This is a genomic window from Qipengyuania triglochinis, assembly GCF_054655615.1.
Map to the genome: position 1 here is coordinate 1 of NZ_BAAHND010000001.1, position 56,903 is coordinate 56,903.

Annotated in this window: 55 protein-coding genes (1 of these 55 running past the window's edge); 21 read left to right on the forward strand and 34 right to left on the reverse strand. The window is 60.9% G+C overall.

Annotated features, from left to right (window positions below):
* On the reverse strand, nt 1–1,206 hold a 1,206-nt coding region (locus ACYQ0G_RS00005), incomplete at its 3' end, for a BaiN/RdsA family NAD(P)/FAD-dependent oxidoreductase (protein ID WP_460098072.1).
* Nucleotides 1,207–2,529 carry an APC family permease gene (locus ACYQ0G_RS00010; RefSeq protein WP_460098073.1) on the reverse strand — a complete coding sequence of 441 codons (1,323 nt, stop codon included), beginning with the start codon at nt 2,527–2,529 and terminating at the stop codon, nt 1,207–1,209. It lies immediately after the preceding gene.
* 44 nt (nt 2,530–2,573) lie between these two features.
* Between ACYQ0G_RS00010 and uvrC the strand changes: the two genes are divergently transcribed.
* On the forward strand, nt 2,574–4,541 hold the full coding sequence (uvrC, locus tag ACYQ0G_RS00015) for an excinuclease ABC subunit UvrC (protein WP_460098075.1): 1,968 nt from the start codon (nt 2,574–2,576) through the stop codon (nt 4,539–4,541).
* Nucleotides 4,542–4,566: 25 nt separating this feature from the next.
* Here uvrC and ACYQ0G_RS00020 read toward each other — a convergent pair whose 3' ends face one another.
* From ACYQ0G_RS00020 to dcm, 8 genes are all read right to left on the reverse strand, one after another.
* On the reverse strand, nt 4,567–4,818 hold the full coding sequence (locus tag ACYQ0G_RS00020; protein WP_460098076.1) for a DUF3253 domain-containing protein: 252 nt from the start codon (nt 4,816–4,818) through the stop codon (nt 4,567–4,569).
* A complete protein-coding gene (locus ACYQ0G_RS00025) occupies nt 4,815–5,087 on the reverse strand; it encodes a UvrB/UvrC motif-containing protein (protein WP_460098078.1) in 273 nt (90 codons plus the stop codon). Before ACYQ0G_RS00025 ends, ACYQ0G_RS00020 begins: the two co-directional genes overlap by 4 nt.
* A 71-nt stretch (nt 5,088–5,158) precedes the next feature.
* A complete protein-coding gene (locus tag ACYQ0G_RS00030) occupies nt 5,159–6,850 on the reverse strand; it encodes a M28 family metallopeptidase (RefSeq protein WP_460098080.1) in 1,692 nt (563 codons plus the stop codon).
* A gap of 90 nt (nt 6,851–6,940) precedes the next feature.
* Nucleotides 6,941–7,678 (reverse strand): EcsC family protein, encoded by a 738-nt coding sequence (locus ACYQ0G_RS00035; protein ID WP_460098081.1) that lies wholly within the window; start codon nt 7,676–7,678, stop codon nt 6,941–6,943.
* Nucleotides 7,679–7,772: 94 nt separating this feature from the next.
* Nucleotides 7,773–9,683 (reverse strand): DEAD/DEAH box helicase, encoded by a 1,911-nt coding sequence (locus ACYQ0G_RS00040; protein WP_460100564.1) that lies wholly within the window; start codon nt 9,681–9,683, stop codon nt 7,773–7,775.
* Between the two features lie 184 nt (nt 9,684–9,867).
* Nucleotides 9,868–11,100, reverse strand: a complete 1,233-nt coding sequence (locus tag ACYQ0G_RS00045; RefSeq protein WP_460098082.1) for a type II restriction endonuclease — start codon at nt 11,098–11,100, stop codon at nt 9,868–9,870.
* Entirely contained in the window at nt 11,097–11,537 is a 441-nt protein-coding gene (locus tag ACYQ0G_RS00050; RefSeq protein ID WP_460098083.1) for a very short patch repair endonuclease, read from the reverse strand. Before ACYQ0G_RS00050 ends, ACYQ0G_RS00045 begins: the two co-directional genes overlap by 4 nt.
* Entirely contained in the window at nt 11,530–12,774 is a 1,245-nt protein-coding gene (gene dcm / locus ACYQ0G_RS00055; RefSeq protein WP_460098084.1) for a DNA (cytosine-5-)-methyltransferase, read from the reverse strand. Before dcm ends, ACYQ0G_RS00050 begins: the two co-directional genes overlap by 8 nt.
* A 574-nt stretch (nt 12,775–13,348) precedes the next feature.
* Here dcm and ACYQ0G_RS00060 point away from each other — a divergent pair.
* Nucleotides 13,349–16,195, forward strand: a complete 2,847-nt coding sequence (locus ACYQ0G_RS00060; protein ID WP_460098085.1) for a TonB-dependent receptor — start codon at nt 13,349–13,351, stop codon at nt 16,193–16,195.
* The gene (locus ACYQ0G_RS00065; protein WP_460098086.1) at nt 16,195–17,235 is read left to right on the forward strand and encodes a phytase; all 1,041 of its coding nucleotides are present in this window, start codon (nt 16,195–16,197) and stop codon (nt 17,233–17,235) included. The genes ACYQ0G_RS00060 and ACYQ0G_RS00065 overlap by 1 nt, the downstream gene beginning before the upstream one ends.
* Nucleotides 17,236–17,272: 37 nt before the next feature.
* On the opposite strand, the gene ACYQ0G_RS00070 is transcribed toward ACYQ0G_RS00065, so the two are convergent.
* The 6 genes from ACYQ0G_RS00070 to hisG all read right to left on the reverse strand — a co-directional run bounded on the left by ACYQ0G_RS00070 (nt 17,273) and on the right by hisG (nt 23,927).
* Nucleotides 17,273–18,163 (reverse strand): acyl-CoA thioesterase, encoded by an 891-nt coding sequence (locus ACYQ0G_RS00070; protein WP_460098088.1) that lies wholly within the window; start codon nt 18,161–18,163, stop codon nt 17,273–17,275.
* A gap of 101 nt (nt 18,164–18,264) precedes the next feature.
* Nucleotides 18,265–20,418 (reverse strand): sodium-translocating pyrophosphatase, encoded by a 2,154-nt coding sequence (locus ACYQ0G_RS00075; protein ID WP_460098090.1) that lies wholly within the window; start codon nt 20,416–20,418, stop codon nt 18,265–18,267.
* A 144-nt stretch (nt 20,419–20,562) separates the two neighbouring features.
* Nucleotides 20,563–21,426 (reverse strand): thiamine-phosphate kinase, encoded by an 864-nt coding sequence (thiL, locus tag ACYQ0G_RS00080; RefSeq protein ID WP_460098092.1) that lies wholly within the window; start codon nt 21,424–21,426, stop codon nt 20,563–20,565.
* Between the two features lie 109 nt (nt 21,427–21,535).
* Complete coding sequence (gene nusB / locus ACYQ0G_RS00085; protein WP_460098094.1) at nt 21,536–21,988, reverse strand: transcription antitermination factor NusB; 453 nt, start codon at nt 21,986–21,988, stop codon at nt 21,536–21,538.
* Entirely contained in the window at nt 21,985–23,274 is a 1,290-nt protein-coding gene (gene hisD, locus ACYQ0G_RS00090) for a histidinol dehydrogenase (RefSeq protein ID WP_460098096.1), read from the reverse strand. The genes nusB and hisD overlap by 4 nt, the downstream gene beginning before the upstream one ends.
* The gene (hisG, locus tag ACYQ0G_RS00095; protein ID WP_460098097.1) at nt 23,274–23,927 is read right to left on the reverse strand and encodes an ATP phosphoribosyltransferase; all 654 of its coding nucleotides are present in this window, start codon (nt 23,925–23,927) and stop codon (nt 23,274–23,276) included. Before hisG ends, hisD begins: the two co-directional genes overlap by 1 nt.
* Before the next feature lie 44 nt (nt 23,928–23,971).
* Between hisG and ACYQ0G_RS00100 the strand changes: the two genes are divergently transcribed.
* Entirely contained in the window at nt 23,972–25,036 is a 1,065-nt protein-coding gene (locus ACYQ0G_RS00100) for a DUF2332 domain-containing protein (protein WP_460098098.1), read from the forward strand.
* Nucleotides 25,037–25,043: 7 nt separating this feature from the next.
* On the opposite strand, the gene ACYQ0G_RS00105 is transcribed toward ACYQ0G_RS00100, so the two are convergent.
* Genes ACYQ0G_RS00105 through ACYQ0G_RS00120 form a run of 4 tightly spaced genes read right to left on the reverse strand, consistent with a single transcriptional unit; the run spans nt 25,044 to nt 27,754 of the window.
* Nucleotides 25,044–25,856, reverse strand: a complete 813-nt coding sequence (locus ACYQ0G_RS00105; protein ID WP_460098100.1) for an SDR family NAD(P)-dependent oxidoreductase — start codon at nt 25,854–25,856, stop codon at nt 25,044–25,046.
* A gap of 10 nt (nt 25,857–25,866) precedes the next feature.
* On the reverse strand, nt 25,867–26,757 hold the full coding sequence (locus ACYQ0G_RS00110) for a pirin family protein (protein ID WP_460098101.1): 891 nt from the start codon (nt 26,755–26,757) through the stop codon (nt 25,867–25,869).
* Complete coding sequence (locus tag ACYQ0G_RS00115; RefSeq protein ID WP_460098102.1) at nt 26,754–27,485, reverse strand: glutathione S-transferase; 732 nt, start codon at nt 27,483–27,485, stop codon at nt 26,754–26,756. The genes ACYQ0G_RS00110 and ACYQ0G_RS00115 overlap by 4 nt, the downstream gene beginning before the upstream one ends.
* The gene (locus tag ACYQ0G_RS00120; RefSeq protein WP_460098103.1) at nt 27,482–27,754 is read right to left on the reverse strand and encodes a BolA family protein; all 273 of its coding nucleotides are present in this window, start codon (nt 27,752–27,754) and stop codon (nt 27,482–27,484) included. Before ACYQ0G_RS00120 ends, ACYQ0G_RS00115 begins: the two co-directional genes overlap by 4 nt.
* Nucleotides 27,755–27,833: 79 nt before the next feature.
* Here ACYQ0G_RS00120 and ACYQ0G_RS00125 point away from each other — a divergent pair, with 79 nt between their 5' ends.
* The 4 genes from ACYQ0G_RS00125 (at nt 27,834) to ACYQ0G_RS00140 (ending at nt 31,285) form a co-directional block, all read left to right on the forward strand.
* Nucleotides 27,834–28,424 carry a J domain-containing protein gene (locus ACYQ0G_RS00125; RefSeq protein WP_460098105.1) on the forward strand — a complete coding sequence of 197 codons (591 nt, stop codon included), beginning with the start codon at nt 27,834–27,836 and terminating at the stop codon, nt 28,422–28,424.
* A gap of 83 nt (nt 28,425–28,507) precedes the next feature.
* Nucleotides 28,508–29,659, forward strand: a complete 1,152-nt coding sequence (locus ACYQ0G_RS00130) for a GGDEF domain-containing protein (RefSeq protein WP_460098106.1) — start codon at nt 28,508–28,510, stop codon at nt 29,657–29,659.
* A 190-nt stretch (nt 29,660–29,849) separates the two neighbouring features.
* Nucleotides 29,850–30,932: a PAS domain-containing protein gene (locus ACYQ0G_RS00135; RefSeq protein WP_460098107.1), complete on the forward strand. Its 1,083-nt coding sequence runs from the start codon at nt 29,850–29,852 to the stop codon at nt 30,930–30,932.
* Nucleotides 30,929–31,285 (forward strand): response regulator, encoded by a 357-nt coding sequence (locus ACYQ0G_RS00140; protein ID WP_460098109.1) that lies wholly within the window; start codon nt 30,929–30,931, stop codon nt 31,283–31,285. The genes ACYQ0G_RS00135 and ACYQ0G_RS00140 overlap by 4 nt, the downstream gene beginning before the upstream one ends.
* Before the next feature lie 18 nt (nt 31,286–31,303).
* On the opposite strand, the gene ACYQ0G_RS00145 is transcribed toward ACYQ0G_RS00140, so the two are convergent.
* Nucleotides 31,304–32,149 carry an oxygenase MpaB family protein gene (locus ACYQ0G_RS00145; RefSeq protein WP_460098111.1) on the reverse strand — a complete coding sequence of 282 codons (846 nt, stop codon included), beginning with the start codon at nt 32,147–32,149 and terminating at the stop codon, nt 31,304–31,306.
* 53 nt (nt 32,150–32,202) lie between these two features.
* Between ACYQ0G_RS00145 and ACYQ0G_RS00150 the strand changes: the two genes are divergently transcribed.
* A complete protein-coding gene (locus ACYQ0G_RS00150; protein WP_460098112.1) occupies nt 32,203–33,195 on the forward strand; it encodes an AAA family ATPase in 993 nt (330 codons plus the stop codon).
* 50 nt (nt 33,196–33,245) lie between these two features.
* Nucleotides 33,246–35,486 carry a transglycosylase domain-containing protein gene (locus ACYQ0G_RS00155; RefSeq protein WP_460098114.1) on the forward strand — a complete coding sequence of 747 codons (2,241 nt, stop codon included), beginning with the start codon at nt 33,246–33,248 and terminating at the stop codon, nt 35,484–35,486.
* Here the strand turns inward: ACYQ0G_RS00155 and ACYQ0G_RS00160 are convergent.
* The 3 genes from ACYQ0G_RS00160 to ACYQ0G_RS00170 all read right to left on the reverse strand — a co-directional run bounded on the left by ACYQ0G_RS00160 (nt 35,483) and on the right by ACYQ0G_RS00170 (nt 38,272).
* Nucleotides 35,483–35,905, reverse strand: coding sequence for a PaaI family thioesterase (locus ACYQ0G_RS00160; RefSeq protein WP_460098115.1), 423 nt, complete (start codon nt 35,903–35,905; stop codon nt 35,483–35,485). The two genes, ACYQ0G_RS00155 and ACYQ0G_RS00160, sit on opposite strands and share 4 nt — an antisense overlap.
* The gene (locus tag ACYQ0G_RS00165) at nt 35,898–36,365 is read right to left on the reverse strand and encodes a PaaI family thioesterase (protein WP_460098117.1); all 468 of its coding nucleotides are present in this window, start codon (nt 36,363–36,365) and stop codon (nt 35,898–35,900) included. Before ACYQ0G_RS00165 ends, ACYQ0G_RS00160 begins: the two co-directional genes overlap by 8 nt.
* Before the next feature lie 377 nt (nt 36,366–36,742).
* A complete protein-coding gene (locus ACYQ0G_RS00170) occupies nt 36,743–38,272 on the reverse strand; it encodes a transferrin-binding protein-like solute binding protein (protein WP_460098119.1) in 1,530 nt (509 codons plus the stop codon).
* An 88-nt stretch (nt 38,273–38,360) separates the two neighbouring features.
* Between ACYQ0G_RS00170 and ACYQ0G_RS00175 the strand changes: the two genes are divergently transcribed.
* On the forward strand, nt 38,361–38,645 hold the full coding sequence (locus ACYQ0G_RS00175) for a hypothetical protein (protein ID WP_460098120.1): 285 nt from the start codon (nt 38,361–38,363) through the stop codon (nt 38,643–38,645).
* Nucleotides 38,646–38,692: 47 nt separating this feature from the next.
* Here the strand turns inward: ACYQ0G_RS00175 and ACYQ0G_RS00180 are convergent, their stop codons facing one another.
* The 10 genes from ACYQ0G_RS00180 to pyrE all read right to left on the reverse strand — a co-directional run bounded on the left by ACYQ0G_RS00180 (nt 38,693) and on the right by pyrE (nt 47,295).
* Nucleotides 38,693–39,985: a surface lipoprotein assembly modifier gene (locus tag ACYQ0G_RS00180; protein ID WP_460098121.1), complete on the reverse strand. Its 1,293-nt coding sequence runs from the start codon at nt 39,983–39,985 to the stop codon at nt 38,693–38,695.
* A gap of 632 nt (nt 39,986–40,617) precedes the next feature.
* Nucleotides 40,618–40,755: a hypothetical protein gene (locus ACYQ0G_RS00185; protein ID WP_460098122.1), complete on the reverse strand. Its 138-nt coding sequence runs from the start codon at nt 40,753–40,755 to the stop codon at nt 40,618–40,620.
* Between the two features lie 18 nt (nt 40,756–40,773).
* Nucleotides 40,774–41,244, reverse strand: a complete 471-nt coding sequence (gene ruvX, locus ACYQ0G_RS00190) for a Holliday junction resolvase RuvX (RefSeq protein WP_460098124.1) — start codon at nt 41,242–41,244, stop codon at nt 40,774–40,776.
* Nucleotides 41,241–42,497, reverse strand: a complete 1,257-nt coding sequence (locus tag ACYQ0G_RS00195) for a DUF3089 domain-containing protein (RefSeq protein WP_460098125.1) — start codon at nt 42,495–42,497, stop codon at nt 41,241–41,243. Before ACYQ0G_RS00195 ends, ruvX begins: the two co-directional genes overlap by 4 nt.
* A 1-nt stretch (nt 42,498) precedes the next feature.
* Nucleotides 42,499–43,644, reverse strand: a complete 1,146-nt coding sequence (locus ACYQ0G_RS00200) for an AI-2E family transporter (RefSeq protein ID WP_460098126.1) — start codon at nt 43,642–43,644, stop codon at nt 42,499–42,501.
* Nucleotides 43,641–44,516, reverse strand: a complete 876-nt coding sequence (gene lepB, locus ACYQ0G_RS00205) for a signal peptidase I (protein WP_460098127.1) — start codon at nt 44,514–44,516, stop codon at nt 43,641–43,643. The genes ACYQ0G_RS00200 and lepB overlap by 4 nt, the downstream gene beginning before the upstream one ends.
* Entirely contained in the window at nt 44,513–44,914 is a 402-nt protein-coding gene (gene acpS, locus ACYQ0G_RS00210) for a holo-ACP synthase (protein ID WP_460098128.1), read from the reverse strand. Before acpS ends, lepB begins: the two co-directional genes overlap by 4 nt.
* A 13-nt stretch (nt 44,915–44,927) precedes the next feature.
* Nucleotides 44,928–45,668, reverse strand: coding sequence for a pyridoxine 5'-phosphate synthase (locus ACYQ0G_RS00215; RefSeq protein WP_460098129.1), 741 nt, complete (start codon nt 45,666–45,668; stop codon nt 44,928–44,930).
* Nucleotides 45,665–46,633: a serine hydrolase domain-containing protein gene (locus ACYQ0G_RS00220; protein WP_460098130.1), complete on the reverse strand. Its 969-nt coding sequence runs from the start codon at nt 46,631–46,633 to the stop codon at nt 45,665–45,667. Before ACYQ0G_RS00220 ends, ACYQ0G_RS00215 begins: the two co-directional genes overlap by 4 nt.
* Before the next feature lie 80 nt (nt 46,634–46,713).
* Nucleotides 46,714–47,295 carry an orotate phosphoribosyltransferase gene (gene pyrE / locus ACYQ0G_RS00225; protein WP_460098131.1) on the reverse strand — a complete coding sequence of 194 codons (582 nt, stop codon included), beginning with the start codon at nt 47,293–47,295 and terminating at the stop codon, nt 46,714–46,716.
* A 213-nt stretch (nt 47,296–47,508) separates the two neighbouring features.
* On the opposite strand from pyrE, the gene coxB reads away from it, so the two are divergent.
* From coxB to thrC, 10 genes are all read left to right on the forward strand, one after another.
* Nucleotides 47,509–48,594, forward strand: a complete 1,086-nt coding sequence (gene coxB, locus ACYQ0G_RS00230) for a cytochrome c oxidase subunit II (protein WP_460098133.1) — start codon at nt 47,509–47,511, stop codon at nt 48,592–48,594.
* 41 nt (nt 48,595–48,635) lie between these two features.
* On the forward strand, nt 48,636–50,354 hold the full coding sequence (gene ctaD, locus ACYQ0G_RS00235) for a cytochrome c oxidase subunit I (protein WP_460098135.1): 1,719 nt from the start codon (nt 48,636–48,638) through the stop codon (nt 50,352–50,354).
* Between the two features lie 81 nt (nt 50,355–50,435).
* Nucleotides 50,436–51,407, forward strand: a complete 972-nt coding sequence (locus ACYQ0G_RS00240; RefSeq protein ID WP_460098136.1) for an alpha/beta fold hydrolase — start codon at nt 50,436–50,438, stop codon at nt 51,405–51,407.
* A gap of 4 nt (nt 51,408–51,411) precedes the next feature.
* Entirely contained in the window at nt 51,412–52,296 is an 885-nt protein-coding gene (locus tag ACYQ0G_RS00245) for a TolB family protein (RefSeq protein WP_460098138.1), read from the forward strand.
* 29 nt (nt 52,297–52,325) lie between these two features.
* On the forward strand, nt 52,326–53,246 hold the full coding sequence (locus ACYQ0G_RS00250) for a heme o synthase (RefSeq protein WP_460098140.1): 921 nt from the start codon (nt 52,326–52,328) through the stop codon (nt 53,244–53,246).
* Nucleotides 53,243–53,362, forward strand: coding sequence for a hypothetical protein (locus ACYQ0G_RS14020; RefSeq protein WP_488199684.1), 120 nt, complete (start codon nt 53,243–53,245; stop codon nt 53,360–53,362). Before ACYQ0G_RS00250 ends, ACYQ0G_RS14020 begins: the two co-directional genes overlap by 4 nt.
* A gap of 7 nt (nt 53,363–53,369) precedes the next feature.
* A complete protein-coding gene (locus ACYQ0G_RS00255; RefSeq protein ID WP_460098142.1) occupies nt 53,370–53,933 on the forward strand; it encodes a cytochrome c oxidase assembly protein in 564 nt (187 codons plus the stop codon).
* Between the two features lie 78 nt (nt 53,934–54,011).
* A complete protein-coding gene (locus ACYQ0G_RS00260) occupies nt 54,012–54,836 on the forward strand; it encodes a cytochrome c oxidase subunit 3 (RefSeq protein WP_460098143.1) in 825 nt (274 codons plus the stop codon).
* A gap of 70 nt (nt 54,837–54,906) precedes the next feature.
* Nucleotides 54,907–55,506: an SURF1 family protein gene (locus ACYQ0G_RS00265; RefSeq protein ID WP_460098145.1), complete on the forward strand. Its 600-nt coding sequence runs from the start codon at nt 54,907–54,909 to the stop codon at nt 55,504–55,506.
* A 51-nt stretch (nt 55,507–55,557) separates the two neighbouring features.
* Nucleotides 55,558–56,903 carry the 5' portion of a threonine synthase gene (thrC, locus tag ACYQ0G_RS00270; protein ID WP_460098147.1) on the forward strand. 46 nt of this gene lie beyond the right edge of the window, so only the first 1,346 of its 1,392 coding nucleotides appear in the window; it begins with the start codon at nt 55,558–55,560; its stop codon lies off the right edge, out of view.

Here is a 56,903-nt window from a genome sequence, read left to right on the forward strand (position 1 = left end):
CCGGGTTAAACACTGTTCCCCACCACGACGCTCTTCCGATCTGGCTTCGCCTGCCGCCACGCCGCTGGCCCATGCCCATTGGAAATTGTAGCCGCCGAGCCAGCCGGTTACGTCCACCGCCTCGCCGATGGCATAGAGGCCGGGGACGGACTTGGCTTCGAGGCTCTTCGATGAAAGCTCATTGGTCGAGATGCCGCCGACGGTCACCTCGGCCTTGGCGAACCCTTCGGTGCCGGAGGGGCGGAAGGTCCAGCGGGACAGGCGTTCCTGCGCTGATCGCAGCGCCTTGTCGCTCGCATTGCCGAGTTCGGTTTCGATCGCCAGCTTTTCGGACAAAATATCGGCCAGCCGGGCAGGCAGCGACTCGCGCAGGATCGACCGCAGCGTGGCGCGCGGCGTTTCCCGTTTGCGGTCGAGCAGCCAGTCGCCGGTGAAGTCGGGCAAGAAATCGATGGCGACTTCTTCACCCGGCTTCCAGTAGGACGAAACCTGCAGGATCGACGGGCCGGAAAGGCCGCGATGGGTGAACAGCGCCGCTTCCGGGAAACGCGCCTTGCCCGCACTGGCGACAACCGGGGCGGATACGCCCGAGATATCGCGGAACAGCACCTCTTCTCCGCCCAATGTCAGCGGGACCAGGGCAGGGCGCGGCTCCACGACCTTCAGGCCGAATTGCCGTGCGAGGTCGTAAGCAAAGCCGGTCGCACCCATTTTCGGAATCGAGGGGCCGCCGGTGGCGATCACCAGTGAAGGCGCGGTGTAGCTGGCGCCCGCGGTCGTGACCGTGAAGCCCTCGCCATGCGCCACTGAAGTTACCTCTTCGCCGCAACGAATATCGACATCGCCTTTCGCGCATTCTTCCAGCAGCATTTCGACGATCTGCATCGACGGACCATCGCAGAACAGCTGGCCCAGCGTCTTCTCGTGCCAGGCGATGCCGTAGCTTTCGACGAGGTCCAGGAAGTCACGCGAGGTGTAGCGAGCCAGCGCAGACTTGGCGAAATGCGGATTGGCGGAAAGGTAATTGGCCGGGCCTGCGCCGATATTGGTGAAATTGCACCGGCCGCCGCCCGAGATCAGGATCTTCTTGCCGGGCTTCTCCGCCTTTTCCAGCACGAGCACGCGCTTGCCCAGCTGCCCTGCACGCGCGGCGCACATCAGGCCGGCAGCGCCTGCGCCGAGGATTATCGCATCGAACCGGGTCATTTATTGCGCGGCTAGCGGTTCGACCGGGCGTTCCTGCCGGGCAATAAAGTACAGCAGTGTCCCGGCAGCGACGAGCCCGCCGAACACGCGCCAGCTCTCTTCATTCGCATGAGTGCCGACCCAGATCGTACTGATCACGGTAAGGATAGAGACAAAGCCGTGGAGCGGGTTGATACCGCCATCCCGCTTCTCGATCACCGGCAGGGCGAAGGCGGCGACGAGATAGGTCAGCAGCCGCGTCAGCGTACCCGCCAACGCCAGCTCCATGAATCCTTCCCACAGGCCGAAAGCGATGCTCGCCGCGCCATAGAACAGGATCGAATTGACCGGCGTGTGCAGCTTGGGCGAAACCTGCATGAACCATTGGGGCAGCATGCCGCGTTCGGCCATGCCATAGGTCATGCGCGGCAGGCTTATCCCGCCGGCAAAATTATTCGCCCCGATGCTGAAGGCCGCGGCGATCACGATGGCCACCGCGCCGATCGATCCCATGGCATCCTGCGCCGCGATGGCCAGCGGGTTCTCCGCATCCGCGCCCGCCGCAGGGGCAATGCCGATATAGGCCCAGATGACGAGCATATAGAGCAGGGTAACGGCCGCCAGCATCGCAATCAGAGCCAGCGGCACGTCGCGCTTCGGGTTCTTCATTTCGCCCGCGGGCAGCACGACATATTCGAAGCCGATGAAGGCGTAATAGGTCAGCAGCACCACGCTCTCCGCATCGGAAAATTCGGGCAGGACCAGCCCCAGCTCGGGTTGGCCGCCGAACAACCCGGCGGCGATCAGCGCGAACAGCGGCAGGATCTTCACTGCCGTCAGGGCGCTCAACGTGGTCACAGAGCTGCGCAGGCTGAACAGGTTCACGATGGTGATGAAGCCGATGAAACCGGCAACCAGCAGCGGGCGCAGCACCGGGCCGTCGAGCACCGGATAGAGCGTGGCGAGATAGGAAACCATGACATGCGTATTCGCCGCCACGGTTACGATAGCGCTGGCATAGCGGGCCCATCCGGCCTGGAATCCCACGAACCGTCCGAAGGCCTGCTCGCCATAAAGGATCGGTCCGCCCGAATGGTCGAACCGTGCGGCCAGCCAGGCAAAGGTCAGTGTCAGCGGCAGGAACAGCAATCCACCCAGCAGCATCATCCACGGCGCGAAATTGCCCACGGCCAGAAACAGCGCTGCGGGCAGGGCGAAGATGCCCGCACCGATCATTCCGTTCACCGGCAACAGCGAAGCGCCGAACAGGCCCATGGTGCGCGGTGGTGTAAGCTCTTTTGCGTTCATGCGGCGGGGGATGGCGGCAAACGAGAATTTGCACAAGCGCCCCTTTGCGCAAGCGGGCATTGCGCACTATCTCCACGCCCATGTCGCGCACGAAAGCCGGTTCTCCCAACGATCCCCGAGGCAAGGAGCGTTTCCACGAGGAACGCGCCACCAACACCGTGGCCAGCGCGCAGCCGGATCTCGAAACCGGCATCAATGCCATTCGCGAAACGGTGAAGACGCTGAAGCCGCGCCCCGGCGTCTACCGGATGCTCGATACGCGGGGCGATGTGCTCTACGTCGGCAAGGCCCGCAGCCTCAAGGCGCGCGTGGCCAATTACACGCAGGTAAAGGCGCTGACCAACCGGCTACAACGCATGGTCAGCCAATGCCGCGCGATGGAAATCGTGGTCACCAATTCGGAAGCCGAGGCGCTGCTTCTGGAAGCGCAGCTGATCAAGCGCTACCGCCCGCCGTTCAACGTGTTGCTGCGCGACGACAAGAGCTTCCCGTTCATTCTCCTGCGCGCCGACCATGCCTTTCCGCGCATCCAGAAGCATCGCGGGGCACGCCGGGCCAAGGGCAATTACTACGGCCCCTTCGCCAGCGCCGGTTCGGTCAACAAGACGCTCAACGCGCTGCAGAAACTGTTCCTTTTGCGCAGTTGCACCGACAGTTTCTTCAACAATCGCGACCGGCCCTGCCTGCTCTACCAGATCAAGCGCTGCTCGGCGCCATGCGTCGGCCGGATCGATGAGGCGGGCTATGACAGCCTCGTGCAGGAGGCGAAGGATTTCCTGTCGGGCAAATCCGGCACCGTGCAGGCCAATATGGAAAAGCAGATGGCGAAAGCCGCGGAAAATCTCGATTTCGAGACCGCGGCGATCCTGCGCGACCGGCTGCGCGCCGCCACTTTCATCCAGGGCAGCCAGGCCATCAACGCTAGCGGCGTCGGCGATGCGGATGTCTTCGCGCTGGCGGCCAAGGGCGGGCAGATCGGCGTGCAGGCCTTCTTCATCCGCGGCGGGCAGAACTGGGGCCACAAGGCCTTCTTCCCCAAGAACACCGGCGATCTCGACCATGACGAGGTGCTGTCCGACGTGCTGCTGCAATTCTACGAGGAAGTCCCGCCGCCGCGCACCATCCTGGTCGACCGGGACCTGGCCGAACAGGACCTGATCGCCGAGGCGCTGGCGGAAAAGGCCGGACACGCGGTCGCCATTTCCATTCCCCAGCGCGGCGACCGGCGCAAGCTGATGCAGCAGGCGCAGCGAAATGCCGTGGAATCGCTCGAACGGCGGCTGGCCGAAAGCGGGACCAAGGCCCAGCGCCTGCGCGAACTGGCCGAATTCCTCGAACTGGAAGAGGTGCCCCAGCGCATCGAGATTTACGACAACAGCCATATCCAGGGCGACAAGGCGCTGGGCGCGATGGTCGTCGCCAGCCCCGAAGGGTTCGAGAAGGGCCAGTACCGCAAGTTCAACATCAAGACCGCGCAGACGAACGACGATTTCGGCATGATGCGCGAGGTGATGGAACGCCGTTTCCGCAAGCTGGCCGAAACAGAGCGCGCCGACGAGGCTACGCAAGGCGGCAAAGGGCACGAAGCGATCTGGCCGGACCTGCTGCTGATCGATGGCGGCAAGGGGCAGGTCTCATCGGTCATGCGGGTGATGGAAAATCTCGGCATTGCGGACGATGTGCCGGTCATCGGCATCGCCAAGGGTCCGCATCACGGGCGCGAGGGGCGCGAGGTATTCCATTTCCCCGACGGGCGCGAGAAAACGCTGCCGGTCAATTCGCAGCTCTTGTTCTACCTCCAGACCCTGCGCGACGAGGTCCACCGCTACGCCATTGGCGCCCATCGCGCCAAACGCAGCCGCGCCATCACCGCCTCGCCGCTCGACGAGATCCCCGGCATCGGCCCCTCGCGCAAACGCGCGCTACTGCTGCATTTCGGCACGGCCGGAAAGGTGCGCGCCGCTGCGCTGGACGATTTGAAACGCGCGCCCGGTATCAGCGCCGGAGTAGCGCAGCAGATTTACGATTTCTATCACGCGGGCGGGTGACGGCGCTGGAGCGACCGATTACCGGTCAATTGGGGGCACGACCAATCCGATAGGGACCCGATCGAGCCGGCAGCGCCTCACCTTTCCAGCTCAGCGTAATGGCTTTCTGATCCAAGAGATGATCCACCGCAGTGTGAACTAGGGGCATCGCTTCGCGCCAGTCAGCCTTCTTGTCTGCGGCCATCCTGCGTGCGGCTTCGCTCGGGCAGATTGTCGCGCCGGATTGGCGCTCGGAAAGCAACGCCAGCACGGCGGCCTCCGCATCGCCTGCATTCACTTGCGCTTTTTTCCTGACGTCATGAGGTCGGGCTTGGGCGGCGGTTTCCAGCCTGGCGGGGGAACCGGGCGCTGACGGCTGGTGCCGAGGCCCATGGCGCCCGGCTGCTGGCGCACCAGGCCAGACGTGTCCGCCTCCGCTGCGTCTCCGGCATCTGCGCCGCCGCGCATCAGATTGATGCGGTCACGGAGGCGCCCCGCCTCTTCGAAGTCGAGGGCTTCCACCGCAGCGGCCATCTCACGTTGGAGGTCTTCGATTGTCTTGCTCATGGTTACTCAACGCACGGATGCAGGGCGTGGTGCCGCCACCCCCTGCATTCGTCCATTGCCGAGTTCGACGTTTACTCTGCGTTGCGGACGCTGGCGCTCTCTTCACGCACGGCCTTGAATTCCGAGCCATCCTTCCATTCCGGCCAGTCGTCGCTGTTGGCGAGTTCGGCGCCCATGTCGCGGAACAGGGCGATGTCCTGTACTGCTCCGGCAAGGTTCCACTCCGGCCCCCAGGCATCGCAGGCGGCGTGGTAGCAGCGGCCGGTGTAGTCATCGACCCAGGCCTGGCCCGCTTCCTTGCCGCCTTCGATCAGGTCGGATGCGCCCGCAATGCCCATCATCAGCATCACCGGCACGCCGCGCTTGGCCATGCTGAAATGGTCGGCGCGGAAGAACAGGCCGCGTTCGGGCAGGCTTTCTTCGCTGACCGTGCGACCCTGTGCAGCCGCAAAGCGCGCAAGATCGTCTTCCAGCGTGCTCTGGCCCTTGCCGACGAGAATCACGTCCTTCGCAAGGCCTGCGGTCTGAAGGATGTCGAGATCGAAATTGGCGACCGTCTTTTCGTTCGGGAATATCGGGTTGGCGGCATAGAATTCGGAGCCGAGCAGGCCGCGTTCCTCTGCCGTCCAGAAGGCGAAGACCACGCTGCGATCGGGCGCGGGCGCGGCCTTGAAGGCGCGGGCGATTTCCATCAGCCCGGCAACGCCCAGCGCATCGTCATTCGCCCCGGCGCGGTAAATCCGGCCCAGCTCGTCGGGCTGGCCTTCGCCATAGGCATCCCAATGCGCGCCATAGACCACGGTTTCCTCGGGCCGTTCGGTGCCGGAAATCTTGGCCAGCACATTCTGGCTCTGCACCACTTCGCTGGTCACCGGGAAGGATGCGGTAAAACTGGTGTCGAGATCGACCGGGCGGAAATCCTTGCCGCGTGCCGCTTCGCTGAGTTCGGCGAGGTCGAGGCCGGCATCGGCGAACAGCTTGTCTGCAGTCTCGCCCGAAATCCATCCCTGCAGCGCCAGGCTGGTCAGGTCTTCCGGCTGGCGGACCACATCGTAATTCTCGCCGTCGGGGCTTTCGATGACATTCCAGCCATAGCCCGCACCGGCGGTTTCGTGGACGATCAGCGCGCCGATCGCGCCGCGGCGGGCGGCTTCCTCGAACTTGTAGGTCCAGCGGCCGTAATAGGTCATCGTGCGCCCGCCGAATGAACCGGCGACCGCTTCGCCGTCCTCGGCGTGGAAATCGGGATCATTGACGAGGAAGACGGCGACCTTGCCCTTGAGGTCCGTGCCCTTGAAATCGTCCCACCCGCGTTCGGGTGCGTGAACCCCGTAGCCGACGAATACCATGGGCGCGGCGTCGATTGTCGCCCCATCGCTGGGCTGGAGAGTGGAGACGTAGATGTCTTCGGGGAAGCCCAGCCTGGTGGTTGCGCCCCCATGCTGGAAGGCGACGCGGTCCGGCGTGCCGAGGCGGGTGTGGAGCAGCGGGACTTTCTGCGTCCAGGTGCCATCCTCGCCCGCCGGTTCGAGGCCGAGGCCCTGCAACCGCCCGATCAGATAGCCGATGGTGCGTTCTTCGCCGACAGTACCGGGCGCGCGGCCTTCGAACTGGTCGGACGCCAGCGTACGCACGGTTTCGGTTAGTCGCGCGGCTTCGATTTCGGTGCTGGCGACTTCGCGGACTGCCGCGTCGTCCTGCTGCGCCATGGCGGGCAGGGCAAGGATCAGGGCGGTGCTTGCGGCAAGGCTGCGAAGGATCATTAATATCTCCAGCTAGGGTAGGGGTTTGGACCTAGCTGGTTGGATTATCGTTGGAAACCCCGCTGCAAAGACAGCCCGTCAGACAGCCGGTCAGGCGGCGACGGCGGTGCCGTCCTTTTTCAACCGGCGGGCCTGGAAGGCGAAGCGTGCCGCCTTGCCCACGTCGTCCTGGAACGAGGAATTGACCAGCCCGCCCACGATGGAGCCGACGACCGGCACGATCATGCCTGCGCGGCTGCGGAAGCTGGCGAAGGCGATGGCGCGGCTGACGCGTTCGACCGCCTGGTCCACCACGGGGGTGATGTGTTCGTGATCGGCATGGATCAGCTGGCCGCCTTCGCCGATGGCGCTTTCCAGCGCGGCGATGCGCGCTTCGCGTTCGTCGGGATCGTCCAGCGCGGACAGTTCGAGGATCTGCAACCGGAACAGCTTTTCGGCCGGGCCCTCGCCGTCGAAGCCATAGGCGCGGCCGGTATCGCGGATGGTGCGCAGCGCGATGCCGATGGTCGCAGGAATGTCGAGGCCCATGGAAATGGCGCCGCCGAGGCCGGCTGCCGCACCGGTGCTGGCGCTGATCGAGCGGGCCGCGCGCGTCACTTTCTTGGCTGCGCGATTGGCCGCCGCAAGATCGGAAACATCGTGATCGAAGCGCACGAGCTGCGGCGCGCCGACCGCCGTGTCGAGGCCCTTGAGCACCGCTTCGACGAACGCATTGGGCACCACGCTGGCGAGCGCCTTGCCGAAAGGGTGGGTAAGCCGTTCGATCCCGCGGCCGAGGCGGGATGGCTTTTGCTTGCGAAAGCGCTGCTGTTCTTGTGCGATGTCCATGACAACGCAATGTCCGAAGGTCAGACGCGTTCCGGGGGAGGCTGCATATCTGCGCCTCCCCGTCACGCTTGCGGGTATTTACGGATCGAGCGGGTCAGCTCGGGTTGGCGCCGCCGGGCTTGCGCTTGCCGGCGAATTTCTTGCCGGTGGGCTTGGGACCCTTCTTGAACGGCTTGCCGCCGGGCTTGCCATCAGACTTGCCGCCGAAGGGTTTGCCATCCGACTTGCCGCCGAAGGGCTTACCACCGGGTTTGCCGCCGCCGAAGCTCTTGCCGCCTTCGCTCTTGCGCGGGCCTTTTCCACCTGCGCCCTTGTGGAACGGCTTGGCATGCACGCGCGGTCCACCGCGACCGCCGCCGCCACCTTCGCGGCGGTTTTCGCGGGCCTGGATGCGCGGGCCTTCTGGTGCTTCCTCGATCAGGATGGCGTCCTGCTCGTCCTCGGTCGAGGCCGTGCGGGCGATCGCTTCGGCGAACTTGGGAGCGACAGTGGTCGGCACCTGGAACCAGCTTTCGAACTGGCCGATGCGGATCGCACCGATCTCGTTGCGGGTGATATGGCCACGGCGGCACAGCAGCGGCAGGATCCAGCGCGCTTCCGCATTCTGGCGGCGGCCGACGCCGATCTTGTACCACACCACATCCTCGAAGCCGGGGCGCTGGCGGTCGGCCTTGGCCTTGTCGCGCGCTTCAGGGGTGTTGGCGGAGAGGTCTTCGGGGCTGGGCAGCTTGGCGCGATGCGCCTGCACCAGCGCCGCCGCGATATCTTCAGGCGAGCGCTTTTCCATCAGCTCCTTGGCCAGCGCACGGTCATGATCGTCGAATTCGGTTTCGGCGGTCAGCATTTCGATCAGGCGGCTGCGATCCTGCTTGTGGATCATCTCGGGCGTGGGCGCATCCATCCACTCGGCCTCGATCTTGGCACCGCGCAGCATGCCTTCGACGCGGCGGCGGCGGTTGTAGGGCACGATGATCGCCGCCGTACCCTTCTTGCCCGCGCGGCCGGTCCGGCCCGAACGGTGCTGCAAGGTTTCCGCATCGCGCGGAATTTCGACATGGATGACGAGGGTGAGCGTGGGCAGATCGATCCCGCGCGATGCGACATCGGTGGCCACGCACACGCGCGCCCGCCGGTCACGCAGCGCCTGCAGCGCCTGGTTGCGCTCGCTCTGCGAATGTTCGCCCGACAGCGCCACCACGCCGAAGCCGCGTTCCTGCAGCGTGGCGTGGAAGCGGCGCACATTGTCGCGCGTGGCGCAGAACAGGATCGCCGTTTCCGCTTCGTGATAACGCAGCAGGTTCACCACCGCATTTTCCACCTCGGCGGGGGAGACGGTGATGGCCTGATAGCTGATGTCGCCGTGCCCGCGGTCCTGCCCGACGAGGCTGAGGCGCAGCGAATTGCTCTGATAGCGTTCGGCCAGCCGTTCGATCTGGCGCGGCATGGTGGCCGAAAAAAGCAGCGTGCGGCGCGTCTCGGGCGTCGCGTCGAGGATCTCTTCCAGATCCTCGCGGAAACCCATGTCGAGCATTTCGTCTGCTTCATCCAGCACCACGCCCAGCAGGCCGGACAGGTCCAGCGCGCCGCGTTCGAGGTGATCGCGCAAACGGCCCGGCGTACCCACCACGATGGCGGGGCCACCGCGCAGCGCACGGCGTTCCTTGCTCGCATCCATGCCGCCGACGCAGGTTGCCATGCGCAGGCCGGCCTGCGCATAGAGCCAGCCCAGCTCGCGGCTGACCTGCAGCGCCAGTTCGCGCGTCGGCGCGATGACCAGCAGCAGCGGCTTTTCGACCAGCGCAAGATTGGCGGTTTCCGCCAGCAGCGCTTCGGCCATGGCCAGGCCGAAGGCGACCGTCTTGCCCGAACCGGTCTGCGCCGAGACGACGAGATCGCGGCCACGCGCCTCCTCCTCGATCACCGCGGATTGCACGGGGGTAAGGTCGGTATAGCCGCGCGCGGCAAGGGCTTCGCCGATCATGGGCGGGAGATTTTCGAAGGACATAAGGCTCACAGGGCTGGCGCCGCGGCGAAAGTGCCGCAGGGCGAAAACTAGATAGGGTTTGAGGCCGCTCGTACCGGCGGCGAGAGGATCGCGGACCGGCAAAACGGCTCCCACGCGACCACGCTTGCCGTGGCCCCTACACGAAACCGCGCGCTTTGGCTTGCGTTATTTTCGGGGGACCGGGTCAGGTGTCTGTACTGTACCCAGCTTCTTTCATCAGTCCGAGAAAATCGCTCAAGGTCATTAGCCAAGATTGTTGTAGAGGCTTGTAGGTGCGGTGTATCTCGCGCGGCAGGACTAGTTGTAAATTTTTAACTCGCATTTCGTCAGTTTGAGCTTCGGAAATGCCCGGTTCCAACGTGAGCAGATGTTTTTTCTCAATTCTGACGGCTTCGGATAAAACCTGTCTCCACCGCTCCTTGAGAGTCGATTTCGCTCCCAGCATGAAGAGGGCGTCATGCGGATAGAATTTGTCCCGGTATTCGTTAATTCCGGGAAACAAAAAATCAGGACGGTTGCCATTTTCAGTGACCGCGCCTCGTACGTATCTTATTCGGTTCGCAAGCAACAGCGCCTCTATGTGGCTCTCCAGTGCAAGGCCAGCTCTAGCTTTTCTCCGGTTTTGTACGCTGAGAGAAAAGCTGATGAAATCGTCGACATCCTCCGCTCCTCTCTCACCAAAACCTTGCGCTATTCGTTTCGCAACAAGCTTGCGTTCGATCCTGCGAAACAATTGAAGTTCCCGCTCCATCCAGAGTAGTAAAGCTTGATCGGGATCGTCACGGGCGACTTCGACGCCAATTGAATTTCGAGCCAAAGCCGACAGCTCTCGGGGCCGTGGCATCTCAAGCCCGAAAGCTTCAATCAGGGTATCTATTTCATCGAGATCAGGCTCATCAGTATCGACCCCCAAAGCGTCGAGAATCATCCGCGACGCAAAGTCGAGCTGGGCGTCGCGGTTTCCGTCAACCGGAGCAAATTGGAACGCGAATTCGGGATCTTTTTCGATGCCGAAGAGCCAAAGCAGCTGATTATAGATGGTGCTGTTGCTTGGTGTGACTACAATCAGGCCGGTACCATCTCTGCGTAAGGCGAGGAAGAAAGCGTCTCCGCCGCGCATCATTTCAGTAACGCCGTTACTTTTATAATATAGCCGGTATTCCGTACGGGATGGGTGCGCCCGTCGTGCGTCGTACCATGTAAGAAGCCCGTCTTCTGACTCGGTACCGGACTGTTCTTCATCAAGCCAAAGAAATCTTGTCGGTATGTCTTTTCTGTCCGCCTCGCCGAGTAGATTTCTCAGGTCTAGCGAGCCGTTAAATTCATGCTGATTGGATTTTGAAGGATCGGCTTCGACGGAACTGAGATGTTTTACCACAACACCTGAGAAGTATTGTGACAGATAGCCATGGTTCATGTATCGGTTCCTTCAACCAGTGTCAGCCACTTCTCGATACCGTCTACAACCTTACTTATCGCGAAGTCTGGTTTGTTTTTGAGCTCGCATTCCCAGACTGTCTGATGCCGAAATCCGATATCAGACAATTGTTGTCTGACTTTCTCGTCGCGAGCGCGGTTTTGCATTATTTTCGAATGCCAGAAGTCTGTTCTTGTCTTTGGCAATCTGAACAGATGACAGTCGTGGCCGTGCCAAAAACATCCGTTCACGAAAAGGGCTGCATGGAATTTCGGAAACACTAGGTCGGGGCTTCCTGGAAGTTTTTTATCATGAAGGCGGAAGCGAAAGCCGCGTCGATGTAGCGCACTTCTCACGACCATTTCCGGCTTGGTGTTTTTCGATTTGATACCTGACATCATCCGACTTCGGACTTCTGTCGAAACGATGTCAGCCAAACGAAACCAGCCTTTCACCGCCTTCCGGCAAAATCTGATGGGCTGGCTTGGTCGAGAGAGCGCTTGCGAGGTGCTCCTTCATCGCGCTGGCAAGGAACTGGATCACCGGGACGACCACAGCATTTCCAAATTGGCGATACGCTTGGGTATCAGATACCGGAATGTTCCATTTCCGAGTTTCGCACTCGAAGCCCATCAAGCGGGCACACTCTGAAGGCGTCAATCGCCTAGGTCGGCTATCTCCCTGCCTGATCAAAATTTCGGAACCGTCTTTGTAATATCTTGCGGAGAGAGTTCGCGCTACATCCGAAGGGCCAAAAAGACTGAAGCCGAACCCATTTCCCTTTGCTTCATGTTTTTTACGATAGGCCTGCAGGTACTCCCACAATCTTGGCGTGAGGGTGTATTTAGAATCTACCAATCCGTTTGGTTCGAGAATGGAGCCAAGTTTTGGTCCTGTCGCAACAGGAGGGAGTTCTAGTGCATCGAAATCGAAATCGTTGGATTCGCGAAAGCCTATGAAAAAGATACGCTCACGTTTTTGCGGCACCCATGGAGCGGAATTGATCACCCGAGCTTGCACTTGGTAGCCAAGCTCTTTCTGAAGCACATGCATAATCGTGGCAAACGTACGTCCGCCATCGTGACTTTCCAAATTCTTGACGTTTTCCAGCAGGAACGCTGCTGGGCGATGATAATCAATGATTTGCGCTGTATCAAAAAACAACGTTCCCTGCGTATCACACATGAAACCATGTGGCCGACCCAAAGCATTCTTCTTGGAGACACCAGCAATTGAAAATGGCTGGCAAGGGAAGCCCGCAAGCAAGACGTCGTGTTCGGGAACCAGTGAGGGGTCTTCTGAAAACTCCCGAATATCACCATGTAGTTGGTGATTATCCCGAAAGTTTGCCCGATAGGTTTCCTGTGCGAATTTGTCCCATTCGGACGTGAAAACACAATGCCCGCCGATATCTTGGAAACCCAACCTTAATCCGCCAATACCGGCAAACAAATCGATGAAACGAAAATGCAGATCGCTGGCGGAAACTTTGGCGACCGGGTTGGAGCTGAACTCTGCCACAATTTCCAACGCGCGGAAAACTGATGCTTTGGGCTCGGTTTCTCCTCTCTCCCAGCGGTAGACCGTGCTCGGGCTGTAACCCAACTCCTCTGCGGCCTGTTCGACGGACAAACCGGCAACCTGACGTAGTTCTGCGAAGGTAAGTTGAGACATTTCGATAGCTGCCCTGTGTCATTTTTTGGCGGAATGCCAAAAATTCTCCCAGCGTGCAAGAACAAAAAAAGAACGAAATGCGTTCATCCACAGTATTCGAGCTAGCAAGTCGCCATTTTCCTACACGCCGCCAATCCGCTAGCGTTGCGGTTCGGCTCTTTCTCTCGTCTATCTTCACGTCCTGCCGCCGGGTGACAGATCCGCCTGTCACACAGTGACAATCGGGCTGCGCCAAGGTGACATTCCGGCGCTGCGCACGGTTACGCTTTTCGCGCTCAGGGTGACACATGATCCGCGCCGGGTGACACTTCTGACGGCAAAGGTGACACGCGCGCCCATAGAGTGACGCTTTTGCACCACAAGGTGACGGAAAAGGGTTTTTCGCCCTGGACCGTGCTCCACCTGCTCCATCCTGCGGGAAGGGAAAACCCCTGAATCGCGGGGTTTGCGGGCCGGTTCGGGCAGGCGGCGGCCGGTGTTGTCATGCGCCCGTCACACATGTCATCGTTGCTTCATCCAACGGACGCATTCGAGTCAAATAGCGGACGTATGTGCCCCCTCGACAGGAGGACACATGTCTAACAACATACGCAAATCGCTGCGCCTTGCGGCCAGTCTTACCGCTCTCGCCACTGCCGCCACGATCGCCGCCCCCGCCATTGCGGGCGAGGTCGTCGGCTCCGTTACCGATGCCAGCCAGACGGTTGCGCTGCGCTCGGCCGAAGTGACCATCGTTGAACTCGGCCGCACGGTGGCGAGCGAGCGCGACGGCACCTTCCGCTTCGCCGATGTGCCCGAGGGCACCTATACGCTGCAGGTCCGCTATGTCGGCGCCGATCCGGTCAGCCAGGCGATCGACGTGCCCGCCAGTGGCGAAGTGAGCGCCAATCTGCGCCTGTCGGGCATGGGCAGCGATTCGGAGATCCTGGTGATCGGCCAGGCCGCCAACCTCGCCAGCGCGCTGTCGCGCAAGCGCGAGAACGACGTCGTCTCCGATGTGCTCAGCCGCGATGCGATCGGCCAGTTCCCCGATCAGAACGTGGCCGAAAGCCTGCGCCGCCTGCCGGGCATCAACGTGCTGAACGACCAGGGCGAGGGCCGCTTCGTGTCGGTCCGCGGTCTTGCGCCCAGCCTCAACGCGACCTCGCTCAACGGTGTGCGCCTGCCTTCGCCCGAAAGCGACGTGCGCGCCGTGGCGCTCGACGTGATCTCGTCGGACATCATCGAATCGATCGAGGTGAAGAAGTCGCTCACCCCGGATATGGATGCGGACACCATCGGCGCCTCGATCGAGATCGAGACCACCAGTGCCTTCGACCGCAAGAAGGACCTGCTGACGGTCAAGCTGGAAGGCAGCTATAACGAGCTGGCCGACGAGCTGAGCCCCAAAGGCAGCGTCGACTTCTCCTACCGGGCGAGCGACACCTTCGGCGTGACCGGCGGCCTGTCCTACTACAAGCGCGCCTTCGAGACCGACAACATCGAGGCGGACGACTGGCAGGAAGACGATGGCCTGGTCTATGCCGAGGAGTTCCAGTACCGCGACTATGACGTGGAACGCGAACGGATCAGCGCGACGCTGGGCTTCGACTTCAGGGCAGGGGACAGCACCAGTCTCTACCTGCGCGGCATCTACAGCCAGTTCGACGACCAGGAGTTCCGCCGCCGGCTGACCTTCGACCTCGGCGATGCCAGCGTCTCGGGCACCAGCGATGCGCTGGTCTACTCCGACGACGAGGCCATCACTGTCGAGCGCGACGTGAAGGACCGCTTCGAAAGCCAGAAGATCCGCAGCATCGTGGCGGGCGGCGAAAGCGACTGGGGCGACTGGTTCGCGGACTACTCGGCCAGCTGGGCCAAATCGAGCGAGCGCGAGGACGGCAGCGTCGATCCGGCGCAGTTCGAGCAGGAGTTCGAGAACGCCGGGCTGGAACTGGGCTTCGACCTGTCCGATCCGCGCGTGCCGTCCTATGCGGTGAACGCCGATCCGGGCAGCTTCCTCAACGCTGCGGAATACGGCCTGAAGGACATCGAATACGTCGCCCTGTCGGACAGCCAGGACGAGGAATACTCGGCCAAGTTCGACATCGGCCGCCGCTTCCCCTCCGGCATGGGCGAGTTCACCGTCCAAGCCGGAGCCAAGGGCCGCTGGCGCGAGAAGAGCTACGACGCCACGGTCGAGTTCTACGAGCTGGACGGGTACACCCTGGCCGACGCGCTGGGAGACGGCCCGACCTATCGCCTCGGCGACATCGGCCCGCTGCCGGGCTTCACCGAAGCGAGCGACTACTTCCGCGCCAATCGCGACCTGTTCGCGTTGCAGGGCATCGACAGCGCCTTCGACAGCGCCGTGTCGGATTACTCGGTCGAGGAAGACATCATGGCCGGCTATCTGCTGGGCCGCTGGGACAGCTCGACCTTCACCATCATCAGCGGCATCCGTTATGAGAACACCTCGAACGTGCTGCGCGGCAATGACGTGCTGCTGGTCGAAGAAGGCGGTGTCCTGCCCGACGGGACCATGGCCGGGGATGATACGGTCCTGGTCGATCCGGTCTCGATCGACAAGGATTACGATCACTGGTTGCCCAGCCTGAACTTGCGTTACGAAGCCACGCCCAACCTCGTGCTGCGCGCCGCAGGCTATCGCTCGATCGTGCGCCCGGGCCCTTATCAGCAGGCCCCGCGCTTCGCAGTCGAAGAGGCGGATGATGGCGAACGCGAAGGCGAATTCGGCAATCCCGACCTGCGCCCCGCCGAAGCATGGAACTTCGATGCGGCCGCCGAATACTACTTCGACGGTAATGGCGCGGTCTACGCCTCGCTGTTCTACAAGCGCATCGAGGACTTCTTCGTGGAAACCGTCTTCGAAGCGGAAGACGGCCCCTATAACGGCAGCTTCCGCGGGATCGACTTCGACGAAGCGACGATCTGGTTCAACGGCGACAAGGCCGATGTGGCCGGTGTCGAGATCGGTGCATCGAAGGCATTCACCGGAGCGCTGGACGGGATCGTTATCGGCGCGAACTACACCTTCACCGATAGCGATGGCACGGTAACGCTGGAAGCTGCCGAAGGGCCGCGCTCCATCACGCTGCCCACGACCAGCAGGCACACGGGCAACCTCTCGCTTGGCTACGACAAGGGGCCGATCGATGTGCGCCTGGCGGGCACATATCGCGACAAGTATCTCGACGAACTGAGCCCCGAACCGCAGCTCGATCGCTATGTCGACGATCATTTCCAGCTCGATCTGAGCGCGAAATACCGGTTCAACGACAAGGTTCAGATGTTCTACGAATGGGTGAACATCAACAACGCGAAATACTTCGCTTACAATAACTTGGGCAACCGCCGTAACATCTTCCAGTATGAGGAAAACAGCTGGACGATGAAAGCCGGCGTAAGGATGACATTCTGATGCTGCGTACTATCCATATTCTCGTACTAGGATCGCTGGGACTTGCCGGCGCCTGCGCCTCGGTCCCTGTTCAGGGCGATCCTGCAGTCCCGGTTTTCGCGAAGGCGGAAACGGCACCGGTCGGTACGGCCAATGAAGACGCTGCCGATGATCCGGCAATCTGGCGCAATGCTGCGAACCCGGAGAAAAGCCTGATCGTGGGGACCGACAAGAAGGCAGGCCTGCATGTCTACGATCTGCAGGGAAGGCAGTTATCGTTTCTGGAGCAAACCGGCCTCAACAACGTGGCGCTGGCAGAACTTCCCGATGGCCGCATCCTGGTTGCAGCCAGCGACCGCAGCAATCCTCAGACTGCCCATGCCAGCCTCGCTTTCCTCGATCGTGAAAGCGGTGCGCTGCAGCCTGCCGGAAGGATCGAAATAGGTCCGGGCGAAGGATACGGCATCTGCATGAGCAAGGCTTCGGCGGATGGGTCCGTTACGCTTTACAGTGCGCCCAAGGAAGGGATGATCTACCGTACTTCGGTGAAGGTCAGGGGTGCGAATGTCACCGGCCAGTCCAGCGAAATCGGCCGCGTCGCCAGCCAGCCCGAAGGCTGTGTTTTCGATGACCGCACGAATATCCTGTATGTGGGTGAAGAAGCTGCCGGCATCTGGGCCTTCGATACAGGCGCCGCCGATATCGATGCCAGCAAACGCCTGATGGCTGCAGTCGATAACCGCATGCTTGTCGCCGACGTCGAAGGGCTTGCGCTTTTCCCGGAAGGAGAGAAGGGTGGCATGGTCGTGGCATCGAGTCAGGGCGATAACACATACGCCGTGTATCAATTGCCGGAGATGACACCCGTGGGACGTTTTCGTATCGCAGCAGACCGTTTCGGCAGCACCGAGGAAACCGACGGGATCGAGCTGGCTTCCGGCAGCTTCGGTTCGCTTTATCCGGGCGGCCTGTTCATCGCGCAGGATGGGCAAAATGCGCCCGAGGCACAGAACTTCAAGCTGGTATCATGGGCCGAAGTGATGGACGCGCTCAAGCGCTGAAGTCCGCAATACAGGATATCGAAACCGGCGCGGCGTCTCAGCTGCGCCGGTTTTTTCGTATCACGCCTTCTTGCGCCACGCTTGCGATAAGCCGGCCTTCACGGTTGAAGATGCGTCCGCGATTGAACCCCCGGCCGCCACCGGACCAGGGGCTGTCCGTTGCATAGAGAAGCCATTCGTCCGGACGCGCGGGGCGATGAAACCATACCGCATGGTCCAGGCTGGCGCCCGTAAGCTCGTTTCGCGCCCAGCTCAGGCCGTGGGGAAGGGCCGCCGTGCCGAGCAGCGTGTAATCGCTCGCATAGGCGATCACGGCGCGATGAAGCGATGCATCGTCGGGCAGGGGTGCGGCGGCGCGAAACCAGGTGTAGGCGCGGGGCGGTTTCTTTCCCGGTGTCATCCAGTGCAATTCGCCACTCGTTCGCATTTCGATCGGGTTGGGGCGGCTCATCCATCTGCGCTGGGCGTCCGAAAGGTCGGTCATGGTCGAGAGGAATTTGTCCCGCATTTCGCGATCGGAGGGCAGGTCTTCAGGCGCGGCAACATCCGGCATGGGGCTGTCTTCGTGCTCCAGCCCTTCTTCGGGGCGCTGGAAACTGGCCGTCAGGTTGAGGATGGGCGACCCCTCCTGGCTGGCAACAACGCGCCTGTTTGCAAAGCTGCGCCCGTCGAAATCCGCGGCGACCTCATAATCGATATTCGTCCCCTCGCGTCCACCGCGCAGGAAATAGGCGTGGAGCGAGTGGGCCTCCATGTCTGCCGGGGCCTGCGCTTGGGCGGACTGGAGCGCCTGAGCGACGACCTGGCCGCCGAATACCCGCCCCACGCCGCCGGGCTGCTGACTGCCGCTATAGGCATGAGAGCCCGCCGGTTCGACGGTCAGGAGGCGGACAAGGCCGGCGACGAGTTCTTCTGGAGTTTTGGTCATATCTGCGTCGCGCGATGTGCTTGCCGTTTACGCAAGCGTCAAGAAAAAGGCGGCGCGACCATTATCGCACCGCCCGTTTCCGCGACTTCTTCGCTTTAGCTTCAGCCTCCTGCCAGAGCCGCCAGCAGCAGCAAGGCCACGATATTCGTGATCTTGATCATCGGATTGACAGCCGGACCCGCCGTGTCCTTGTAAGGATCGCCGACCGTATCGCCGGTCACGGCTGCCTTGTGCGCTTCCGAACCCTTGCCGCCGTGATTGCCGTCTTCGATGTACTTCTTTGCATTGTCCCATGCGCCGCCGCCTGCGGTCATGGAGAGTGCAACGAAGATGCCGCCGACAATCACGCCGAGCAACAACGCGCCGAGAGCCGCAAAGCCGTTTTCCTGCCCTGCGATGAGCGTGATCAGGAAGTAGACCACGATCGGTGCGAGCACTGGCAGCATGGAAGGAATGATCATTTCCTTGATGGCGGCCTTGGTCACCAGATCGACGGTGCGCGCATAATCCGGACGGCTGGTGCCAGCCATGATGCCCGCGTCGGCAGCGAATTGATCGCGCACGTCCTTCACCACGTCGCCCGCAGCACGGCCCACGGCGGTCATCCCCATGGCACCGAAGAGGTAGGGAAGCAGCGCGCCCAGCAGCAGGCCGACGATGACGTACGGGTTCTCAAGGCTGAAATCGACGTCGGCAGCCGGGAAATATTCGGCAAGGTCGGTGGTGTAGGCCGCGAACAGCACCAGCGCGGCAAGCCCCGCCGATCCGATGGCATAACCTTTGGTAACAGCCTTGGTAGTGTTACCCACCGCGTCGAGCAGATCGGTCTTTTCCCGAACACTTTCGTCGAGACCGGCCATTTCAGCGATGCCGCCCGCATTATCGGTGACCGGACCATAGGCATCGAGCGCCACGACCATTCCCGCCAGCGCCAGCATTGCAGTGGCCGCATAGGCGATGCCCATCAAGCCTGCCAGCTGATAAGTAACGATGATGCCAGCCACGATAAGGATCGTCGGCAGCGCGGTCGATTCCAGGCTGATGGCGAGACCCTGGATCACATTCGTTCCATGGCCCGTTTCCGAAGCCTTGGCGATCGAGCGGACCGGGCGATAATTGGTGCCGGTGTAATATTCGGTGATCCAGATGATCAGGCCGGTGATGGCAAGGCCCACGATGGAGCAGTAGAACAGCGCCCAGCCAGTGAAGGACTTCACCTGTTCCGACACGCCTTCTTCCGATACCGGAGCGCCCGGATCGACATTGACTGGCGCGCCGCCGATGACCGTGTCCAGACCGCCCAGCGCGACATGGATTGCCACGCCGATGAGCGGGATCGACAGGATCGCAGTGATTACGAAGCCCTTGTACATCGCGCCCATGACATTCGTGCCGCCTTTCGACAGCTTCACGAAATAGGTACCGATGATGCTAGTCACGATGCACGCCCCGCCGATCAGCAGGGGGAGCGCCATCATCGGCAGCAGCAGATCGCCGAGGCCCTTGAGCAGCAGCGCGGTGAGAACCATCGTCGCACCTACAGTGACAACATAGGTTTCGAACAGATCGGCGGCCATTCCGGCGCAGTCGCCGACATTGTCGCCCACATTGTCGGCAATGACGGCGGGATTGCGCGGATCGTCTTCGGGAATACCCGCTTCCACTTTGCCGACGAGGTCGGCGCCCACATCGGCAGCCTTGGTGAAGATACCGCCGCCTAGCCGCGCGAAAATCGAGATCAGCGATGCGCCGAAAGCCAGGCCCACGAGACCGTCGATTACCTCGCGGCTGTTGGCGGCATGTCCGACGGGGCCGACAAGATACCAGAAGAACACTGCAATCGCGAGCAGGGCGAGGCCAGCCACGAGCATGCCGGTGATGGCACCTGCGCGAAAGGCGAGGGTCAGGCCCTGCTGCAATCCGCTTTGCGCGGCAGCAGCGGTGCGGACATTGGACCGCACCGAGATGTTCATCCCGATGAACCCAGCCACACCCGACAGGATCGCGCCGATTACGAAGCCGATGGCCGGAATGATGCCGAGAAAGACGAAGACCAGAATGGCGACGACTACGCCGACGAGTGCGATGGTGGTGTACTGTCGCTTGAGATAGGCCTGCGCGCCTTCTTGAATGGCCGCGGCGATCTCCTGCATTCGCTCATTGCCGGCGCCTGCTGCAAGCACCTGGCGACTGGTGACGAAGCCGTAGACGATGGCGAGTAAACCCAACCCAATGGATATGATGACTAGATCCACGAAACTCTCCCCTCCTGCTTATATGTATCGCGTCCAGTGGGAGACACCGGCGTAGCGTGGAGGAAAGGTATAGGCGGCATGCAATTGCTGGCAAGTACCTTGCCGCGCACTGTTCGGAAGGCCTGAACTTCCGATCGGGTAATGTCAGTGCGTATAACCCAGTGCGCCGGACGGAGGCGCACCATCGAGAAGGATGGGGTCTGCCCCCTTCTCGAGGACGCGGCCGATGGGGGTGGCCATGTGTTGGCGCTCCAGCCCTTCCGGCCCCGTACACAGCATGACGTAATCGTCGCCCCACCGCAAAGCGTCTTCCAAACGGCCGTTGGGAGCGAGCGGCGCGATTTGATCGGAATTGAGAGCCAGGGTCATATTACTGGCGGCAGCAATCCGCGAAGCATCGAGCAATAGTCCATCCGATACATCCATCATCGCGGAGACATGCGGTGCCAAGGCTGTCCCAAGTTCCAGCTGAGGAACCGGGCGGCGATATGCGGTATCGTCGCCCTCCAAATCGTCACGTATGGCTTCGAAGCCCAGCATGGCCCGGCCGATCTCGCCACCAAGATAAACTACGTCTCCAGGTTTAGCCCCGCTCCGTGATGGGACCGGCGTGTGAGTTGCCCGTCCGATCGCCGTGCAGCCCCATACGCGCCTTCCCTCGGCGCTGACCGTGTCTCCGCCTATTAGCGGGACGTCATAGGTTTCCAGGATTTCGCCGAGGCCGGTTACGAACCGATGATCGTCGGTTCCGAGCATCTGGGAAATCAGCACGCCCATGGGCTGCGCGCCCTTCGCCGCGAGATCGGAGAGATTTACAGCCACCAGCTTCCAAGCGATATCGGCGGGATCCTGCCCTTCGAAAACGTGGACGCCTTCGACCATCGTATCGTGCGTGAGTACCAACGTCTCTCCGCCAAGATCGATGACGGCGGCATCGTCTTCTAAACCCCGCGCGGCCGGTGTGGTGGCGAGGGCTTTCAGCGCGGAAATGAATTCGGGCTCAGTCACAAAGACCCTCTATCCGGTCGTCCCGAGCTCGTCGAAGGAATGTCTGCTATTGCTCAGCGGTGCAGATCAATCGGTCAGAGTCCAAGAATTGGAATATGGCGGCCAGAAATCAGCGTCCGATTTCCTTTGCCACCGCGTCGAGAATGCCATTCACGAACTTCGCCTCGCGATCATCGAAGAACGCTTTCGCCACGTCGACATATTCGCTGATCGCGGCAGCCTTTGGGACATCGCTGCGGGCCAGAAGTTCGTAGCTGCCTGCGCGCAAAATCTGAAGCATGGTCTTGTCGAGCCGCGCAAGCGTCCAGCCTGAAGCTAGGCGAGCGGTGAGGAGGTCGTCGATCTCGCCGCGACGGGCATCGACACCTTTGACCAGATCGTCGAAGAAATCCACGTCTGCATCGGCATATTCTTCGTCCTCGATAACCTTGCCCAGGCGATGCTGATGGAACTCGTTCAGCAGTTTGGCGGTCGCGGTGCCTTCCATCTGTTGCTGGTAAAGCGCCTGCACCGCCCCAAGGCGGGCAGCGCTGCGTGACTGGGACTTTGGGTTCTGGCTCAAGAAAGCCTCCTGGAAATCGAAAGGGCGTGCGCGGGAAGACCTTCGGCCTCGGCAAGCCGAACGGCAGCGGGCCCGATAGCCTTGAGCGCTTCGTCGGATGCTCCGATGAAACTTGTGCGCTTCATGAAATCGAGAACCGACAAGCCGCTGGCAAACCGAGCGCGGCGGCCGGTCGGCAACACATGGTTCGGTCCGGCGATATAATCACCTACGGCTTCGGGGGTCATGCGGCCGAGGAATACACTTCCGGCATGGCGCAGTTTGCGGAAGAGCGCTTCGGGATCGGCTGTTGCGATCTCGACATGTTCGGCGGCGAGCCGGTCGGACAGCGCCGGTGCTTCGTCGAGGCTGTCCACCAGCACTACAAGGCCGTGGTCATCCCAGCTGGTGCGGGCGGTTTTTGCAGTGGGCAAGTTGAGGAATTCGATGTCGATCGCATCCATCACCTGCGATGCGAGCCCGCGGTCATCGGTGATCAGGATCGATTGACTGGTAGGGTCATGCTCCGCCTGGCTGAGAAGGTCCGCAGCCAGCCATTCGGGCTGGTTATCCTTGTCGGCAATTACGAGGATTTCGCTCGGCCCGGCGACCATGTCGATACCGACCACTCCATAGAGCTGGCGCTTTGCCTCGGCGACCCACGCATTGCCCGGGCCGGTGACCACGTCGACCCTCTTGATACGGTCGGTACCATAAGCAAGCGCTGCAACGGCCTGTGCACCGCCAACGCGGTAAATCTCATCCACGCCCGCAATATGCGCGGCGGCGAGAACGAGATCATTGACCTCGCCCTTTGGCGTAGGCGTGGTGACGACCAGACGCTCGACCCCGGCAACTTTGGCGGGAATGGCGTTCATGAGTAGTGAGGACGGATAGGCCGCACGTCCTCCGGGGACATAAAGGCCCGCTGCCTCTACTGCACTCCAGCGCGCGCCAAGGCGCATTCCGATATCGTCTGTGTAATCGCGATCTTCGGGTAACTGACCCTCGTGATAGGCGCGAATGCGGCTGGCGGCGGTTTCCAGCGCGTCTCGAAGCTCTGCATCCAGATTATCGTAGGCTGCCTTGCAGGCGTCTTTCGAAATCGACCAGTCTTCGTCGTTGGAAAGATTATGGTGATCAAAGCGGGTGGTATACTCTACCAGAGCCTTGTCCCCTCGTTCGCGCACTTCGTTGAGAATGGTGGATACGTCGCGGTCGACTTGCGCATCGCTTTCGCGCCGGTCGCGCACGACCTTGGCGAATTTCGTCTCGAAGTCGGCGTCGCTGGTCTTGAGAAATTGCATCAGGCCGCGCTCCGTTCTGCGCTGATGGTGCGGAAGGACTCTACCAGTTCGCTAATGCGAGGATCGGTCTTGAGCGCCGCACGATTGACTATCAGGCGCGCGCTGATGTCCATGATCTTGCTAGTTTCAACCAGTCCGTTCTCGCGCAGAGTCGTGCCGGTGGAAACCAGATCCACGATCCGGCCCGCAAGCCCCAGTTCGGGGGCGATTTCCATCGCGCCGTTCAGTTTGACACACTCGGCCTGAATGCCCTGCTGTTCGAAATGGCGGCGGGTAATATTGGGGTATTTCGTGGCGACGCGCAGGTGGCTGGCACCATTGGTTGCTGTTGCGCCCTTCGGTTCGGCGACAGATAGATGGCAGTGGCCGATATCGAGATCGACCGGTGCATACAGCTCTGCATAATCGAATTCTTCGATCACGTCGGACCCCACAATCCCCAGCTGGGCCGCACCATGCGCCACGAAAGTCGCCACGTCGAATGCGCGCACGCGGATCAGGCGCATGTCCTCACGCGTAGTGGCAAACGTCAGCGAACGGTTCGCCTTGTCGTGAAACGCGTCTTCCGGCACGACGCCCGCGCGCGCCATGACAGGCAGCGCTTCGTCAAGGATGCGCCCCTTGGGGATGGCGAATGTAAGACTGTCGATCATAGCGCAGCGGCAGATAGGGATACGAGGCGAAAAGGGCAACGAGTATGGGTACAAGCGCGGTCATGGATATCGTTTCGGTGCCGAAAGCCATCGAATGGCAAGCCGAGCATGCGGAACAGGCAGGAGCACCGGGTACTGCACAGGTGGTGCGTGGGCTGATGGCGCTCGAAACAAGCGACGCGGCGACCGCGCGCCGCATCTTCAATTGGCAGGGCCTATCACTGCGCGACGCCATGCCGCTTCGGATCGCCGCGGGTATCCATAACCTTCTCCTCACCGGTAACGAGCCCAGGTTGGAGGACGTTTATGCAGGCCGGATGCAATCCCAGGACGATGTGGATCTACTCATCAGGGAAGTTGTTGAGGCCCACGATGCGCAACTGATGCCGTGGCTCGACGCTCCGCCGCAAACGAACGAAGCTGCCCGTTCGGCCAGTTTTGCGGCCGCCTTGCTATGGCTGGCCAATGGACGGACGACGTCCAAGTTCGAATTGCTGGAAATTGGCGCGAGCGCCGGCATCAACACGATGATGGGGCGATATCGTTATAATCTGGGCGGGGTACCGGTGGGGCCGAGCGGAAGCCGGATGGTCATTGAACCGGAATGGCGTGGATCACCTCCGCCTGCGGTGGAATTCGGTTTCGTCGATGCGAGGGGGAGCGATGTCGCACCAGTTGACCTCACCGATGAAGCGCAGGCGCTGAGGCTGAAAAGTTACGTCTGGCCGGAAGCGATGGGGCGGATGGCCCGGATCGATGCCGCAATCTCGCTCGTCAAGCGAATGCCGCCCGAAATCGAGCGCATGGATGCTGGCGAGTGGGTGGAAAGGGAATTGGCGCGTGAACCGGAGGAAGGTGTCACGCGGGTACTCGTGCATTCCATCATGTGGCAATATCTTCCCGATTTTACACAAGAGCGGATCGAGAACGCGTTGCAAGCTGCGGGCGCAAGGGCGACTGCTACCGCTCCGCTGGCCCATGTTTCTCTGGAGACCAATCGAGAGACTTTCGCTCACGAATTGTCGGTCCGCTATTGGCCGGGTGGCGAACAGACAGAGCATCTTGCTAATGCCCATCCCCATGGTGCCTGGATCGAGTGGCTGGACTGATCAGCCGTCAATCGGCCTGCATTTTCTCCATATACCCGTTGGCGACCATCGCGGCGACCTGATCGAGCAATTGATTGGGCGTACGCCGCGCTTCTCCCATCGCTTCCTCCGTCCCCTCTGCAACAATGACCTCGCGCTGGTTCGATGCAATCGCATTGACGATGCGCTGTGCGGCGTCGGCGGGCGGGATGCCGTTGTCGATCGCGCGATCGCTGCGATCCCGCCTGGTTCCGTCGCCATTGAGCGCGTTGCGGCTTACATCAGTTGCGACCGAACCCGGACAGACGACATGAACGTCGATTCTCTTCTGGGATAATTCTGCGCGTAGTGCGTCGGCATACCCGATAAGGCCGTGCTTGGCCGCGCAATAGGCAGTTCGCAGCGGAACGCCGACTTTGCCTGCGATGGATGAAATGAAGATCAGCTTCCCCGACCCGGATTCGAGCATGTGCGGGAGGAGGGCCTGGGTGGCCGCAATCTGCGAAACGAGATCGATATCGATGATATCGCGAAAGACCTGCATGTCGGTGTCTATCGCGGCGCTCCGCTGGGAAATGCCGGCATTGGCAACGAAGATATCGACCCCGCTTCTCCACCCGGTCGCCTTGCGTGTGGCTTCCAGCATTGCCTGTTCGTCACGCACATCGAACGGCAGGGTGAGCGTTTCGGTCTCCAGCCTTTGGGCGATAGCGGAAAGCCGGTCGTGATCGCGTCCCGAGAGAATGATGAAGGCCCCCCGGTTCGCCCACTCTTCGGCGAGCGCAGCGCCGATGCCGGACGAGGCCCCAGTGATCCAGACTGTTTGACCTTCGAATTTCATGTTCGTTTCCTTATGGATAGGTAACGGTATTCGGCTCGCCGTCAGGCAAGGGAATGAATTCTTCCTCGTCTCCGGGCACGATTGGAAACCGCCCCTTCCGCCAGTCTTCCTTGGCCTGCTGGATACGTTCGCGGCTCGAGCTCACGAAGTTCCACCATGCATGACGTTCGGTCTGAAAGGCCTCACCGCCAAGCAGGATCACGCGTGCGCCGGTGTCGCTTGCCAACGTCATGTCCCGACCCGGCTGGAGTACCGCCAGTTCATAAAGCTTGAGGTCGATCCCATCGACGCTGGCCTCGCCATGGACCAGCATGACGGCGCGTTCGTCGACATCGTCTTCTAGGGGGATGGCGCCCCCGGCGCCCAGTATGATTTCGGCATAGATCGTACTGGCGTAAGTCGTGGTCGGCGCAGTTTCTCCCCATAAGCTGCCCATGATCACGATAGCCTTGGCACGGCCATCCTCGATCACCGGGAGAGCGTCCACCGCCTCAAAGGCAGGGTCTATTTCTTCGCGCCCGTCAGGCAGGGCGAGCCATGTTTGCATGCCGTATAGCTTCGGCCCGGCCTCGCGTTCCGCATCCGGCGAACGCTCGGAGTGCACGATGCCCTTTCCCGCGGTCATCAGGTTCACCTGCCCCGGACGGATGGTGGAGAAGGTGCCCAGACTGTCACGATGGTCGATCGCGCCTTCGAACAGCCAGGTCACGGTGGCAAGATTGATATGAGGGTGAGGGCGCACCTCCATCCCCTTGCCCAGATCGAGGTGGGCCGGGCCGAACTGGTCGACGAAGATAAACGGCCCCACCATCGAACGCTTCTTCGAAGGCAGAACCCGCCTTACCTGAAACTGCCCGAGATCATGGGTCGTGGGCGTCAACGTCAGTTCGAACTGCCTCATTCCCCGTCGAGCTCCTCGTAATGGCGGAAAATGCCGTCCTCGTTGAAGGGCAAGCGTTTCTCACTCGCAAGATAGGTAGCCACGCCTTCGATCTTTGCGACCGCATCTCGGGCCGCGACCAGGTGCGGATAATCACCCTCCATGGATTTCATCCGGCGAGGGAAAGCATACCGCAAGCCTTCGATCAGCTGAAAAATCGAGGTGTCTACGTGAGACCATTTTTCGCCCGCGGCAAAAGGCCCGTCGATCTTGCCATAGGCCGTTTCGAAGTGATCGAAATATTTGGGAATACGTTCTTCCCTGAACGACTTCGCAGCCTGCGCTGCAGCCTCCCGCTGATCGTCGTAATAGAGGCCACCGGACACAGGGTGGTGCGTGTCGTGGACCTCGGCAACGATGTCCGTGATGGTCAGCTGTAGCTGGATCAGATGCAGATCGTTCCTGCTGTCGCCAGTGCCGAGATCATGCCGTTCTGTCAGCCAGGAACAAATATGGGCAACCTGGGCGATGGCAAAATTATCGTCGCGATCGACAAGATAGGGCGGGGCAAAGGGAGCAAACTGGCCCGACTTCTCGCGTCCCTCCATATCCTCTACCAGCGCCTGTGCGTCTTTATCGCGCGCCCGGTCGCGCCAAGCGATATCGGCAGCGGCCATGAACAGCCGGACGAATTCTCCGCGGCCCTGGATCGAAGGCCAGTACCACAGATCATAGGGTGCCTCGCTCATGGTGTGGGCGCCGATGCTTGAATTGCCAATGCATGCACCCGGTCACCCGGAATGTCCCCCAGCGCCCGGTTAACTGCCCGCTGTCGTTCGACGCGGTTCAAATCGGCGAAGGCAGGGGCTTCGATAACAACCGTAAAATGGGATTCCCCGCTGCCATCGTCCCCGGTATGCCCGTGGTGTTTGGCGCTATCGTTTATTACATCGAGCCGGGTAGGGCTGAACGCCTCGGTTAAAAGGCGTTCCATTTCCTGCTGGACCGTTTCGGCCATCCGCTGAATTCTCCTAGTTAAAAGGTCTACATCTTGTCGGGGGTTTGCATCCGGCAAATCCTTCACCATTCTAGAACGAATGCGCCAGTCAAAGTTTCACGGAAGATATGAAGATAGCGGCCGGGTATGCGATCACCCCGCTTGTGACGAGCCCGGCGAGTTCCGTGCGCCGGGCAATGGCCATCGGTTCGATGGGCCCGGTCAGTGGCGCTGGATGTGTCTCGAACACGTTCGCGAATTCAACGCTGGTTACGATTGGTTCGAGGGCATGAGCGCGGAAGAGATCCTCGACGCACAAGGACCGGTGAGCGGCTGGCGTACCGAAAGCCCAGGCTTCCGGCCAACCGCAGGCGTGGATGGAATGCCGCGCTGGGCCGACTACACCGATCCTCTCGATGCGATCTCGGCCCGCGCCAGCGGGATCAAGAGCCGCGCCCGACGCGAAGCGGAAATGGCCATGGATGGGAGGTTCAGCCGTGAAGAGGCAGAGGCACTCGAAGTGATGGGACTGGGTACGAACACTGACAAGAGCAGGCTTCGCCGGCGATATACGGAACTAGTTCGGCGCTATCACCCGGACCGCAACGGTGGTGACCGCCAGTACGAAACCCGGCTCAATCGCGTGGTCGAGGCCTATCAGACGCTCAGGAAGTCTCGCGCAATCGTATAATTTAGAGTTTCATTGAACAATCGCGCTACGGGACTGTCTTCGCACTTGCGAAACGCGCTGGTTTTGTCTTGGGTATTCCAACCATGACAGGCGCGTTCGTTCTCAGCATCAATATGTTCGTTGCCGCACTGTTTGCGGTCGCTTTTGCTGTAGTTGCCTCCACCAATCCCACCGTCCGGGGCGCGCGATGGCTTTCGGCGGGGTACGGTGTAGGTGTTCTCGACGTCGCTATGGAATTCAGCCTTCCCTGGCTGGTCAATGCGGACCTTGCCGTCTTCACCATCTATATCGCCTACCTCACGGCACTGACTTGCGGGGTCATAGGTGTGGCGACGCATTACGGGGCAGTGCCGCCGAAACGCGAAATCGCACTTATCTGGATCATGGCTGTGGCGCTGATTCCGGCGATGATGGTTCTGCCATACGGTTCTGGCCCAAGAACTTTGCTATACCAGATGCCGTATATCGGACTGCAGTGCTTGATGACTTTGGTGGTCCTGCAATCCAGTCGCAGAATGGCTCTCGACAAGCTCCTGATCGTCGTGAGCTCGATGGTTGCCGGAACCTATGTCGTCAAAGCTGTGGTCGCATGGAAGATCGGCATTGCGAGCGGACCGCAAGGGTATCTGTCTTCGGACTATGCGGCAATATCGCAAACTCTCGGAGCTGTATTTCTAATCGCCCTGGCACTCGTCCTCCTGCTCGTAATCATGCGCGATACGACTATTGAAATGGTCGTTCGGTCGGAAACCGATCCGCTGTCCGGACTGCTGAACCGGCGGGGCTTTGCGAAATATGCCGAAAAGTCCGTTCGGCAGGCGCAAAGAACCAACGTCCCGCTTTCGCTGGTCACGGTCGATCTCGATCGCTTCAAGGCCATCAACGATAGCTTTGGTCATGCCGCTGGAGACATGGTCATCGCGGATTTCGCAGACCTTTTGGCGACTTCGGTGAAGGGTAACGACCTGGTCGCTCGTATGGGCGGGGAAGAATTTGCAATTCTTCTGCCGGGGCGCGACGCCGAAGGTGCGCAAGTTGTCGCTGAGGAGATCAGAGGATCCATTGCCACACGCCTGCCGAAGCGGCTCGACCTGGAAGCACCGGTAACGGCATCTTTCGGAGTGGCCGAATTGAACGGGACCGACGAACTGGCCGACCTAAGCCGAAGATCGGATCAGGCGCTATACCAGGCCAAGGCGACCGGGCGCGATCGAATCTCGATTGCAGCTTCGTAGAGTATAGCCCGTTTTTGCAAGGGTAACGCTGTTCGATGGTAGCCAAAAGTATCTTGAAATCATCAGGATGCCGGTTTGCCAAGGTCGGCAAGTTGCCATACGACCAATTTAGCTGCCCATCGCGGGGGGTGCTCTTTTCATGGGGAACCGGCGCAGAGGTTTTTCATTTCGCTGGTTGGAGCCGCAATAGATGTCAGACGATACAACTCGCCCGGGACTGAAGTCTTCCCACCAAGCCCATCGTGCCATTCACCCTTCCGACACGCCGAGAGAAGGCTTTGATGGCGCTACCGGCCTCCTGTTCGAGCAGGCAATGGCGCAAACGCGCATGGCTGTGTGTCTCACGGACCCCCGGCTTGAAGACGACCCGATAATTTTCTGCAACGAGGCTTTCGAGCAGCTCACTGGATATCAGCGTGACGAGATCGTGGGTCGCAACTGCCGCTTTCTTCAGGGTCCCGATACGGATCAGGCGCAGGTGGCCAAGATACGCGATGCCATCCGCGAGGAAAGCGTCGTGGTGGTCGAACTACTGAATTACCGCAAAGACGGCTCAAGCTTCTGGAACACGCTCCACCTTGGTCCGATCTATGACGAGGAAGGAAACCTAAGGTATTTCTTCGGCAGTCAGTGGGATGTTACCGATATTCACCAATCACGCGCGGAAGAGCGCCACGCGAAGGCGATGGCCCGTGAAGTTTCCCACCGTCTCAAAAACGTGTTCGCCGTGGTTGGCGGAATCGTAAATATTACCGGGCGGTCGATGGATGCGCGGCCCGTGGCGAAAAAGATCAACGACCGTATCCAGGCCCTCGGTCGCTCCTACGAACCTACGCTGGATGAAGCCGCACTCGGCACGATCCATGTCGGGCAGGCGATACGGTCTGTTCTGGCGCCGTACGATCCCGAAGGGGACAGGTTCGTATTCGAAGGAAATGGCGTTCGGACAGAACCCAATGCGATCTCGGCAATCGGGCTAACGCTGCATGAGATGGCCACCAATGCAACGAAGTATGGCGCGCTATCAAATCGTGATGGGACGATCACCGTTTCTTGGAAACATACCAAGGACAAGATGGACAACTCGGCGCTGGAAGTGAGCTGGATCGAGCGCGGTGGGCCGCGAGTGGAGAAAGAACCGGATAGCGATGGCACCGGGTTCAATATTGCAAAGACGCTTCTCAAACATGCTCGCGGTATTCTTGAAACCGAATGGCCAGCGGAAGGGCTGGAGGCGCGCATTCTCGTTCCCATAACAAGAAGGTCTGTATGAGCCTCACCTACCTGGTTCTCGAAGACGAACCGCTGATTGCCATGGACCTCGAGTTCGCCTTCGAAGACATCGGGCATCGCGCCGTCGTCGCGGTGAACAATGCCGAGGCGAGCCGCGCCATATCGGACCATCAGATCGCTGGCGCGGTGCTCGACGTGAGCCTGGGCGATGGCGAGACGTGCGAACCCACCGCGCGAGTGCTGAGCGAACAGAAAATTCCCTTCGTTCTGCATACGGGCGATCTCGATCGCGTGGGAGAGCACTTGCGAGAGCTCAACGCCCCCGTCCTACCCAAGCCGCAAGCGGCGGATGATGTCATCGGCAAGCTGGTCGGAATGTCCAAAGAGGCCTGATCAAGGGCCCCAGCGCGGTCAATCCTGGCGGAAAGCCCAGCGCAAGGTTCGCGCCGTTCCCCATGTCATAGCCCGCGCCGATAGCGCGCCCAGGGCCGGCCGTTTCAACCCGAGCATCGATCGGGCGAAGGGTGGTAGCAGCGTGACGCTTTCGCTCACGATCGCCTTCTGCAGGGCGGGCGGGGCGCCTTCCGGTTTGATGGAAACCACGAACTGCGCCACCTCGCGTGCCTGCGGGCTGGTCCGCAAATCCTCCCGCAACTCGCGGAAAATCGCCTCCGCTTCCCTCCGGTTGGTGGGAATGGGATCGGCACCCAGAGCCTCCGCTACAGTTGCGAACTGGCGATAATATTCGTCCTGCTCGTGGCCCGGCATGTCGGGCCGCGTCACGCGCATATAGCCGGCAAGGAAGCTGGTGGCCTCTGCCACGTGGACCCAGGCCAGCGTGCGCGGATCGGTGGCGGAATAGGATGAACCGTCGGGGAGGGTGCCTTTCACCTGCCTGTGGATGCGGTTGACCCGCTCGATCGACTGCATCGCAACCTCGCGATCGGCAAAGGTCGTATCGGTGATGAAATGCGCCGTCCGGGCCAGCCGCCCGTGCATGTCGCTGCGGAAGTTGGAGAAATCGAGCACGCCCTGCAACGCATGCGGATGCAGCATCTGCAGGAACAGCCCCCGCACGCCGCCCACCATCATTCCCACCACATCGGCGTGGACCATGCGGATCGGGCTGTCCTTTTCGAACAGGGCATCGTCCGACGCGGGGCGCGGCTGGGCCTGTGCATTGCCCTCGTTGAAGGCGGCGCGCACATTGCCGATTATCCGCTGGCGTAGAAATTCGAGGGGATCGGGGCGATTCACAAACCCAATATAGGCTTGGCGTTGCCAAGATAAATGCCTAGGTCGGCAGGGCGATGAACGATATGACTGACAAGAGCTTCGAACCTTCCGAAAAAACCGTACTTCCCGCGCCCGACATCGAAGTCGATGTGCGCGAGACTTTCGGTATCGATATCGACTGGAAGGTGCCTGCCTTCTCCAAGCCCGACCCACGCACGCCCGACCGTGACGAGGCCTATGTGTTCGATGCGGACACCACGCTGGCCATTCTGGCAGGGTTTGCGCACGATCGCCGCGTAATGGTGCAGGGCTATCACGGCACGGGTAAGTCGACCCATATCGAACAGGTCGCCGCGCGCCTCAACTGGCCGTGTATCCGCATCAACCTCGATGCCCATATCAGCCGTATCGATCTGGTCGGCCGCGATGCCATCGTGCTGCGCGACGGCCTGCAGGTCACCGAATTTCGCGAAGGCCTGCTTCCCTGGGCGCTCCAGCACCCGGTGGCGCTGGTGTTCGACGAATATGACGCGGGCCGCCCCGATGTGATGTTCGTGATCCAGCGTGTGCTGGAACAGCAGGGCAAGCTGACCCTGCTCGACCAGAACCGCGTGATCCGCCCCGATGCCAATTTCCGCCTCTTCGCCACCGCCAATACGGTCGGCCTCGGCGATACGAGCGGCCTGTATCACGGCACGCAGGCGATCAACCAGGGCCAGATGGACCGCTGGAACATCGTTACCGCGCTGAACTATCTCCCCGCCGAGATCGAGCAGGAGATCGTCGAGGCGAAGAACCCTGATACCGATCCCAAGGTGCTGGCCGACATGATCAAGGTGGCCGACCTTTCGCGCCAGGGCTTCATCAATGGCGATATCAGCACCGTGATGAGCCCGCGAACGGTCATCACCTGGGCGCAGAACCATGCCATCTTCAAGGATGTCGGCTTTTCCTTCCGCCTGTCCTTCCTCAACAAATGCGACGAGGAAGAGCGCATGCTGGTTGCCGAATATTACCAGCGCGTCTTCGGCGAGGATCTGCCGGAGAGCGTGGTCGGCAAGAGTTAAGGTTGCCCGTACTATGCATAGCTGTGTTATTAAGGTAGCACAGTAAAAGCATGGCCCTGTTCGATTCCATCTTCCGCAAGCCGCGTCCCGAGCCGGAGCCGTCCGCGCATCGGGGCTATTATGCGCTCCACGACGATTGGGACGATGACGACCCATGGGGCGACGGGGACGATGGAGATGACGACGGCTGGGGCGATCGGCTGGACGAGGTCGATCGCGCCGTCGCCGCCGAAGAACGCAAGCGGCTGAAATGGTGGCAGCGCGACCATTGGCTGGGCCGCCGCAAACGCTGGTGGATCGTCCGCATCCTGGCCGCGCTGGTGGCCCTGTTCATGGTGCTGATGGCCTGGCTGGCGATTACCGCGCCGCTCAACAAATCGCTCGAACCGATCGCCGCGCCGCAGATCACGCTGCTGGCATCCGACGGCACGCCCATCGCCCGCAACGGGGCCATCGTGGACGAGCCGGTGGATATAGACACGCTGCCGCCGCATGTGGTCGAAGCCTTCCTCGCGATCGAGGATCGCCGGTTCTACGATCACTGGGGCGTCGATCCCCGCGGTATCGCCCGCGCGGCCTTCACCGGCACGGGCGGCGGCTCCACCATCACCCAGCAGCTGGCGAAATTCACTTTCCTGACGCCCGAACGCAGCCTGTCACGCAAAGCGCGCGAGGCGCTGATCGCCTTCTGGCTGGAGGCGTGGCTGACCAAGGACGAGATTCTCGAGCGGTATCTGTCCAACGCCTATTTCGGTGACAATGTGTACGGCTTGCGCGCGGCCAGCCTCCATTATTTCTATCGCAAGCCGGAAAACCTGCTGCCCAATCAGGCCGCTATGCTGGCGGGCCTGTTGCAGGCACCCAGCGCCTATGCGCCCACCCGCCATTACGACCGCGCCGAGAAACGCATGCAGCTGGTCGTCCAGTCGATGGTCGCCGCAGGCTACATCACCGAGGCGGAGGGTCGGGCCATGCGCCCGCCGTCTCTCGACGTGCGGCTGAAAAGCGATCTGCCGACCGGCACCTATTTCGCGGACTGGGCCCTGCCCGAAGCGCGCAAGGCTTCGGAAACGGGATATTCGCGGCACACGCTGACCACCACGCTCGATGCCCGCCTGCAGAACATCGCCCGCCGGGTGACGAGCCGCGCCCCGCTGGGTGAGGCGCAAGTTGCGCTGGTCGCGATGCGTACCAATGGTGAAGTGGTCGCCATGATCGGCGGCAAGGATTACGAGAAATCGCCCTTCAACCGCGCCACGCAGGCCAAGCGCCAGCCCGGATCGACCTTCAAGCTGTTCGTCTATCTCGCGGCGCTGCGCGATGGCTGGGACCCGGATGACACGATCAGCAATCGCAAGATCGAAGAAGGCGGCTATCGGCCCGAGAATTCGGGCGGCCGCTATTCCGACAGCCTGACGCTGCAGCAGGCCTTCGCTCAATCGAGCAATGTCGCCGCCGTGCGCCTGTTCGGGGAAGTGGGCAGCGAAAAGGTGATCGAGACCGCGCGCGATCTGGGTGTGACTTCGCCGCTGACCAAGGGCGATCCCAGCATGGCGCTGGGTACGTCCACCATGAGCCTGCTTGAACTGACGGCAGCCTATGCCGGGGTTGCTGGCAACGCCTTTCCGGTCGAACCGCGGGCATTTGTCGGGCCGGAGAAGGGCTGGTTCGAACGCATGGTCGATGGGCCTTCCAGCCTTTCGGATTCCACTGCCCGGAAGATGGAGCAATTGCTAGGCGGCGTGATCGATGCGGGTACGGGGCGCAGCGCGAGACTTTCCGTACCTGCTTTCGGCAAGACCGGCACCACACAGGACAATCGCGATGCGGTCTTCGTGGGCTATGCCGGCGATCTGGTCGTGGGCGTGTGGATCGGCAACGATGACAATACCCCGCTCAAGGGAGTGTCGGGCGGCGGCATGCCCGCGCGCATCTGGCGCGATTTCATGAGCCAGGCACTGGGCACAAGCGCTGCCCCCAACCGTCCAGCGCCCACCGATCTTCCCGATCCGGGCGGGCCGGTCGAACCGCTCGACGTGCCCGATCTCGGCGATATCCCGATCGGTGACGGCAATTCGCGCGTGCGTATCCGTGACGGCGAGGCCATCTTCACCACCGAGATCGATGGCGTGCCGGTCGACATTCGGGTCGGCGAAAACGGCATCGGTGTGGACGAACAGGCGATCGAGCAGGCGCGACGCGCGGCCGAGCAACGGCGCGAGGAGGCCGAACAGAATTACGAGGATATAAGGCGCGAAGTCGAACGCCAGCGAGAGCTTGAAGGCAATTAGCTTTCGGGCGCGGCCATCAGCACATTCATCACTGCTGTTGCGATGGGGCGCGAACGATCGTCCTGCCACGCCTCGACCGTAAGGTTGGCGCTTCGCCGACCCAGCTTGGTGATGCGGCCCTTTGCAAAGCTCGTCTGGCTTTTACCGGCAGCAAGATACTGAACCGTGATGTTGATCGGTTTCAGGATCGCTACCCGCTCGATCCGCGCCAGTTCTGCACGCAGAGCGGCATAGCCTGCGGTTTCCAGCAAGCCACCGGTCGCCCCGCCATGGAAATGTTCTGGCCGCCCTTCAACGGCTTCGACGAAATCGACCCGCATGATCGGCGCGCCATCTTCCCATTCGGACAGCTCTATGCCCAGCGAACGGGAATAGGGCGTCAGGATCTCGATGTCCGGAGTGTCTGACGCATCAGCCATCGGGCAGCTCCCGCTTGGCCCCGCCGCCGATCTTCATGAAAACCGCCTGGATATGCGCCACTGGATCGTCGGCATCGCCGTCATGCGCAAGCCCGCGCACGAAAGCCGCGCTGCGGGTGATCCGGTAGCATTGCGAGCGGCCGAACACCGCCGCCCCGGCGCGGGCAGGGCGCACGTAATCCACGCGCAAATCCAGCGTGGCGATGGGTTCGAAACGGTCCATGGCTTTCCAGATCGCGATCCCGCTGGCCATGTCCATCAGGCTGAGAATCGGACCCGAGGCGAGAACATGCTGGCCTTCCTCGCCCAGCAGGTCTTCGCGCCATGGGAGTTCGAGTTCCACCCAGTCATCGCCATGGTCGGTATAGCGCAGGCCGAGCCATCCAGGATGGCCGCGACTGGTCAGGAACGGCGTCGCCGTTGCCGGGTCGAAATTGGGTTGGTTCACGCTATCATTCATTTTTCAGTCACTTGCGTTGGCGAACCCATGTCGTTCTGTCCGCGAACTCCTGCGGCATTCAGCGCTTGTTGTCCAACTTCAAATGCGAGCTTTGTGGGCGCGTTTCGCGGTCCTGATTTACAAGAGAGAAGATGAGGCTGTGGGTAGAAAGCCGAGTTGGGGATTATCACGCTTGATGACCGACTTTGGGCAGGAAGCCGACGGTCCTGTAATTGCGGTAGGCGGGCACTTAACGGTCGCAACACTGGCAGTCATCCGGTTCCAACATTCAACTGGTGGACACGAAAGGATTCAACACGAGGGTGCGGGGCCGAACTTCAGGACGCGCTCACCTGGCCGGACGGTTTCTATTTCCAACGCGATCAGACCCTCCGATATCAGGGTGCCGAGGGGTTCTGCTTTCCTACCGTTACTCCTTCCAGCCTCAAGCCTTCGTCGGGCAGGACGATCCCGAAGGTCGCAGCGAATTCCTGCGCCCGGTCGCCATAGAACCGGCCCGCGAGACTCCCCTGCGCGGAGCCGAAAAGCGCCTCGAACGTGGCAGTAAAACTGTCGATGGAACCAGCAAAATCGAATCTGCCGAAATCGCGCGTCGTGCCATTCAAGTCGGTCGCGACCGGGGCGAGGCTTCCCGTCAAACCCATTGATCCGAAGTCTACCTGCATCGTGGAAGAGCCCCGCACTGACGAGAGCACCTGCGTGCCGTCGGTCACATCGCCGAACAGCGCACCGGTGTAGCTTGCAGTACCGGTCTGCGGGAGCTGGTCGGCCGGGGTCGCATTGCCGAAAGCGAAATAAGACAATTGCTGGTCGACCAGATCGCCCGCGCCATCGGTAATCGTTCCGAGCGAGCGGACGAAACTGGTATAGGACAATTCGATGGACTGCGTGCTGCCGTCGAACAGAGCGAATTCGTATGTTGCCGCCTCGTTGTACGCCAGCGGGACCCGAGTTTCGTAGGCTATCAGATCCGGTGCATCGCTGGCGGGCGCACGGTCTTGCGGTCCGAACCCATCGCTGAAACGACCGAATACCCGGTAGGTGCCCGCATCGGCATCGAAAATGATATGTTCGCCGATCGGCGCCTCTGAAAATTCGGGAGTCGGATCGGGCAAGTCGACCACCCGGCGCACCGTCTCTAGCCGGTTCGTTCCAGTCAGATTGGCGAGTGTATCGTCCGCGGCAACATCGGGAAGCTCGAACCCGGCGAATGCAAGGCTGATGAACAGCCCGCGGGCATCGCCGATCATGGTGCCACCAATCTCGGTGGCATCGGGCCCGTAGAACTGTCCATTCAAGCTGCCGGTGTACGTGCCCGTCACACCCGATGTGGCGGCGAAGGTTCCATTCGTGAACAGACCGTCCGACCCGATCGCTGCGCTGCCGCGTATGGTTGTCGAACCATCGGTCGAGCTGAGCGGCCGCCCCCCGCGCTTGGAGTCGCCCGTTTGGCCTTGCAGCTCGAGCCGCCCCGTTCCGAAGTCAATCAATGCCGACCCGGCGCCCCACATCTTAAGGGGCACATCGGAAATGCTCGATGCGCGATTGCCTCTGAAGGTCAGAGAATAGGCGGCGTTTCCAGTGGTCGGGACGACATCGGCTGTGCTGGGAATGCCAAAAACGAAGTCGGCCAACTGATATTGAAGGCTCATGGTCGGGCCATCACTCGTGACCTGAAATAGCTGCCCCAGTTTCACGAACTGCGGATCGGTCAACCATTCGGTTCCGAAGCCGAAATAGAGGTCTAGCGTGCTCCGTGTCTCTCCGGCGATGCGCTGGTAGCTCACTTGGTTGGACGATGCGAAGGTGGCGTCTTCGCTCCGGAATCCGAAAGGTTGCCCCTCCAGCTGGAGGAGGATGCTGCCGGGTACCGAATTGTTGCTAATGGCGCCGGCTTCCACCGTCACGCTGGCGCCGGGCTGAGGGCTGCCGCCCGAATAGGTTATCTGCGTCGACGCGGACGTAGTCTCGTACGGATTTGCTCCGATCGGCGAAGTGATCGGGCTGACGGGAGGCGGGGTCGGCGTAGGTGTCGGCGTTGGTGTGGGCGTAGGCGTAGGTGTCGGAGTAGGCGTGGGCGTGGGCGTTGGAGTGGGCGCAGGCGTTGGACTGGGTGTCGGCGCCGGTGAAGGTGTTGGAGTCGGCGCGGGAGTCGGTGCAGGTGTCGGGGTGCTGACGGGCGGCGGCGTACTGGCGACCGGAGGCGATCCTCCGCCCCCTCCGCACCCGGCCAGACCGAGTGCCAAAGTAATTAGCGATGCCCGTGTGACTAAACGCTGAGTATTCACCGACCTAATTTCCCCCTAACGACCACGCCAACCGAATCGTCAGAACGCGGCGCTAATACCAACTTCGGCACTAAGCCTCTGATAATCGTAAATTCCGACAGTGGAAGTATTCTTTTCCCAATTGAAGCCAACTGTGGGGGCGAAGCGATCCACGCGCAGTGATCGGAACGTGCCCGCAACGCCCACTTCGAAACGATCGTCGATCCGCCGTTGGGGATAGAGAAACAGCCGCCGGTCCGCTTCGAGATGGCCGTAGCTAGCATCCAGGACTAGCGTTACCGAACCAACTTCGCGGAATGTGTATGCCTGCACGTCCCCCGAAGCATGCGAATATCCCGGGTCCCGGGCCACCTGGCGGTCCGCCGACACGCGCAGGCCTCCACCAGAGCGCGCGCTGAAGGCCCTGTCAACGCCCAAGGCCAGACCGAGGCGATCACTGTCGCGCAGATCGTTCTTGCGGTCGTTTGCGACATTTCCGGTAAGGTCAGCCGTCAGCCGTGTGCGGGGGTCCATCGGGTGGCGGTAATTGATCGAGACTCCATAGCTGGTCAGATAGGGCTCGCCGCCGAACCAGCGTTGGCTGGCGAGGGCAGACAGCGTAATCTCGTCGGCACCCGATTTCATCTGCGGCCCAGCCTGCACCGACAGCGCGTAATCGTTGAAAGCGTCGTCTTCGTAGACCCGCGCCTGTCCGTTCAGCCGATAGAGCATGTCGAGCTGCGATCCCACCCTCTGCCGGTAATAGGCCTGCGCGCGGGCGAAAGCGCCGATCCCGCTAGTCGCGCGGGCATTTTCGGAAAGATCGAAATCGCCGATGATAGTGGACAGTGTGTCGCTGCTCGTCGCGCGGTTAATATTGGTGTCGGGCGCGAACCCGACTTCGAGATTCGCTCCAAACGGCTTGCGGCTTTCGAGCGCCAGCGTGTAGAATCGGAGCAATCGGTCCACTTCGGCTGGCACGCCGGCAGCCTGCGCCGCGCGTAGTTCACGGCCTGCCGCCTCGTAATTGCCGAGTATCACCTGAATCCGCGCGAGTTCAATTCGCACCCGGGAGGCATCGGGTTGTTCGTCGAGGATCATGCGCAGAAGCACCGCAGCATCGACCGGCCGGGCGACATCATCGGCCAGCATCAGCGCCAGCCGGAAGCGCGCCTCCGTCCGCAAATCGATCTGAGGATGCTCGGCAAGTGCTCGATATACTTTTTCTGCCACATCGAATTGCCGGCGCTCTCTGGCATCGTTTGCGAGCGAGAAAAGCTCGGCGGGGGTAAGGTTGCGCGAAAGACTCTCACCCCCGGACTGAGCGAAGACGATCGCTGCCGGTGCCAGCATCGCAAGTGCGAATGTGCAGAGTGCGCTGAGTATTCTCGCTATCAAGATAATGCCCCCACGGCCCGACGTTCCAGAAACGAAGTTTGCCGCGTCGGAGAGGATGTGCTCAGTTGCGTGGCTACTGGTCTCTTTATTAAAGATATTTATGGCTGGCTCAAGCGGGGCTTTTGGGTTGGCGTAACCGCCGTTCGCATCGTTGTCTCAGCGATCAGCGATCAGCGATCAGCGATCAGCGATCAGCGATTAGCGCTCAGCGATCCGTGTGAACGAGGGGGCGGTGAGGCTGATCCAGCACTCTCCGATCGGTGAGTGCTTTGTCCGCTGCGTCAAAGAGTGGAGGGGGACGTGGGCCCTGGTTGGGCCGGGAGGCACGGTACGCACAGCACCGGCACGGCTATGCGCCGCTTTCGGGTGTCGTGGGATGCGGGGGGTAAGGAACGGAATTGGGGCGCAAAGCCGTTAGCTATCGATTATCCGCAGTCGGCTCGTCAGCGGGCACACCGCATTCGGCAGAAAATAAGAATGTGGCTGCTCGTCCATGGCACTTTTCGGGGTCCACGGAAAACCGCACCGCGCGGTCATACTTCAACATGGGGTAATGTCCTAAGCGCCAGCTCCCGCCCGCCAATGTCCTACCAGAGCGTGTAGATGGTCAGCATGAACAGCAGCACCAGTACGCAGAAAGCCGCGGCCCGGCCGGCTGCCTGAAGCATGCCGCCGGCATGGTCATCGCAGCTGCTCGCCTGTTCGAAGACTTTGAGAAAACTCATATCCGTCTTTGCTCCCCATCAGAAACCGCCGCCTGCCAAAGCATCGATCGCGCCCTGCAGAATGATCGCAGCGGCGTGGCTGTCAACCTTCTCTGCCCTTTTGGATCGGCTCATGTCCTGTCCGATCATCGCGTTGAGGGCGCTCGAGGTCGACCACCTTTCGTCCCATAGAAGGATCGGAAGTTCAAGCGCCTGGGAAAGATTCCGGGCATAGGCGCGGCTTGCCTGGGCGCGGGGGCCCTCGCTGCCGTCCATATTGAGCGGAAGGCCGATGACCACGCCGCGGATATTCCGCTCGGCGACGATCTCCTTCAGCTTGCCCGCATCCTTGGTGAATTTGCTGCGCGGCACGGTCTTGCCCGCCGTGGCATAGCGCCAGCCGGCATCGCACACGGCCACTCCGATGGTCTTGGTGCCGAGATCGAGGCCCAGCAGCGCGCCGCCTTCGGGCAGCGCATCGCCATATTCCAGCGCGTTGGCAGTAATCACGCGGCGGAGGGGGCCGATGTGGCCGAAGGGGCCAGCGCGCGGACCCGGCGAAGCACGTCTTCCTGCAGATTCTTCCAGAACAGCGGGATGTCGTAGACGTGGTAATTGCCGCCCGGCAGCACGCCGGGGCCAAGATCGGGCGGATCGCCGATCAGCAGCAGGCCGCGCTCGTCGCAGCGGGCGGGAATGGCGCCCACGATCAGCTCGCCCGAGCGCAGGTCCGCGCTGGGTTTCAGCGTGCCGAGATTGGCCTCTGCCGGGGCCGAGCCGCCGGTCGCCCCGGTCAGCGGATTGACGCACAGGATCGGGCCTTCGCCGCGCGGCTGCCCGTCGAAACCGGGGGTGGCCTGGTAACGGCTCTCGAACAGCTCGGCATCGCCATCGTCGCTGAAGGCGGAATAGGCGATGATGCACCCGGCCTGGTCGGGCGCAGCGCAGACCGGGATGGGCAGGGCGGGCAGATCATGCTCGATCGAGATCGGCCAGCCGATGGCATAGACGGCGGCGACCCGGTCGCTTAGCCCGCGCGCCTCGGCCCGGTCGATCAGCAGGCGAAGGATGTGGATCGCGCCCTGGCTGTGGCCGGCCAGCACGATGGGCTTGTCCGGATCGACGCTGTCGAGGAAATAGTCGAACGCCTGCGCCACATCGGCATAGGCCGCGTCGATCGCCTGCTGCGCCTCGGGCCGGTCGGTCAGGAAGGCCCCGGCGGCCGCCTGGCGGTATTTCGGCGCCCAGATTTCGTCGGCCCGGTTGAAGGGGCTGGCCAGCCCGCGCAGGAAAGTCCGCGCCCGGCTGTTGGTCGCGGCATCGTCCAGCGTGGCGTTCCAGGCGGTGCCCCCAGCTTTGAGAAAACTGGTCGGCGGAACGAAGAATACCGCGAAGTCGCGGACAGCGGCGGGATCGGCGGCTTCTCCGGTGATGGAGCCATCCGTCCGGAAGGAATCCGGCCGATCAAGAGACTGTTCGGCCGCTGGATCGGAACGCGAAGGGGGCTGGTCGGCAGGGTCCGGAGCCGCCTGGGCGATCGCCGGCTGATACCGCGCAGGGTCGTTCGTCCCTAGTCCCGGGCGCGAATACCACATGCCCGGATCTTCGTAAGCATTGGCGGCGAGCGCCTCCTGCTCGACGAATTCTCCGCGAGGAACAAAAGCAATTTCAGTGGCTTCGCGCGACCATATCGACAGTACGATAGCTCCGCCGATGACGATCACGATGAGCAATGCGACGATAAATAGGAACTTGCGCGCCATGTCAGGAAATCGCCGGTGCACTGATCGGTTCGATTTCCCCGTTGCGCCGCGCCGACCGCCGCTCAAGCGCCACCTTGATCATGGCCAGCAACGGATCCGCAAGCGCCAAGCCCAGAAGGCCGAACAGCACGCCGAAGATAAGCTGCGCCGAAAGCACCAGTGCAGGGGCGAGATCAACAGTCTTCTTGGCGATCATCGGCACGAGGACGTAGCCGTCGAAGTTCTGGACGAGGAAATAGACGAAGATCGTATAGAGCCCCATGTCCGTCCCGCCGGAGAAGCCGACAAGAACCATCAGTATGCCCGAGATGATCGCGCCGATATTAGGAATGAAGGCCAGCAGGCCGGTCAGCAAGCCAAGCAGCGCCGCCATCGGAACCGAGCCGATCCCGATGACCATTCCTCCGAACGCCAGCATGAGCCAGGTGAAAAACCCTTCGAAAGCCATCCCGACCAGCCGCCCGGCCATGAGCCTGCGCAGGGTGAATGCCTGATGGCTCAGCGTGTCATAGAAGCCGCCCCGCTGGTTGGCGGGCACGATCCAGGCCACACCGCGCTCGTAGATGCGCGGATCGATGGCCAGATAAATGCCTATGATAACAATGAGAAACAGCGTTGTCAGGCCGCCAAAGAGACCGCCGATTGCCTTGGTGACTGTGCCGACACCGCTGGCCATGTGGCCGGCGAAGCTCTGGATATCTCCCGAGCGGATGGCGAAGCCCTTCGATTGTAGAAACCCGATAAGGCGCCCTAGCTGCTCGTTGACGATCGACGGAAACTGTGCCGCCTGTTGGGATATTTGCGATCCCGCAAAGTAGCCCAGCCAGATAAAGAAGGCGGTCACCAGCAGCAACACGATGGCGACCCGCAAACCGCGTCCGAGAGGAAGGACCTTCGCCAGGAGACGCGCGCCCCCGTCGACCATGCATGCAAAAACCATGGCGCCGAAGATCACGAGCAGAGATTGCGATATGTGGATTACAAGTACGATGAGGCCGATCACAAGGCCCCAAACGAGCGCGCGACCTGCTTCGAAACGTAGCTTCGGATCACCGATATAGGTTGGGCTCGCACCGGGATCGTCGTGATAGGCCAGGTCGTTCGTATCGACCTTCTCGTCTCCGCTGCCTGACGATGTCTCGCTCATTCTTTCTCGGTCCCTGTCCGCGCCGGACGCAGGGTGGTCCACGCGCGGCCTTCGCGCAAGCTCGTAAACCAGGAAACCGGATTAAGCGTCGTCGTCCCGTCGAGCGAGAAGGTGATGAATTCCGCCCTGCCGCCGATGTTCTCAAGCGGCACCGGTCCCAGAAGTCCGCGCGAGGAATTGAGCTCTCGACTGTCGGCGGAATGATCGCGATTGTCACCCATCACGAACACTGCATCATCGGGAACAGTCATCTCGGCGAAATTGTCGAGTGGCTGGTTGATGTGGTCGATGATCAGATAGGTCGCCCCGTTCGGCAGAGTCTCGCGATAGACGGGTACGCGGCAGACTGGCACACCTTCGTCGTTATTGACGAGGAAAGTCGGATCGCCGAACCCGAAGCAGCGCGAATTTTCGTCCACCGGTAGGTCGAGCGGGGGTTCGGCTTCCTGTTTGATCGGAGTGCCGTTGAGAATGATCTGCCCGTTCTGAACGGCGATGCGGTCACCGGGCAGGGCGACAACCCGCTTGATGTAATCCTCGTCACGTTCAGGATGAACCGGGATCACGATATCGCCATACTCGGGTGTCGAGCCGAACAGGCGCCAATCACCGCGGGGGGCAAGATGGAAGCTGATCGAGGACCAGTTCCAGCCATAGGGATATTTGCTGACCACCAGACGGTCGCCCACGAGCAGATTGGGCAGCATCGATTCCGAGGGGATGTAGAACGGTTTGGCGATGAAGCTGTGAAAAGCGAAAACCGCGAGCAGCATGAGGGCGAGCCCCCGGATTTCGGCGATCCAGTCGACGCGCTTGTCGTCCTGCTTTTCTTTCTTGGTCTTGTCGGTCACGGCCGCGGTGTCTGCACTCATTCGGGTAGGGCCTCGATGATCACGAAAGCCTGGGCCCATGGATGATCGTCGGTGAGAGTAATATGAATGCGCGCCTCATGGCCTTGCGGTACCATTTCGGCAAGCCTTTCCGCCGCGCCACCCGTCAGCCGGAGCGTGGGGGCACCAGAGGGAGCATTCACGACTCCGATGTCCTTGTGAAATACGCCCCGGGAAAATCCGGTTCCGACAGCTTTTGCGAAGGCTTCCTTGGCGGCCCAGCGCTTCGCGAATGTTCCCACCCGGGTGAAAGGGCGCTTGTCCGCCTTGGCCCGCTCGACATCGGTGAAGCAACGGCGCTCGAACTTCTCTCCCCAGCGCTCCAGCGAATTGGCGATGCGGTCCATGTTGGTGAGGTCGTTGCCCATTCCAATAATCATCGGCGATCTCTCCTTACCGCGCCTCGTCCATCAGTTCGCGCATGTGACGAACCGCATGCTCCAGACCGACGAAGACAGCCTCTCCAACCAGATAATGTCCGATGTTCAGTTCGGCGAGCTGAGGGATGGCGGCAATGGGCTGTACGTTCTCGTACGTGAGGCCGTGGCCTGCATGAGGCTCGATCCCGTTCTTCGCAGCCAAGGCGGCCATGTCTGCCACCCGTTTGAGTTCTCGGGCCATTCTTTCGCTGTCACCATCGAGGTGGGCGTGAGCGTATTCTCCGGTGTGAAATTCGACCACAGGGACGCCCAGCCTTAGTGCTGCATCCAGCTGTCGCTCATTGGCTTCGATGAAGAGTGACACGCGAATGCCTGCATCGCGCAGTTTTCCCACTATCGGGGTGAGTGTATTATGCAGGCCAGCAGCGTCGAGCCCGCCCTCCGTCGTTCGTTCTTCCCGCTTTTCGGGCACGATGCAGGCTGCGTGGGGTGCGTGCCGCAGTGCGATCTGCAACATTTCCTCCGTCGCAGCCATCTCCAGATTAAGGGGCAAGTCTGTCGCCTCCTGAACCCGCCGCAGGTCGGCGTCGCGAATATGGCGACGATCCTCGCGCAGGTGCGCGGTGATGCCATCACCACCTACGCTGGAGACGATCTGCGCAGCGCGAACCGGGTCGGGATGGTCGCCTCCGCGCGCATTGCGGATGGTGGCGACGTGATCGATGTTCACGCCGAGGCGGAGGGGAGGGGTCATTGACATGCTGCGGTGCTCAATATGTCGAAAGTGAAGCCACTCCCCGACCAGACTTCTCCGAAGGAAAAGGTGTCTTCACCCTGATCGGTGGCCATGGCCAAGATGATGCCGCGATCCGGCAGAATGATATTGCGCAACTGATACTTTCCGATCGCACCGCGGCGCTCGATAATGCGAACGTCACCACTGCATCCTGCCAGGGTGGCGTCGAACGCCCACTGCCCTAGAGCCATGTATCCAAGCGCCGGATCGCCGGTCCACATGGTTTGCAAAGCGTCTTCTGGTAGGAGCCGTTCTTCGAGTAACGCCCGGTCGAACCGGATCATGTCCGACAATGGCCCTACCATTCCCCCTGCCGCGCCGAAGCGGGGAAGGATGATACGATAGAGTGGCTCTGGTACCGCAAACTCGCGCTCTTCGCCCTCGGCCATGAAACCAGTATCAACAATTTTGGCAGGCTCGGCAATTCTCTCTGCGAAGAGATCGTTTAGGGTTGCCCCCGTCGCTTTTTCAAGCGCCTCGCCAAGCACAACATAATCGCAATTGTTGTATCGATATCCGCTCTCGGGGCGATTTCCCAGATCGCGAGCGCACCAGTCGAAGGTCGGCGCCTGATCATCGGTATAGAATGCAGGCCAGCCCTCGGTCGATGCAGTCTCGTCGGGATTTGGTAGGGAAGAGCGATGTTGCAGCAGTTCGCGCCAGGTTATCTCGCTGCCGGCGAGCCTGGGAAGGTAACTTGCGACTGGGTCGTCAAGCGCAAAGGTTCCTCGATCTGCCTGCTGGACCACCAGCGTCGCGACAATCTGCTTTGTCACTGACGCCCAAGGCCAAGCCTGTTCCGCCTCAATACCATCGCTAGAAGCATGGTAGATCGCGTCTTTTCCCAACGAGAAGGCAATTTCTCCGCGAAACCAACCCGCGTCCGCCTGTTCGGAAATTTCGGCGATTTTGGCATCGGCCAATGGGACCTGGCCGCCCCCCGGCGCCGACGCGCAAGCGCCGAGTAGAAAAAGCGCGGCAGCCAAGGGGAAGACGCGTGAGATCAAGCCCTGCGGCTTCCGGGCTTGGTGATCTCGATAGCAGCCAGTTCCTCGGGTACCTCGTCTTCGGCGAACGTGGGGAAGTTAATGTGAATGAGAGGGAAGAACGGGACGCCAGGATCGGCCGATCCGTTGCTGCGGTCTACCAGCGCCACTTCAGCGATGACTTCGCCGCCTTCCCGCTTAACCGCCTCAATAGCTTCTCTGCTGGACAGGCCGGTTGTGACGACATCCTCTACCATCAGCACCTTCGCGCCCGGTTCCAGACGGAATCCGCGTCTCAAGTGGAAAGTGCCGTCGGGTCGCTCGAGGAACATCGCGTCTTTGCCGAGCGCACGACCCATTTCCTGACCGATGATAATGCCGCCCATTGCCGGGCTCACGACCACATCGATCTGGTTGCGGATATCTCGCGGTATCTTCTGGCCCAGCGCAAAAGCTAGGCGACCGGCGCGCTCGGCGTTCATTAGGACTCGCGCGCACTGGAGATAATGGCCGCTGTGCCGGCCGCTCGAGAGCAGGAAATGCCCTTGCAGGAGGGCGTCGCTGGCGCGGAATTCGGAAAGGATTTCGTCTTCTGTCATAGTGCCCGAACCCAAAGCGCTTCATGACGATTTGCGCAAGAGGCAAAGGTGGATGTATATTTTTATCCTGCCGCGGCTTGAGGCTAGCACAAACCCTGCCTATAGGGCGCATCGCAACAGGGCCTCGCTTGAGGGGCGGATTGCCGCGTGCATGCGGAGTTCGCAAAGCGTCGCATACCGACAGACGACACGACACGAAAGAGTTCCAACGTAATGAAAACTCTCGGATTTCACCGGATCGTAGCCAGCCTGGCGATGGCCGTTTCACTGCTGCTTGGTGCACAAGTTGCGCTGGCACAGACGACTCTGGAGCAAGGCGACCTCGTTGGCCCGGTTCCGAATGAAACACCGTCTGCAGCGCTTGAGGCAGTCGATCCTGCCGAAGCCGCGGATGTGGCCGATTCCGATATGGTAGCTGCCGGAAGCGGTGCCTATACTCCGATGAAGCCCACGGCAGGCAAGGGCATGCCGGTTGATAAGGGCATTAATATTCAGACCCAGTATTCCGAGACCGGTGAGTTCGCTTACGCACTTCACTCGGGCCTGATCTGGGTCATGGTGCTCATCTGCGCCTTCGTTCTTGCACTCATGCTCTACGTCGTCATTCGTTTCCGCCGCAAAGCGAATCCGGTGCCTTCGAAGACGAGCCACAACACGCTGGTAGAAGTTGTGTGGACGGTGGTGCCGGCGCTCATCCTGCTCGGCATCGCGATCCCTTCGATCACGCTGATTGCCAAGCAGTACGAAACACCGCCCAAGGATGCCATCACCATCAAGGCGATCGGTTATCAGTGGTATTGGGGTTATGCCTATCCCGACAACGGCGATTTCGAAATCGTCTCGAACATGCTCGACGCCGATGAGGCGGACGCACGGGGCGAGCCGCACCAGCTGGCAGTCGACAACCGCATGGTCGTTCCCGCAGGCGTGCCTATCCGGCTGCAGGTAACCGGCGCCGATGTGATCCATTCGTTCGCCGTGCCGAGTCTCTGGTTCAAGATGGACGCAGTGCCCGGCCGCTTGAATGAAAAGATCTTCCAGGTCGATGAGCCGGGTGTATATTATGGCCAGTGTTCCGAACTGTGTGGCGCACGCCATGGTTACATGCCCATCGCGGTGGAAGCACTCCCGATGGACCAGTATAATGCCTGGGTCCTGGCGCAGGGCGGCACGATTGCAGGGGCGGAGGAAGAAGGTGTAGAAGCCAATCCTTCAGCCGCTCCGTTGCAAGAGCCGGAAAGCAGTGAACCCGGTGCGCCCGGGGCAGGTGCAGCACCGGTTGCACCGACCGAAGCCTAATAGTAAGCTTTTTCTAATATCCGAAGCCGAGAGACCGACCGATGGCTACCACCGCCGATAACTTCCAGGCCCACGCCGACCACGCGCACGACGATCATGCCGACCACAAGCCCGGCTTCTTCGCGCGTTGGTTCATGTCCACCAACCACAAGGACATCGGTACGCTCTACCTGATCTTCGCGATCATCGCGGGTATCGTCGGTGGTGCGATCTCGGGCATCATGCGCGCAGAATTGCACGAACCGGGCATCCAGTACCTCCAGTTCTGGGCCGAGTTCATGGGTGGAAACGCCGACTTCGACACGTCGCTCCACATGTGGAATGTGTTCATCACAGCCCACGGCCTGATCATGGTCTTCTTCATGGTCATGCCGGCAATGATCGGTGGCTTCGGCAACTGGTTCGTGCCACTCATGATCGGTGCGCCTGACATGGCGTTCCCGCGCATGAACAACATCTCTTTCTGGCTGACCGTTGCGGGCTTCTTCTCGCTGATGTTCTCGCTCTTCGTGCCGGGCGGCACTGGGCCGGGCGCAGGTACGGGTTGGACCGTCTACGCTCCGCTCTCAACCTCCGGATCCTCGGGTCCGGCAGTCGACTTCGCGATTTTCGCACTGCACCTCGCCGGTGCCGGTTCGATCCTGGGTGCGACCAACTTCATCACCACCATCTTCAACATGCGTGCGCCGGGCATGACCCTGCACAAGATGCCGCTGTTCGTATGGTCGGTGCTGGTTACTGCCTTCCTGCTGCTGCTGGCGCTGCCGGTGCTGGCTGCTGCAATCACCATGCTGATCACCGATCGTAACTTCGGGACGACCTTCTTCGACCCGGCAGGCGGCGGCGATCCGATCCTCTACCAGCACCTGTTCTGGTTCTTCGGCCATCCCGAAGTTTACATCATGATCCTGCCCGGTTTCGGCATGATCAGCCAGATCGTGGCGACCTTCAGCCGCAAGCCGGTCTTCGGCTACCTCGGCATGGCCTATGCCATGGTCGCGATCGGCGTGGTCGGCTTCATCGTCTGGGCGCACCACATGTACACCGTGGGCCTCGACGTGAATACGAAGATGTACTTCACCGCGGCTACCATGGTCATCGCGGTTCCGACCGGTGTGAAGATCTTCAGCTGGATTGCCACGATGTGGGGCGGCTCGATCGAGTTCAAATCTCCCATGGTTTGGGCGCTTGGCTTCATCTTCCTCTTCACCGTGGGCGGTGTGACCGGCGTCTATCTCGCCAATGGGGGCGTGGACGATGTGGTACACGACACCTACTTCGTCGTTGCTCACTTCCACTACGTGCTTTCGATGGGCGCCGTGTTCTCGCTCTTTGCCGGGTTCTACTACTGGTTCCCCAAGATGAGCGGTCGCATGCACTCAGAATTGCTGGCGCATCTGCACTTCTGGGGCTTCTTCGTCGGCGTGAACGTGATCTTCTTCCCGCAGCACTTCCTGGGATGGCAGGGCATGCCGCGTCGCTATCCCGACTATGCCGAGGCGTATGCATATTGGAACGAGATCAGCTCGATCGGTTATGAAATCATGGCCGCTTCGATGCTCCTCTTCTTCGCCAACATCATCTATGCCTTCGTGGCTGGTAAGAAGGCGGCTCCGAACTATTGGGGTGAAGGCGCAACGACGCTGGAATGGACACTCTCCAGCCCGCCGCCGTTCCATCAGTTCAGCGAACTGCCGGTGATCGAAGAGCATCACGATTATCATAACCACATCGGAGACCCGAAGCCTGCACACGGCTGATCGCTCCCGAGACTGGACAAGACAGAGCGGCCGGTCCCATTAGGGGCCGGCCGTTTTCTATTGGCCGATAGAGGAGCAACCATGCCCGAAATGCGAATGATCGATGTGGGCGAAGTGACGCTGCGCTGTGCGATCGAAGAACCCTCCGATGGCACCGGAGATCTCGTCATTCTCGTTCATGGTTTTCCGGAGAGCTGGTACAGCTGGCGTCACCAGCTCGCGCCTCTGGCCGAGTCTGGCTTCACCGCATGCGCCATAGACGTCCGCGGATATGGCGGTTCGGACAAGCCGGATGCAATCCAGGCCTATGCGCTAGAGAAAATAGTCGGCGATCTGGTCGGCCTAAAGGTGGCCCTACAGCCAGATAAACCGGCGATCCTCGTCGGCCATGACTGGGGCGCGCCGATTGTCTGGAATACGGCGCTCACCCATCCCGAACATTTCCGCGCCGTTGCCGGTATGGCGGTGCCGTTTGCTGGTGTTCCGAGCCGCCCCTTCACCGAAGTTTTCCGCGAGCACTTCACCTCGCAGGGCAAGTTCTTCTACCAAGAATATTTTCAGGAACCGGGTGTTGCAGAAGCCGAGGCCGAAAAGGATCCCCGCGACTGGGTTGAGCGGATGATGTATTCCATCAGCGGCGATGTTCCTCCTGGCGAATATTTCACCAAGCCTTACGGGGCAACTTTCCTTGAGGGCCTGCCCGATCCCGAGCCCATGCCATGGCTCAGTAAAGCGGACTTGGACTATTACGAAAACGAGTTCCGCAATTCTGGTTTTCGGGGGCCGCTCAATCGCTATCGAAACCACCCGGAAGATTACGAATGGCTGCAGGGATGGAAAGGTAAGCGGATCGAGCAGCCGGCGTTGTTTATCGGCGGTACACAGGATCCGGCCACGTTCCTGTTCGGCGCCGTCAGCGATCCAGTTGCCTTGATGCGCAAGAACGCGCCGCAAGTCGAAGGCCATATTCTGGACGGAGTGGGGCATTGGACGCAGCAGGAAAGTCCCGAAAAGGTCAATCGACTTCTATTCGAGTGGCTCAAAAGGGTCTGAACTCTTGCGCTGTTTCCGTTTCTACATCCCGGCGATTGCACCGCTGCTCGCCTCATGCGCAACCACCCAACCGACCGCGGACAACGATCGCAAAGTCGCGCAGATCGTTGCGCCAGGCCTGATCAGTACTAGGGAAGCCGACGAAATCAAGTTGGCGGAAACTCCGGATGGCCGCCAACAGGTTTGGGGATCAGTGGGCCGTAGCGGGCGCGGTGAACTCGATCTGTGGGAACGACATCGCATGGCAGACGGGACATGGTCGCGGCCTGCGCCTTTGGCGATCAATGGACCGGGAGAAGATTTCGATCCGGCATTTTCGCCTGACGGCGGTAAGCTTTATTTCCATTCGGACCGTCCCGGTGGTTTGGGAGGCACCGATATCTATGTGTCCGATCGGATAAATGCCTTCGAATTTTCAGATCCTCGCAACCTTGGTGCGTCGATTAACAGCGCAGGGCATGAGTGGGCTCCCTGGCCGCTGGCCGACGGCACACTACTTTTCGCTTCCGACGGCTGGGGAGGAGCTGGAAGGCATGATCTCTTCCATGGCGATCCCAAAAGCGAGGATGGCCCACGTGTACTCGGGAGTGCTATCAACGGACCGCTCAGCGAATTTGACCCTACACTTTCCGAAGATGGCAGAACGCTGGTGTTCAGTCGCGGCCTTTATGGCCCAGATAGTGAGGATTTCGGCGTCTGGCGGTCGGACCTGATCAATGGCGCTTGGAGTAAGCCTGTCCCCTTGGCGATAGGCTGCGGCAGCTATACGATCGGGCTCGCATTCCTGCCCGGCGGCGATTTCAGCTTCTCCAGCCGATGCCCTGATCCTGCGACGGCAAGCATGGTGATCTTGCGAATGTCACGAGACGGATTGGACAGCGCATCGTAACAGCCTATAGGCGGCTTCACGAGATTCCCATGACCGACGCCGTCTCACCTTCCCAGCTCCCAGCGGACTGGCGCGATTTCTTCGCGCTGACCAAGCCGCGTGTGATGACTCTGGTGATCTTCACCGGCCTTTGCGGGCTGCTGGCTGCACCGGGCTCGATCCATCCCGTCATCGGATTTACTGCCATCTTCTGCATCGCCATCGGTGCGGGCGGCGCGGCGGCGCTGAACCAGTGGTGGGAAGCCGATATCGACGCGGGCATGAAGCGCACCTCGAAGCGACCGCTTCCGTCCGGCCGTATGAACCGTACTGACGCGCGGGATTTCGGCATTCTGCTATCCGCTGCCTCGGTAATGATCATGGGGCTTGGAGTGAACTGGCTCGCCGCAGGAATCCTGGCGCTGAGCATCGTTTACTATGCCGTGGTTTATACGATCTGGCTAAAGCCGCGGACGCCGCAAAACATCGTGATCGGTGGCGGTGCGGGCGCATTTCCGCCCATGATCGGCTGGATCGCCGTGACGGGTGACATCACGTTGATGCCGGTTCTGCTCTTTGCCATCATTTTCTTCTGGACCCCGCCGCACTTCTGGGCACTCGCGCTCTTCGTGCAGAGCGATTATGCAAAGGTGGGCATTCCGATGATGCCCGTAGTGAAGGGCGAGAAATCGACTCGCCGCCAGATTATCGCTTATTGCGTGCTCTTGGTGCCTATCGCTGCGGCCCCATGGCTCATCGGCGGGACCGGTGCTGTCTATGGGGTGACGGCGATCGCACTTTCGCTGATATTCCTGCTGATGAGCGTGCCGGTTGCGTTTCGCACCTCAGTAGAGGGTGATGGCATGAAGCAGGAAAAGCGACTGTTTGCGTTCAGCGTATTCTATCTCTTCGCTTTATTCGGGGCGCTCGTGGTTGACCGCCTAGCTGCACATTACGGAGTTTTCGGATGACCCCCGAAGAGGAAAAGGAATATCGCCGCCGCCAGAAGAGCCGCAATCTCGTCCTCGGCGGAATCCTGCTGTTCATGGCGGTGCTGTTCTATGCTATCACCATCGTAAGAATGTGAGGCCCAAATGACGACCGCGACCCTGGAATCCCGGAAGAATCGAACTGCGCTGCTCGCGCTGATCGGCGCTGCTGCGATGCTGGGTCTGGGTTACGCCGCTGTCCCGCTTTACCAATTATTCTGTCAGGTTACCGGTTTCGCCGGTACCACCCAGCGAGCGACGGAAAGCGATGCAGCGATGGCCGAGCGCTTTGCAAATTCTGCTGGCGGGCAGGAAATTTCGGTGCGTTTCGACGGCAATGTCGCACCCGGCCTTGGCTGGAGCTTCCACCCGGAACAGGTGACCGATACTGTCACCATCGGCCAGCGCGATATGGCGATCTATCTTGCCAAGAATAATTCTGACCGGCCGATCACTGGCACGGCCACCTTCAATGTCGAGCCGGAGCAGGCGGGGGCATATTTCAACAAGATCCAGTGTTTCTGCTTTACCGAACAGACGCTGCAGCCCGGGCAGGAGGTTCGGATGCCCGTGCTTTATTTCATCGATCCCAAAGCGCTCGATGATCCCAACATGGATGGGGTTGAGCAGATCACCCTTTCCTACACTTTCCACGAAGCGAAGGATTAAGGGGCTTCTGCCCCCTAGACCCGCAGGCAAACGCGCATTAAGGGCCTTGCGCTAAGCGAAACCCAGGACACAGGTACAATGGCTGGTAACGTAAATCACGAATATCACATTCTCGAACCCGATATCTGGCCGTTCATCGGTTCCTTCTCGGCACTGATCTTCACCAGCGGCATGGTGCTGTACATGCACGAAATGCCTTCTGCGCACCTCGTGCTCGGTCTCGGAATCGCGGGCCTCATCGCCACGTTCTTCAGCTGGTTCTCGAACATCGTGAAGGAAGCGCAGCGCGGCGACCACACGCCGATCGTGCAACTGCACATGCGTTACGGCATGATCCTTTTCATCGCTTCGGAAGTGATGTTCTTCGTTGGCTGGTTCTGGAGCTGGTTCGACTTCTCGCTCTTCCCGTCCGAACTTTCGGATGTGATCGGGGGCGAATTCCCGCCTGCTGCCATCGAAGCAGTGATCAATCCGTTCGGCCTTCCGCTGCTCAACACGCTGATCCTGCTGTGCTCGGGCACCACCGTTACCTGGGCTCACCATTCGCTGATTCATGGTGATCGTGAGGGGCTCAAGAAGGGTCTTTGGCTCACCATCATTCTGGGCGCGGTCTTCACCTGCATCCAGGCTTACGAATATGCTCACGCGCCCTTCGCCTTCGGTGGCAACACCTACAGCTCGGCCTTCTACATGGCGACCGGCTTCCACGGCTTCCACGTTCTGGTGGGTACGATCTTCCTGATCGTCTGTTTGGTGCGCACCTACAAGGGCCACTTTACCCCCCGCCAGCACTTCGGTTTTGAAGCGGCTGCATGGTACTGGCATTTCGTCGACGTCGTGTGGCTCTTCCTCTTCGCCGTAGTCTACGTCTGGGGTGGCTGGGGCGCAGCAACCCACGGATGATCTACGGATCGCACGGATAAAAATGGGGCAGCCCGGTATTGCCGTGGCTGCCCCTTTCGGTTTGGAACCCATGACCTTTAGAATTCCCGTCTTGCCAACCATCATTGTCGGCGCTGCAATTGCGGTGATGGTCGCGCTCGGTTTCTGGCAGCTAGCCAGGATGGATGAGAAAGAGGCGATGCTAGCTCGTTTCGCTTCGGCACAGACCTTGGATGCACCGGTTGCCTTTCCGCGCTCGCCAGAAGAGATCGATGATGCGCTCTACCGTCGAAGTAGCGTAACTTGCGCCGAGGTCCTCTCGCAACGCACGACCCCTGGTCATAATGAAGGAGGACGTACCGGTATTGCCCAAATGGCACGCTGCGCGCTTGCAGGTGGCGGAGAGGCGGAAATTGCGTTCGGGTGGACTCCAACTCCCCAAGTCATTCAATGGAACGGTGGACCAGTTGAGGGCATAGTGGGTCCCGCAGGTACAGAAGCCCGGCTCGTCGCCTCGCCTGCGGTGGATGGGCTGGAGACTCTCGCCCGTCCGGATCCAGCGGATATTCCCAACAACCACCTAGCCTATGCAGGCCAATGGTTCTTTTTCGCGCTGACCGCACTCGTCATTTACACCCTCGCCTTACGGCGGCGTACCGGTGGAAGGACGACGCGCGCTAGGGACGATTAAAGAGCCGCTTGCTTGCCCGGGCTGCTTTGCGCGGCTAACCGCCATGGCGCAATGAAATATGTCTCTACACGCGGTGAGGCTCCAAGCCTCGACTTCGCCGATGTCACTTTGACGGGTCTGGCGAGTGATGGCGGCTTATACGTGCCCGAAGAATGGTCCCGGTTTTCATCGGAAGAGATCGGAGCCATGCGTGGCCTGCCGTATGCCGAATTGGCGGCAAGGGTCATGCAGCCCTTCGTGGGCGAATGCCTTACGCCTGAACGCCTGCGGGAATTGACCGATCGGGCCTATGGCCGCTTTGCCCACAAAGGAGTGACGCCGCTTGTCCAACTGAATGAACAGCATTGGGTTCTCGAGCTCTTCCATGGGCCCACGCTCGCTTTCAAGGACGTGGCGCTCCAGATGCTCGGCCTGTTGTTCGAGGAGTTTCTGAAACGCGAAGAGGGCAACCTCACCATAGTCGGTGCGACCAGCGGCGATACCGGCAGTGCTGCCATCGATGCGGTGGCTGGGCTCGACAATGTCGAGATATTCATGCTGCATCCCAAGGGTAGGGTGAGCGAGGTGCAGCGCCGGCAGATGACCACCGTGCGCGCGCCCAATGTCCACAACATCGCGATCGACGGCAGCTTCGACGATGCGCAGGCAATGGTGAAGCGTATCTTCTCCGACCGGGAAGTGACTGCGAAACATCGCATCGGTGCCGTCAACTCGATCAACTGGGCGCGGTTGATGGCGCAGGTCGTTTACTACTTTGCCGCGTCTCTCCAACTGGGCGGGCCCGAACGCAAAGTCGCTTTCAGTGTACCGACAGGAAATTTCGGCGATGTCTTTGCAGGGCATGTCGCCGCCCGGATGGGGCTGCCCATTGAACGGCTGATCGTTGCTACGAATGTGAACGACATTCTCCACCGTGCTTTGAGTGAAGGCGATTACTCGGCAGGCACTGTCACGCCCACAGCCGCACCCAGCATGGACATTCAGGTCAGCTCAAATTTCGAGCGCCTTCTGTTCGACGTCGGGGGCCGCGATGGCATCGCCTTGGCCAAACAGATGCAAGGCTTCGATGCGGAACGGGCGATGAGACTCACGGATGTGCAGGCCCGAGGCGCCTCTTCGCTGTTCTCCAGCGCCCGTGCTGACGAGGATGACACGCTGCAGGCTATGCGTTGGGCCTGCGAACATTGCGATGAACTCCTCGATCCGCACACAGCAATCGGTTTGCATGCTGCACAGCAGGCTGACCTCGACAGTTCGATCCCCGTGGTTACGCTGGCCACCGCTCATCCAGCCAAGTTTCCCGATGCTGTCGAACAAGCCACCGGCATCCGACCGAGCCTGCCGACCCGGATCGGCGACCTTTTCGCGCGAGAGGAAAATTTCGTCCAATTGCCCGG

Excerpts from the sequence above, each read along its gene's own strand:
- ACYQ0G_RS00200 (WP_460098126.1), bottom strand. The coding sequence starts at position 43,644 with ATGAGCGAGACATCGTCAGGCAGCGGAGACGAGAAGGTCGATACGAAC.
- ACYQ0G_RS00070 (WP_460098088.1), bottom strand. The coding sequence starts at position 18,163 with ATGACCAAAACTCCAGAAGAACTCGTCGCCGGCCTTGTCCGCCTCCTG.
- ACYQ0G_RS00265 (WP_460098145.1), top strand. The coding sequence starts at position 54,907 with ATGACCTTTAGAATTCCCGTCTTGCCAACCATCATTGTCGGCGCTGCA.
- pyrE (WP_460098131.1), bottom strand. The coding sequence starts at position 47,295 with ATGACAGAAGACGAAATCCTTTCCGAATTCCGCGCCAGCGACGCCCTC.
- ACYQ0G_RS00115 (WP_460098102.1), bottom strand. The coding sequence starts at position 27,485 with ATGAGCGAGGCACCCTATGATCTGTGGTACTGGCCTTCGATCCAGGGC.
- ACYQ0G_RS00035 (WP_460098081.1), bottom strand. The coding sequence starts at position 7,678 with ATGGACATCGCACAAGAACAGCAGCGCTTTCGCAAGCAAAAGCCATCC.
- ACYQ0G_RS00030 (WP_460098080.1), bottom strand. The coding sequence starts at position 6,850 with ATGATCCTTCGCAGCCTTGCCGCAAGCACCGCCCTGATCCTTGCCCTG.
- hisD (WP_460098096.1), bottom strand. The coding sequence starts at position 23,274 with ATGCAATTTCTCAAGACCAGCGACGCCGACTTCGAGACGAAATTCGCC.
- acpS (WP_460098128.1), bottom strand. The coding sequence starts at position 44,914 with ATGATTATTGGAATGGGCAACGACCTCACCAACATGGACCGCATCGCC.
- ACYQ0G_RS00025 (WP_460098078.1), bottom strand. The coding sequence starts at position 5,087 with ATGAGCAAGACAATCGAAGACCTCCAACGTGAGATGGCCGCTGCGGTG.
- ACYQ0G_RS00180 (WP_460098121.1), bottom strand. The coding sequence starts at position 39,985 with ATGCTGGCACCGGCAGCGATCGTCTTCGCTCAGTCCGGGGGTGAGAGT.
- ACYQ0G_RS00155 (WP_460098114.1), top strand. The coding sequence starts at position 33,246 with ATGGCCCTGTTCGATTCCATCTTCCGCAAGCCGCGTCCCGAGCCGGAG.
- ACYQ0G_RS00250 (WP_460098140.1), top strand. The coding sequence starts at position 52,326 with ATGACCGACGCCGTCTCACCTTCCCAGCTCCCAGCGGACTGGCGCGAT.
- ACYQ0G_RS00160 (WP_460098115.1), bottom strand. The coding sequence starts at position 35,905 with ATGGCTGATGCGTCAGACACTCCGGACATCGAGATCCTGACGCCCTAT.
- ACYQ0G_RS00140 (WP_460098109.1), top strand. The coding sequence starts at position 30,929 with ATGAGCCTCACCTACCTGGTTCTCGAAGACGAACCGCTGATTGCCATG.
- ACYQ0G_RS00260 (WP_460098143.1), top strand. The coding sequence starts at position 54,012 with ATGGCTGGTAACGTAAATCACGAATATCACATTCTCGAACCCGATATC.
- hisG (WP_460098097.1), bottom strand. The coding sequence starts at position 23,927 with ATGATCGACAGTCTTACATTCGCCATCCCCAAGGGGCGCATCCTTGAC.
- ACYQ0G_RS00060 (WP_460098085.1), top strand. The coding sequence starts at position 13,349 with ATGTCTAACAACATACGCAAATCGCTGCGCCTTGCGGCCAGTCTTACC.
- ACYQ0G_RS00195 (WP_460098125.1), bottom strand. The coding sequence starts at position 42,497 with ATGGCGCGCAAGTTCCTATTTATCGTCGCATTGCTCATCGTGATCGTC.
- ACYQ0G_RS00240 (WP_460098136.1), top strand. The coding sequence starts at position 50,436 with ATGCCCGAAATGCGAATGATCGATGTGGGCGAAGTGACGCTGCGCTGT.
- ACYQ0G_RS00130 (WP_460098106.1), top strand. The coding sequence starts at position 28,508 with ATGACAGGCGCGTTCGTTCTCAGCATCAATATGTTCGTTGCCGCACTG.
- ACYQ0G_RS00120 (WP_460098103.1), bottom strand. The coding sequence starts at position 27,754 with ATGGCCGAAACGGTCCAGCAGGAAATGGAACGCCTTTTAACCGAGGCG.
- ACYQ0G_RS00185 (WP_460098122.1), bottom strand. The coding sequence starts at position 40,755 with ATGAGTTTTCTCAAAGTCTTCGAACAGGCGAGCAGCTGCGATGACCAT.
- ACYQ0G_RS00040 (WP_460100564.1), bottom strand. The coding sequence starts at position 9,683 with ATGTCCTTCGAAAATCTCCCGCCCATGATCGGCGAAGCCCTTGCCGCG.
- lepB (WP_460098127.1), bottom strand. The coding sequence starts at position 44,516 with ATGAGTGCAGACACCGCGGCCGTGACCGACAAGACCAAGAAAGAAAAG.
- ACYQ0G_RS14020 (WP_488199684.1), top strand. The coding sequence starts at position 53,243 with ATGACCCCCGAAGAGGAAAAGGAATATCGCCGCCGCCAGAAGAGCCGC.
- ACYQ0G_RS00165 (WP_460098117.1), bottom strand. The coding sequence starts at position 36,365 with ATGAATGATAGCGTGAACCAACCCAATTTCGACCCGGCAACGGCGACG.
- uvrC (WP_460098075.1), top strand. The coding sequence starts at position 2,574 with ATGTCGCGCACGAAAGCCGGTTCTCCCAACGATCCCCGAGGCAAGGAG.
- coxB (WP_460098133.1), top strand. The coding sequence starts at position 47,509 with ATGAAAACTCTCGGATTTCACCGGATCGTAGCCAGCCTGGCGATGGCC.
- ACYQ0G_RS00255 (WP_460098142.1), top strand. The coding sequence starts at position 53,370 with ATGACGACCGCGACCCTGGAATCCCGGAAGAATCGAACTGCGCTGCTC.
- ACYQ0G_RS00135 (WP_460098107.1), top strand. The coding sequence starts at position 29,850 with ATGTCAGACGATACAACTCGCCCGGGACTGAAGTCTTCCCACCAAGCC.
- ACYQ0G_RS00150 (WP_460098112.1), top strand. The coding sequence starts at position 32,203 with ATGAACGATATGACTGACAAGAGCTTCGAACCTTCCGAAAAAACCGTA.
- ACYQ0G_RS00100 (WP_460098098.1), top strand. The coding sequence starts at position 23,972 with ATGGGTACAAGCGCGGTCATGGATATCGTTTCGGTGCCGAAAGCCATC.
- ACYQ0G_RS00045 (WP_460098082.1), bottom strand. The coding sequence starts at position 11,100 with ATGAACCATGGCTATCTGTCACAATACTTCTCAGGTGTTGTGGTAAAA.
- dcm (WP_460098084.1), bottom strand. The coding sequence starts at position 12,774 with ATGTCTCAACTTACCTTCGCAGAACTACGTCAGGTTGCCGGTTTGTCC.
- ACYQ0G_RS00110 (WP_460098101.1), bottom strand. The coding sequence starts at position 26,757 with ATGAGGCAGTTCGAACTGACGTTGACGCCCACGACCCATGATCTCGGG.
- ACYQ0G_RS00065 (WP_460098086.1), top strand. The coding sequence starts at position 16,195 with ATGCTGCGTACTATCCATATTCTCGTACTAGGATCGCTGGGACTTGCC.
- ctaD (WP_460098135.1), top strand. The coding sequence starts at position 48,636 with ATGGCTACCACCGCCGATAACTTCCAGGCCCACGCCGACCACGCGCAC.
- ACYQ0G_RS00215 (WP_460098129.1), bottom strand. The coding sequence starts at position 45,668 with ATGACCCCTCCCCTCCGCCTCGGCGTGAACATCGATCACGTCGCCACC.
- ACYQ0G_RS00125 (WP_460098105.1), top strand. The coding sequence starts at position 27,834 with ATGCGCCAGTCAAAGTTTCACGGAAGATATGAAGATAGCGGCCGGGTA.
- ACYQ0G_RS00105 (WP_460098100.1), bottom strand. The coding sequence starts at position 25,856 with ATGAAATTCGAAGGTCAAACAGTCTGGATCACTGGGGCCTCGTCCGGC.